This is a genomic window from Thalassobacterium maritimum, from assembly GCF_031127805.1.
Taxonomy (GTDB): Bacteria; Verrucomicrobiota; Verrucomicrobiia; order Opitutales; family Coraliomargaritaceae; genus Thalassobacterium; species Thalassobacterium maritimum.
On sequence record NZ_JARXHW010000018.1, the window covers coordinates 1 to 57,671 of the forward strand.

Annotated in this window: 45 protein-coding genes (1 of these 45 running past the window's edge); 27 read left to right on the top strand and 18 right to left on the bottom strand. The window is 53.6% G+C overall.

Features of this window, described 5'->3' with window-relative positions:
* The first annotated feature begins 370 nt into the window (after nucleotides 1-370).
* Nucleotides 371-1,669, top strand: a complete 1,299-nt coding sequence (locus QEH52_RS09340; protein ID WP_308949952.1) for an integron integrase — start codon at nucleotides 371-373, stop codon at nucleotides 1,667-1,669.
* 105 nt (nucleotides 1,670-1,774) lie between these two features.
* Here the strand turns inward: QEH52_RS09340 and nrdG are convergent, their stop codons facing one another.
* The 4 genes from nrdG to QEH52_RS09360 all read right to left on the bottom strand — a co-directional run bounded on the left by nrdG (nucleotide 1,775) and on the right by QEH52_RS09360 (nucleotide 6,421).
* Entirely contained in the window at nucleotides 1,775-2,245 is a 471-nt protein-coding gene (gene nrdG, locus QEH52_RS09345) for an anaerobic ribonucleoside-triphosphate reductase-activating protein (protein ID WP_308949953.1), read from the bottom strand.
* 7 nt (nucleotides 2,246-2,252) lie between these two features.
* Nucleotides 2,253-4,430 carry an anaerobic ribonucleoside-triphosphate reductase gene (nrdD, locus tag QEH52_RS09350; protein WP_308949955.1) on the bottom strand — a complete coding sequence of 726 codons (2,178 nt, stop codon included), beginning with the start codon at nucleotides 4,428-4,430 and terminating at the stop codon, nucleotides 2,253-2,255.
* Nucleotides 4,431-4,572: 142 nt separating this feature from the next.
* Entirely contained in the window at nucleotides 4,573-5,454 is an 882-nt protein-coding gene (locus QEH52_RS09355) for an SPFH domain-containing protein (protein WP_308949956.1), read from the bottom strand.
* Nucleotide 5,455: 1 nt separating this feature from the next.
* Complete coding sequence (locus QEH52_RS09360; RefSeq protein WP_308949958.1) at nucleotides 5,456-6,421, bottom strand: SPFH domain-containing protein; 966 nt, start codon at nucleotides 6,419-6,421, stop codon at nucleotides 5,456-5,458.
* A gap of 174 nt (nucleotides 6,422-6,595) precedes the next feature.
* On the opposite strand from QEH52_RS09360, the gene QEH52_RS09365 reads away from it, so the two are divergent.
* From QEH52_RS09365 to QEH52_RS09375, 3 genes are all read left to right on the top strand, one after another.
* The gene (locus QEH52_RS09365; protein ID WP_308949960.1) at nucleotides 6,596-7,834 is read left to right on the top strand and encodes a Y-family DNA polymerase; all 1,239 of its coding nucleotides are present in this window, start codon (nucleotides 6,596-6,598) and stop codon (nucleotides 7,832-7,834) included.
* 136 nt (nucleotides 7,835-7,970) lie between these two features.
* Nucleotides 7,971-9,206, top strand: coding sequence for a hypothetical protein (locus QEH52_RS09370; RefSeq protein WP_308949961.1), 1,236 nt, complete (start codon nucleotides 7,971-7,973; stop codon nucleotides 9,204-9,206).
* A gap of 144 nt (nucleotides 9,207-9,350) precedes the next feature.
* The gene (locus QEH52_RS09375; protein WP_308949962.1) at nucleotides 9,351-9,503 is read left to right on the top strand and encodes a hypothetical protein; all 153 of its coding nucleotides are present in this window, start codon (nucleotides 9,351-9,353) and stop codon (nucleotides 9,501-9,503) included.
* 63 nt (nucleotides 9,504-9,566) lie between these two features.
* On the opposite strand, the gene QEH52_RS09380 is transcribed toward QEH52_RS09375, so the two are convergent.
* Nucleotides 9,567-10,751, bottom strand: coding sequence for a hypothetical protein (locus QEH52_RS09380; protein WP_308949964.1), 1,185 nt, complete (start codon nucleotides 10,749-10,751; stop codon nucleotides 9,567-9,569).
* A gap of 255 nt (nucleotides 10,752-11,006) precedes the next feature.
* On the opposite strand from QEH52_RS09380, the gene QEH52_RS09385 reads away from it, so the two are divergent.
* The 10 genes from QEH52_RS09385 to QEH52_RS09430 all read left to right on the top strand — a co-directional run bounded on the left by QEH52_RS09385 (nucleotide 11,007) and on the right by QEH52_RS09430 (nucleotide 20,985).
* A complete protein-coding gene (locus QEH52_RS09385; protein WP_308949965.1) occupies nucleotides 11,007-13,241 on the top strand; it encodes a TonB-dependent receptor plug domain-containing protein in 2,235 nt (744 codons plus the stop codon).
* 3 nt (nucleotides 13,242-13,244) lie between these two features.
* Nucleotides 13,245-13,802, top strand: a complete 558-nt coding sequence (locus tag QEH52_RS09390; RefSeq protein ID WP_308949966.1) for a redoxin domain-containing protein — start codon at nucleotides 13,245-13,247, stop codon at nucleotides 13,800-13,802.
* Between the two features lie 153 nt (nucleotides 13,803-13,955).
* Nucleotides 13,956-14,717 carry a DUF3450 family protein gene (locus QEH52_RS09395; RefSeq protein WP_308949967.1) on the top strand — a complete coding sequence of 254 codons (762 nt, stop codon included), beginning with the start codon at nucleotides 13,956-13,958 and terminating at the stop codon, nucleotides 14,715-14,717.
* Nucleotides 14,718-14,737: 20 nt separating this feature from the next.
* Nucleotides 14,738-16,153, top strand: coding sequence for a MotA/TolQ/ExbB proton channel family protein (locus QEH52_RS09400; protein WP_308949968.1), 1,416 nt, complete (start codon nucleotides 14,738-14,740; stop codon nucleotides 16,151-16,153).
* 7 nt (nucleotides 16,154-16,160) lie between these two features.
* Nucleotides 16,161-16,745 carry a MotA/TolQ/ExbB proton channel family protein gene (locus QEH52_RS09405; protein WP_308949970.1) on the top strand — a complete coding sequence of 195 codons (585 nt, stop codon included), beginning with the start codon at nucleotides 16,161-16,163 and terminating at the stop codon, nucleotides 16,743-16,745.
* A 43-nt stretch (nucleotides 16,746-16,788) separates the two neighbouring features.
* Nucleotides 16,789-17,187, top strand: coding sequence for an ExbD/TolR family protein (locus QEH52_RS09410; RefSeq protein ID WP_308949972.1), 399 nt, complete (start codon nucleotides 16,789-16,791; stop codon nucleotides 17,185-17,187).
* 90 nt (nucleotides 17,188-17,277) lie between these two features.
* Nucleotides 17,278-17,934, top strand: a complete 657-nt coding sequence (locus QEH52_RS09415) for an energy transducer TonB (protein ID WP_308949973.1) — start codon at nucleotides 17,278-17,280, stop codon at nucleotides 17,932-17,934.
* 60 nt (nucleotides 17,935-17,994) lie between these two features.
* The gene (locus QEH52_RS09420; RefSeq protein WP_308949974.1) at nucleotides 17,995-19,344 is read left to right on the top strand and encodes a tetratricopeptide repeat protein; all 1,350 of its coding nucleotides are present in this window, start codon (nucleotides 17,995-17,997) and stop codon (nucleotides 19,342-19,344) included.
* Nucleotides 19,345-19,569: 225 nt separating this feature from the next.
* Nucleotides 19,570-20,253 (top strand): hypothetical protein, encoded by a 684-nt coding sequence (locus QEH52_RS09425; protein WP_308949975.1) that lies wholly within the window; start codon nucleotides 19,570-19,572, stop codon nucleotides 20,251-20,253.
* Between the two features lie 63 nt (nucleotides 20,254-20,316).
* The gene (locus tag QEH52_RS09430) at nucleotides 20,317-20,985 is read left to right on the top strand and encodes a hypothetical protein (protein WP_308949976.1); all 669 of its coding nucleotides are present in this window, start codon (nucleotides 20,317-20,319) and stop codon (nucleotides 20,983-20,985) included.
* A 4-nt stretch (nucleotides 20,986-20,989) separates the two neighbouring features.
* On the opposite strand, the gene QEH52_RS09435 is transcribed toward QEH52_RS09430, so the two are convergent.
* From QEH52_RS09435 to QEH52_RS09455, 5 genes are all read right to left on the bottom strand, one after another.
* Nucleotides 20,990-21,730: a hypothetical protein gene (locus tag QEH52_RS09435; protein WP_308949978.1), complete on the bottom strand. Its 741-nt coding sequence runs from the start codon at nucleotides 21,728-21,730 to the stop codon at nucleotides 20,990-20,992.
* A gap of 95 nt (nucleotides 21,731-21,825) precedes the next feature.
* On the bottom strand, nucleotides 21,826-22,464 hold the full coding sequence (locus tag QEH52_RS09440; protein WP_308949979.1) for a PEP-CTERM sorting domain-containing protein: 639 nt from the start codon (nucleotides 22,462-22,464) through the stop codon (nucleotides 21,826-21,828).
* Between the two features lie 46 nt (nucleotides 22,465-22,510).
* Entirely contained in the window at nucleotides 22,511-23,998 is a 1,488-nt protein-coding gene (locus QEH52_RS09445; protein ID WP_308949980.1) for a hypothetical protein, read from the bottom strand.
* Nucleotides 23,999-24,113: 115 nt separating this feature from the next.
* Nucleotides 24,114-27,443, bottom strand: a complete 3,330-nt coding sequence (locus QEH52_RS09450) for a TonB-dependent receptor domain-containing protein (protein ID WP_308949982.1) — start codon at nucleotides 27,441-27,443, stop codon at nucleotides 24,114-24,116.
* A gap of 296 nt (nucleotides 27,444-27,739) precedes the next feature.
* Nucleotides 27,740-28,927 (bottom strand): porin, encoded by a 1,188-nt coding sequence (locus tag QEH52_RS09455; RefSeq protein WP_308949984.1) that lies wholly within the window; start codon nucleotides 28,925-28,927, stop codon nucleotides 27,740-27,742.
* Nucleotides 28,928-29,369: 442 nt separating this feature from the next.
* Here QEH52_RS09455 and QEH52_RS09460 point away from each other — a divergent pair, with 442 nt between their 5' ends.
* The 6 genes from QEH52_RS09460 (at nucleotide 29,370) to QEH52_RS09485 (ending at nucleotide 36,654) form a co-directional block, all read left to right on the top strand.
* Entirely contained in the window at nucleotides 29,370-30,323 is a 954-nt protein-coding gene (locus QEH52_RS09460; RefSeq protein ID WP_308949986.1) for a PstS family phosphate ABC transporter substrate-binding protein, read from the top strand.
* A 114-nt stretch (nucleotides 30,324-30,437) separates the two neighbouring features.
* Entirely contained in the window at nucleotides 30,438-32,786 is a 2,349-nt protein-coding gene (locus QEH52_RS09465; RefSeq protein ID WP_308949987.1) for an ABC transporter permease subunit, read from the top strand.
* Nucleotides 32,787-32,833: 47 nt separating this feature from the next.
* On the top strand, nucleotides 32,834-34,531 hold the full coding sequence (pstA, locus tag QEH52_RS09470) for a phosphate ABC transporter permease PstA (RefSeq protein ID WP_308949990.1): 1,698 nt from the start codon (nucleotides 32,834-32,836) through the stop codon (nucleotides 34,529-34,531).
* A 48-nt stretch (nucleotides 34,532-34,579) separates the two neighbouring features.
* Nucleotides 34,580-35,377 (top strand): phosphate ABC transporter ATP-binding protein PstB, encoded by a 798-nt coding sequence (gene pstB / locus QEH52_RS09475; RefSeq protein WP_308949992.1) that lies wholly within the window; start codon nucleotides 34,580-34,582, stop codon nucleotides 35,375-35,377.
* Between the two features lie 40 nt (nucleotides 35,378-35,417).
* Nucleotides 35,418-36,056 carry a phosphate signaling complex protein PhoU gene (gene phoU, locus QEH52_RS09480; protein WP_308949993.1) on the top strand — a complete coding sequence of 213 codons (639 nt, stop codon included), beginning with the start codon at nucleotides 35,418-35,420 and terminating at the stop codon, nucleotides 36,054-36,056.
* Between the two features lie 124 nt (nucleotides 36,057-36,180).
* Nucleotides 36,181-36,654 carry a hypothetical protein gene (locus QEH52_RS09485; protein ID WP_308949994.1) on the top strand — a complete coding sequence of 158 codons (474 nt, stop codon included), beginning with the start codon at nucleotides 36,181-36,183 and terminating at the stop codon, nucleotides 36,652-36,654.
* A 119-nt stretch (nucleotides 36,655-36,773) separates the two neighbouring features.
* Here QEH52_RS09485 and QEH52_RS09490 read toward each other — a convergent pair whose 3' ends face one another.
* A complete protein-coding gene (locus QEH52_RS09490) occupies nucleotides 36,774-37,592 on the bottom strand; it encodes a DUF1853 family protein (protein ID WP_308949996.1) in 819 nt (272 codons plus the stop codon).
* Nucleotides 37,593-37,750: 158 nt separating this feature from the next.
* Nucleotides 37,751-38,554: an Fpg/Nei family DNA glycosylase gene (locus QEH52_RS09495; protein WP_308949998.1), complete on the bottom strand. Its 804-nt coding sequence runs from the start codon at nucleotides 38,552-38,554 to the stop codon at nucleotides 37,751-37,753.
* A 138-nt stretch (nucleotides 38,555-38,692) separates the two neighbouring features.
* Here QEH52_RS09495 and QEH52_RS09500 point away from each other — a divergent pair, with 138 nt between their 5' ends.
* From QEH52_RS09500 to QEH52_RS09510, 3 genes are all read left to right on the top strand, one after another.
* Nucleotides 38,693-40,750 (top strand): hypothetical protein, encoded by a 2,058-nt coding sequence (locus QEH52_RS09500; protein ID WP_308949999.1) that lies wholly within the window; start codon nucleotides 38,693-38,695, stop codon nucleotides 40,748-40,750.
* 68 nt (nucleotides 40,751-40,818) lie between these two features.
* Nucleotides 40,819-41,127: a DUF3817 domain-containing protein gene (locus tag QEH52_RS09505; protein ID WP_308950001.1), complete on the top strand. Its 309-nt coding sequence runs from the start codon at nucleotides 40,819-40,821 to the stop codon at nucleotides 41,125-41,127.
* A 118-nt stretch (nucleotides 41,128-41,245) separates the two neighbouring features.
* A complete protein-coding gene (locus QEH52_RS09510) occupies nucleotides 41,246-41,884 on the top strand; it encodes a DUF2959 family protein (protein ID WP_308950002.1) in 639 nt (212 codons plus the stop codon).
* A 5-nt stretch (nucleotides 41,885-41,889) separates the two neighbouring features.
* Here the strand turns inward: QEH52_RS09510 and QEH52_RS09515 are convergent, their stop codons facing one another.
* From QEH52_RS09515 to hisA, 5 genes are all read right to left on the bottom strand, one after another.
* The gene (locus tag QEH52_RS09515; RefSeq protein WP_308950003.1) at nucleotides 41,890-42,390 is read right to left on the bottom strand and encodes a DUF7000 family protein; all 501 of its coding nucleotides are present in this window, start codon (nucleotides 42,388-42,390) and stop codon (nucleotides 41,890-41,892) included.
* 22 nt (nucleotides 42,391-42,412) lie between these two features.
* The gene (locus QEH52_RS09520) at nucleotides 42,413-43,282 is read right to left on the bottom strand and encodes an AraC family transcriptional regulator (RefSeq protein WP_308950005.1); all 870 of its coding nucleotides are present in this window, start codon (nucleotides 43,280-43,282) and stop codon (nucleotides 42,413-42,415) included.
* Between the two features lie 320 nt (nucleotides 43,283-43,602).
* Nucleotides 43,603-47,043 carry a pyruvate carboxylase gene (locus QEH52_RS09525; protein WP_308950007.1) on the bottom strand — a complete coding sequence of 1,147 codons (3,441 nt, stop codon included), beginning with the start codon at nucleotides 47,041-47,043 and terminating at the stop codon, nucleotides 43,603-43,605.
* Nucleotides 47,044-47,129: 86 nt separating this feature from the next.
* A complete protein-coding gene (locus QEH52_RS09530) occupies nucleotides 47,130-48,191 on the bottom strand; it encodes an AI-2E family transporter (protein ID WP_308950008.1) in 1,062 nt (353 codons plus the stop codon).
* Between the two features lie 68 nt (nucleotides 48,192-48,259).
* Complete coding sequence (gene hisA, locus QEH52_RS09535) at nucleotides 48,260-49,027, bottom strand: phosphoribosylformimino-5-aminoimidazole carboxamide ribotide isomerase (RefSeq protein WP_308950010.1); 768 nt, start codon at nucleotides 49,025-49,027, stop codon at nucleotides 48,260-48,262.
* Between the two features lie 169 nt (nucleotides 49,028-49,196).
* On the opposite strand from hisA, the gene QEH52_RS09540 reads away from it, so the two are divergent.
* From QEH52_RS09540 to QEH52_RS09555, 4 genes are all read left to right on the top strand, one after another.
* Nucleotides 49,197-50,162: a FecR family protein gene (locus QEH52_RS09540; protein ID WP_308950011.1), complete on the top strand. Its 966-nt coding sequence runs from the start codon at nucleotides 49,197-49,199 to the stop codon at nucleotides 50,160-50,162.
* A gap of 86 nt (nucleotides 50,163-50,248) precedes the next feature.
* Nucleotides 50,249-51,115: an EamA family transporter gene (locus QEH52_RS09545; RefSeq protein WP_308950013.1), complete on the top strand. Its 867-nt coding sequence runs from the start codon at nucleotides 50,249-50,251 to the stop codon at nucleotides 51,113-51,115.
* A gap of 88 nt (nucleotides 51,116-51,203) precedes the next feature.
* On the top strand, nucleotides 51,204-51,674 hold the full coding sequence (locus tag QEH52_RS09550) for a redoxin domain-containing protein (protein WP_308950014.1): 471 nt from the start codon (nucleotides 51,204-51,206) through the stop codon (nucleotides 51,672-51,674).
* A gap of 175 nt (nucleotides 51,675-51,849) precedes the next feature.
* Entirely contained in the window at nucleotides 51,850-54,690 is a 2,841-nt protein-coding gene (locus tag QEH52_RS09555; RefSeq protein WP_308950016.1) for an aconitate hydratase, read from the top strand.
* A gap of 283 nt (nucleotides 54,691-54,973) precedes the next feature.
* Here the strand turns inward: QEH52_RS09555 and QEH52_RS09560 are convergent, their stop codons facing one another.
* On the bottom strand, nucleotides 54,974-57,671 hold the 3' portion of the coding sequence (locus QEH52_RS09560; RefSeq protein ID WP_308950017.1) for a bifunctional aconitate hydratase 2/2-methylisocitrate dehydratase. It continues 71 nt past the right edge of the window; the window shows 2,698 of its 2,769 coding nt (coding positions 72-2,769); the start codon falls outside the window, past its right edge; the stop codon is at nucleotides 54,974-54,976.

Here is a 57,671-nt window from a genome sequence, read left to right on the forward strand (position 1 = left end):
CTCTGGTAATAGTTCTTTTCATTATTCATATATCAGTTCTTACTATAGTGGACTTTAACCACATTTACACCGTGCCCATGCTGGGCACACTCCAGACGGAGCTATCAACTCCGTTCGCTGCGCTCACTGCGTGATACACTTCTACGATGCATTCTGACACAGTGCTTATTTTGTCGCACTCAATAGGGGTGAACAATTGAGCATTTCTTCCTTGACTGGGTGCTGGAGGTGATCGTATGTTCACTTTACTATGAGCGCTGTCAATTTTCCCAATTGGCGCTCTTGCTTGAGATCAGATGTGGATCTTAGCGAGCAAGAGCGTGCTTCTTTCGAAATTACAATTCGTTGGTTCTTAAGTTATTGCAAATCTATGAAAGCAGGGGCGGATTTTGAGCGAGCCTGGGGGTTTATTGATTTTGCACGTGAGCAGAAGCAGGCTAGTGAGTGGACAATTGAGCGTTGGAAGGAGGCGATTCGCTGGTTCTTTCGTCAGGGAAAGGCTCGAGCAGGAGCTCGGGCGGAGGGGGCGATGCCTGCGAAAACGACGCCTGCGAGTGCTGCTCTGGGGGCGGGGGTAGTTTCGGGGCGAGGTCAGGGCGAGGCCTCCGGGGCAAAAAGTGCCCAACAGGGGCTGGGTGATCTCAATCTTCAGACGCCAAAAATACGGCGTGGCCCGCGTGGTCCTGCCATGCAGGCGGCGCGTTTGAAAGCTTCGGAGCCCGAATGGCGCTTGCAATGTGTGCGGGGGATACGCATACGCGATTTCAGTTACTCGACGGAGAAGGCGTATTTGCATTGGTTGCGGCGTTTTGCGACTTACTGGAAGACGGACGCTTTGGAGTCTCTTGGGGAGAATGAAATCAAATTATACTTGGACCATTTAGCAGTCAAAGAGCGTGTGAGTGGGGGCACGCAACGTTTGGCCCTGAATGCGTTGGTTTTTTATTATCGAGACGTGCTCAAGCTGGAGTTGGGTGATTTTAGTGATTATAAAAAGGCGACGGGGTCGAAGCGGATACCGGTGGTGCTTTCGGTGGAAGAGATTCGGCGCACGCTTGCGTGTATGGCGCCGGAGCAGGCGCTAATGGCTCGCTTACAGTTTGGTGCGGGCTTACGTATTTCGGAGCTGGTGCGTCTGCGGGTCAAGGATGTGGACTTCGAAAATCAGCAGTTGATCGTTCGTGGTGGAAAAGGGGATAAGGATCGTGTGACACTGTTGCCGGAGTCGTTGATTCCGCTGCTAAAGGCGCAGCGGGATCGAGCGCGTGCGCTCTACGAGGCGGATCGTCAGCAGCGTGTAGCAGGCGTCTGGCTGCCGGAGGCACTGGCGCGTAAGTTTCGTCGTGCGGGTGAGCGCTGGGAATGGTTTTGGTTTTGGCCTGCTGCGGGTCTAGCGGCAGACCCGCGTGCTGCGGGCACGGTTCGTCGGCACCACGTGGTTGCAAAATCCTATGGGTATGCCGTTACAGTGGCGGCTCGGGAGGCGGGCATCGCGAAACGGGTGACTTCGCATGTGCTGCGGCACAGTTTTGCGACCTTATTGATGCGCAACGGTACGGACGTGTGTCAGGTGCAAGAACTGCTCGGGCATGCCAATCTCGAGACGACGCGGATCTACTTGCATGTCGAGGGCTCGAAGCGGCCGAATAGCCCGGCGGATGCTTTGTGAGCGTGCGCATCGTTAGATTTGGATTTCGCATAGAAACTGGAGCATGCTTGAAGCTTAATTCAGAGGTCAGAAAACAGAAGATTGAACCCAAACGATGCCAACGCGTCATCTGGGCTGAAGCTCTAGAATCCGTTGATTGGCGGAGCCGCGGAAGCGGAGGCTGGGGTCGGCTTGTAACTGTATGAAGGGGCCGTCGATGAGGACGTCGACGTAGTCGAGCACGGCTTTTTGCGCGGGCGTGAGGTCTTCCAGTAGATAACCGGTCCATAGCCAGATATTTTTTTCGGGGCACTCGGCTTTGACGCGCTGCACCAGCTGCAGTATGTCGGCGCAATTGCCATGAAAGAGCGGGTCGCCCCCGGTCAGGGAGAGGCCATGGCGTGGGATGCGGCTGTCTTTGAGGTCGGCTAGGATGCGCTGGATGAGCGCCTCGGTGACTGGGTGACCGGACTCGGGCGACCAGGTGGACGCGTTGTAGCAGCCGGGGCAACGATGCTCGCAGCCTGAAACAAACAGAGTGCAGCGGTTGCCGGGCCCGTTGATCACATCGAGCTCGATGTAGCGATGATAGTTCATCTTCGAACTAGAGGTGCTTGGTGCGGCGTTTGACTTCCTCTTGCTTGCCGGCGTTGAAGGGGCGGGCGTCGGGATTGCCGAGGTAGCCGCAGACGCGGCGAGTTACGGAGACACGGGCGGGATCGTGATTGCCGCAACTGGGGCAGGTAAAGCCTTTGGCCGTGCACTCGAACTCGCCGGTAAAGCCGCATTCGTAGCATTCGTCGATGGGTGTGTTGGTGCCGTAGTAAGGCACACGGTCGTAGCTGTAGTCCCAAATCGCCTCCAGCGCTTCGAGGTTGTGCTGCATGTTGGGGTATTCGCCGTAGCAAATGAAGCCGCCGTTGGCGATGGGCGGGTAGGCATACTCGAAGTCGAGCTTGTCGTAGGGGTTGACCTGCTTCTCGACGTCGAGGTGGAAGCTGTTGGTATAATACCCCTTGTCGTTGACGCCAGCGATTTGGCCAAACTTCTTGAGATCCAGGCGGCAGAAGCGGTCGCAGAGGTTTTCACTCGGAGTGCTGTAGAGGCTAAAGCCGTAGCCAGTCTCCTCCTTCCAGCGGTCGACGGCGGCACGCAGGGCTTTGACGATGGCGAGCGATTTGCCGCGCAGCGCCTCGCTGTCGAAGACGTGAGTGTCGCTGCCATAGAGCGCGTTGATGCACTCGTGCAGGCCGATATAGCCGAGGCTAATGGAGGCGCGGCCATTTTTAAAGAGCTCCGAAACCGGCTGCTCGGGCTTGAGCCGCACGCCGCACGCGCCCTCCATATAGAGGATCGGCGCCACGCGGGCAGGCACATTCTGCAGGCGGGCGATACGCGTATCGAGCGCTTTGCGGGCGAGCTGCAGGCGTTGCTCTAGGATATCAAAGAAACGTGCCTCATCCCCCTGCGCCTCCAGGGCGATGCGGGGCAAGTTCAAGCTGACCACCCCGAGATTATTGCGGCCTTCGTGGACTTCTTTGCCCTCCGACTCATAGGCCCCCAGAAAACTGCGGCAGCCCATCGGGTATTTGAAGGAGCCAGTCACCTTGACCGTCTGATCGTAATTTAGAATGTCGGGATACATGCGCTTGGACGCGCACTCGAGGGCCAGTTGCTTGATATCGTAATTCGGATCACCCGGCTTGCGGTTGAGCCCCGCTTTGACGCCGAAGACCAGCTTGGGAAAGACAGGAGTCTTACCCTGTTTGCCCAGCCCTCGGATACGATTACGCAGGATAGACTGCTGGATCAGGCGTGCCTCCCAGCTCTCGCCAAGGCCGAAGCCGAGGGTGACGAATGGCGTCTGCCCGTTGGAAGTGTGCAAGGTGTTGACCTCGTACTCGAGTGATTGAAAAGCATCGTAGCACTCCTTCTCGGTGAGCGCTTGAGCGTAGGCCTCGGGGTCGGCGACCTGCCATTGCTTGGCGGTTTCGAGGTGTTTGCCATAGCTGATCGTGACATAGGGCGCCAGCACCTCGTCGATGCGGTTGATGGTGGTGCCGCCATAGATGTGGCTGGCGACTTGGGCGATGATCTGCGCCGTGACCGCGGTGGCAGTCGCGATCGAGCGCGGCGGCTCGATCTCCGCGTTGCCCATTTTGAAACCACGCGTGAGCATCTCTTCCATGTCGACCAGCATGCAGTTAAACATCGGGAAGAAGGGCGCATAATCCAGATCGTGATAGTGGAGATCGCCTGATTCGTGGGCAGCAACGACATCCTTGGGCAGCAGGTATTGCTTGGCGTAGTGCTTGGCCACAATGCCGGCCAACAAATCGCGCTGGGTCGGAATCACCCGCGCATCTTTATTCGCGTTTTCGTTGAGCAGTTCCGCATTGCTCTGCTCGACCAGGCCGTGAATCTCCTGGTTCAGCTTGCTGACACGCTCGCGAGCCACGTCGCGATCGTGGCGATACTCGATGTAGGCACGCGCGATCTCCTTGTGCGGCCCCGCCATCAGCTCGTGCTCCACCAAACTCTGGATTTCCGTCACACAGGTCTCTTTTTGACCCAGGAATTTAGCCGTCACCAAGGCAGTCACTTGGCCCGCATAGGCGAAGTCGTCGATACCCGCCGCATGGCCCGCCTTGTAGATGGCCTGAGCGATGCGTTCGAGTGAAAATGGGATAAAACTGCCATCCCGTTTACGCACAAGGGGATAAGGAAGTGATTGCGGAGTTTCAAATAAAGTTGCCTGAATTGCACTAGATGTCGTAGCCATGCCACCAGGGATGCCCTACATCTAGTGCTCGTTAAAGTTCAATTTGCCTCCACAACATGAGTATAAGCGAACGAAACAGGCTCAAAAAGCAGCGTTGATGCGCCGCCGCCTATTTCATTCTTAGGCAAGCATCCCCTCGCGATTAGCTATTCAAAAGAATGCCTGCGCCCCCTTGCGAATCGCCGGTATTGAGGATGATCTTACCGTCGCTTTTCAGCGTCGCTTGCAGATCCAGCAAATCGAATAAGACAGCAGCAACATCCTCGCTTTCACGAATCTCAGAAAGCGCCTCACCCACAATTTTAGGGCGAACGGCTTCAGCTTGCCCCAGCCGACGGGAGGCTTCTTTCTCGGCATTGGAACTGATAATGGCGACCCGATTCTCCCCGTCCTGCCGCATCGAGGCAGTCACTTGCCGCAGGCGGTTCACCACCTTACGCTCAATTTCTTTGATCATGCCCGCATCGCGGAAAGCAACTTTGCGGATATAGGTCGAGCCCAGGGTGAAGCCCCACTGCTCAGATGTCGGGGAAACTTCCTCGCGCACCTTACGCGAAAGTGCGTCACGATCCTCAAGCAGCACATCTAACTCTAGATTCGATAGTTGCTTGATCACGGCGGTGGACACGTTGGCCGACAAAGAGCCCACCGGATCCGAATTTTCGAACAAGTAAGCCGTAGGATTACTGATGAAACACTCATACCAAATCCCCACGCCCATAGGGGCCCCTTCGGCGGAGTTGACCAATTGATTGCGGAGATAATGCTGATAAATAGTCGTGGAAACCGTATAGACCTTCCCAAAGAAAGGCACCAAGAAGGTGCGTAGCCCGAAACACTTGAAGGGCAAATTGATCCCGGGCTCTTCAAGTGTGCCGATCACTTTGCCAAAGAGCGTGTAGACCAACACTGTCCGCTCCGGAATCACACGCCAAAGTTGAGCCGATCGCCCTATGTTATAAACAATAGGAATCGCGACTAAAGTGATGACACCGCCCAAGATCAGAGAGACTAAATAAGACATGTTAAGCTTTGTCCGAATTGAGGTTGATAATCGTTTGGGAGGCCTTCTTGCGTAGCGGCAAGGAGGCATTGCGCAGGTAGGAGTCTAGAGCCGCTCGTCCGCCATTGGCATACATCTGCGAGAGCGTCTCGAACAGCTCGCGCAGCGGAGCGGCCTCTGCATTGGCCTGATTTTCTGCGATCAAGACCGCCTGCTCCGCCATCTTTAAGCGTTGATCCGCCTCCGCCTTGGCTTGAGAGATTTCGGCGGCCACATTGTTGCTGGTGGTATTAATCGAGGCCAGCGCCTCATCCACTTCATTGGGCGGATCAATGGTCGTGATTAAAGCAGCATCCAATTCGACCCCATAGCGGGCCGCGGTCTTCTTACAAGCCTGCTCCATATATTGATTGATCGTCGAAACATTTTTACGCAGGTCATTGATCGAAATAAATTCAACGAGTTCTTGCTCACTGGAATTCGCGTCAGCGCCGCTGAAAGTGGCGATGCGGTCTCTTAAAACCGAAATGAAATAACCCATAATATGCGCCTGGGGCGACTTCACGCCAAAGACATAGGCATAAAGATTACGCTCACACGGGCGCCAGCGAATCTGCCCGGTGATGGCCACGGTCAGATTGTCCTTAGTCACCGACTCGATCGACTCCTGAGTGATGTCCGGATCCCAAGTGATGTCCGTGGTTTGAATCGTCATGTCCACTTTTATCAATTGCTGCCATGGCCACTTAAAGTAGGGCCCGCCGGGCTTAATGACACGTATCATCGGGTAATCGTAGCGCAGTTTCTCGGCCTCAGAGAGTAAGCCGCCAAGCTCGGGGTCTTCACTGATCAACTGCGCGCCCAGTCTTTGCGCTCGACCGAAGGTTGTTAACACGCCGCGCTCTGTCGGGCCGACCGTATACACTCCGAATAAGAAAACACCCGTGGCTGCGAGCGCCGCGCCTAAGAGAAGCATGAAAATTTCCATAATATATTTTTGAGGAGCCGGTCAAAAGACCGTCACAGACAAGCTAAACTCTCCCTACAATAAAAGTCACGAGCATAACGTTTTATTATGAGCGTTTATGCTCCACACAAAAGACGTGAACATAATTACACTTAAATATTGTCATTGATCCGCCTTCGCTCTCATTCTTAAAGCATGGGACTCCGCTATTTATTCATCGATTTCGACAGTTTTTTTGCTTCGGTGGAGCAGCAATTGCAGCCAGAGCTCCGCGGCAAGCCCGTGGGCGTGGTGCCTTCGCTCAACGTGGCGACGACCTGCTGCATCGCGGCCAGCTACGAGGCCAAGGCCTTCGGCGTAAAAACCGGCACGGGGGTGCGCGAGGCGCGTGCGCTGTGTCCGGACATCGTGTTTGTAGAGGCAGGACACTCCAACTACGTTCAGGTGCACGAACAAATCAAGCAGCTCATCCATCAAATCATCTACGTCGACGCGGTGCTCTCGATCGACGAAATGTATGGCCGCCTACCGCCACATTGGCAGCCGTTGGCAGTGGCGCGGGGCAAAGCCATGGAGATCAAGACCGCGCTCGCCGCAGAAATCGGCCCACACATCCGCGCCTCGATCGGACTGGCCCCGAACCGCTTTCTAGCCAAGCTGGCCAGCAAGCTGGAAAAACCCGACGGGCTGACCACGCTGGACTTCGACGAGCTTCCCGAGAAACTGTATCGCTTCGACTTGAGCGACATCACCGGGATCGGGCGTCGCATCGAGCGGCGGCTCCACACCGCCCGCATCATGGACATGCAGGCCCTGTGCGCGGCCAGTCGGCGTAAGCTGCACCGCATCTGGGGCGGGATCGAAGGCGACCGCATGTGGTATGCGCTGCGCGGTGTGGAAGTGCCCACGGTGGAGACACAGCGCAGCAGCATCGGGCACTCGCACGTCTTGCCACCCAAGCTACGCAGCTTGCACGGGGCCCATGCCACGCTGCACCGCATGCTGCAAAAGGCCTGCCTGCGACTGCGGGCGATGGACTACTTTACCGGGCAGCTAGAGCTCGGCGTGAAGTTCGGCTTCGAATTCAGCTGGGGCGCGGAAACGCACTGCTTCCCCACTCAAGACAACGTGGTGCTGGGCAAATTGCTGAACGAACTCTGGGCGCAACACCCTGGCGACCTACCCGAGCCGACCAAAGTCAGCGTGACGCTCACACGCCTCGAGCCGCTGGCCGCGCACACGCCCTCGCTCTTCGCCGAAGACAACCAACCGCGCCGCATGCAGCTGCAACACGCCATGGACAAAGTAAACAAGCGCTTCGGCGGCCGCACCCTCTACTACGCCGACGCCATGGAAGCGCAAAAGTCCAGCGAAGCCGCCCCGATGCGTATCTCGTTCAACCACATTCCCGATCTGGAGCTAGAGCGCGGCTAGAACCAAGAAAAAGACAAATGAAACCGTTACTGACGACTAAACCTGCCCAACTTCTAGAGCAGTCGCGGCGTCACAGCTAAAGGTCGTTCAGTATTTTGTAGACTCGGGACTCGTAAACATTTGGAGTATTTAGAACATGGCATGGCGCATTGCAGACTACATCGAACGGGGCGAAATTGATAACCGGACAAAGGGCCAGGTGGTCGGGCAACTTTGGCTGAACGGGATCGAGGAGCCGATCATCTTGGAGCTAACAGGCAACCCCTATCGCGACCTCGCGGGGCAGCAGCTGCGTTTCAAAAACCCAAAGCCCAAGCCCATGCCCGAAGACCTCCGCGATTTCGCTCGAGAGCAGACGGGCGTCGTGGGCGACATCACTGCCGCGCGCAAGGTCAAGATTCTCGAAATAGAAGACGACGAGCTTGAGCACTACTACACGAATAAAATCCCCATGCCCTATCATTGGGGCAACTGCCTCTACCTGGAGTGGCACAGTGTCCGTAATGGGCGCGTCGTGATCGAAGCTGCCGACTACGAACTTGTGGTCGAACCGGAGGCCGCCTGGCAAATGTCCGAAGCAGAAGAAGCCGATCAACTCCAAGCCAATGCCCGGGCCATGATCCATTTCATGGATCAGTTGGTTGAAGCCGCCGACCCTGAGGATGACGACGAGGACAGCCCTCAAAGCGAAATCGAAGCCAAGGCCGACGCCGACACTGCCCGCTCGGGTCTGCTCAATGACCGGGTCATCGAACGCCTGAAACAAGACGAGAACGCCAACGCGGAGGACTACTTCCGCATTCTGGAAGAAGAGCGTGAGCGCATGCGCCTCGAGCGCGGCGAGTTCGAGTTCGAGCTCGACCCCTTCAAGCAGAAGAATGCAGCCGAACAAGACGCCGTCATCGATGCCCAGAATGCTGATTTTGAAGAAGCCATGGCCAAAGAAGGCGAGCCGCCCGAAATGGAGCCCGACCCACTTTACGAGCAATGCCGCGAGCTAGGTGAACGCATCCAAGAAGATATCGAACATAACGACTGGCTCCCCGAAGGAGCCCAGGAAGAGCATCCACTCAATGCGCTCCGACACGGTACTTGGTTCGCCTCTGCAAAACTAGCGGGAGCCCTCAATGGACGAGTGGACGAGTGGCCACCTCATCCACTCTTTGCCGGCGACTGCCTCGTTCGCCTAAAAAAAGCGCGCGGCTACTTGAAAGACGCCCTCGCAGCGCTCGACGCGGTCGAGGGCGAGAAGTTGACCGGTCCCGATTGGACGCCCCCGATCCGGGAGGAACTCCAATATGTGCTCCACGAAGTCAAGGGCTTCATCAACGAAGTTCGCGACGTCCTGCGATGGGAAGAAGGCAAGCAATGAGGGCCTAATGATGGTCCTGCTCCCGACCAGGAAGGCATCCGGTGACATTCATAAAAATATAGATCGGCCCATGCGGGGCGATTCCGACCCAAATGATTGCGATGGCGTACGACTCTCCCGCGAGAGCGAAGGGTGCAATACGTCATGGACAAAGTAAACAAGCGCTTCGGCGGCCGCACCCTCTACTACGCCGACGCTATGGAGGCGCAAAAGTCCAGCGAAGCCGCCCCGATACGCATCGCCTTTGGCCACATCCCCGACCTGGAGCTGGAGCGTGGGTGGGATTATATAAGTTAACAAAAAAAAGCGCCTCTCCGCGAGGAGAAGCGCTTTTCGATTATAATATATTAAAAACGAGGCCTACTCGCTGGGCGCAAGCACTTCAGGCAGTGGGCGATCTGTGGCGGGGGCACTGACCTGTTCGACTTGCTCTGCAGTCACCGCCTCCGCATCGACACGCGCTTGCACGACCGGCTTGATAAAAGTCGGCAGGAAGAGTGCCAGCATCACGGCCACCGCAGAGCCGAGGAAGGCTTTACCCGCATCGCGGAAGATCATGTTCGAGACCTTTTTCTTCTTACGCAGCTTCAGGCGTAGCGCGATCCCCACCTCACGACCGGCCAACAGACCGAGAAAGACCCAGGTGGTGCTCATCGGCATCTGCTCCGGCCATGGCACATCCATATCCATAGCCGCAAAGAGCTTAGGAATGTAGTCGACCTTAAAGAAGAGTAACACCATCCCGTAGAGTAGATCGATAAAAGTCGCCGAGCGCACATCGATGGTATTGGTCTTAGTGGTGACCACGCGCTGAATCGCCCCGCCTTTTTCACGGAATAGATAGCCCTGCAAGAGCACCATGCCGCCAAGCGCACAAACCAAGCCTACCAGCGAGAGCTCACGCGGCAAATAAACAAAAATATTGGCCAAATCCTGGATCAGCCACATCGACCAAAGAAAGCCAGTCGAGCCCCATTGAAAGATCATCCAAAACGGGTGTAACTCATTGTGCGGCCCCTCGCCATCTCGCTCCGCGGCTACCTTGCGCTCCATCAAGTAAATGACCAACCAATACAGAGCCAGCCCCAAAGCAAAGGCAATCGCATAGCCCACTAAGGACTTCTGCATCATTGAGTTAAACAGGTCGACCGCATCCTTCGGCGTCTTCCCCTGCTGCGCCGCGACCAGCCCCTTAAAGCCAGTCAGAACCAAGAGCGAAGTGCTCACCGGGATCCCCATCCGCGTCAGAATTACCAAACAAAGCGGCGGAATCACAAAGAGCCAGGTGATCGCTCCACCAAAGGCCTTCGGGTGGGCGATATTCTTGCCCGCAGCCGCAAGCCGCCCAAATGCAGGATCCCCACCATTCACTATCCAGCCCCAACTCACAGTCACCACCATGATTCCGGAAATCCAGATCCACAGCGTCCACCAGGGGCGCTTGCTATTAGAGGACAAAAATGTCCCCAGAGTTTGGATCGAGTCATTTGCAACGATCGCGTACGCAGCGAGGGCAAAGCCCAGAATCATGAATATATCAGACATAAGAAAATAGTAAGACTCAGTCTGCACAGGATTTCGCCGTAAAATCCAGCCGATTATGGCAACAATTCCGTCAAATAAACACGACGCTACAAAATTAAATGGCTTAAGATTCCACACTCTAATTACACCGACGCGCACCGCTTAAGTCAGGTCCGTTGCCGGCACTAACATCCTCAAAATTCTCCTGACCTAACTTAATTTTTGAACCAACTAAGTTATTGACAATAGCCAAACCATTCATTTTGAGTCATCAAAATGAACAAAGATGCCAATCAAACAAATCTGTATTCTCGAGCTTTTTCGAGCCGAGCGATGCAGCTCTCCAGCCTAATGCTCGCCTCTTCGGCAGCATTCACAAGCTACGGGCAAGAAAGCCTCCAAGACGGCGACAACGAAGTCTACGAACTAAAGGACTTCACCGTCGTCTCGACCGGCACCCGCACGGAGCGGCTACTCATCGACGTGCCGATCAAAACGGAAGTGCTCGGCAGCGACATCTTTGAGTCCGCCGCGATCACAGAGCTGGGCCAGGCACTGGAGTTGCTCAATGGCGCCCGCACCGAGGCGAACTGCCAAAACTGCGGCACCGCCGAGATCCAACTGCTCGGCCTGCCGGGCAACTACAACCAGATTCTGGTCGACGGTCTGCCGCTCTTCACCGGCGTGGCCGCGGTCTACGGCATCGATCAGGTGCCCACCATCGCCATCGACCGCATGGAAATCGTCAAAGGCGGCGGCTCCGCGCTCTACGGCCCCGGCGCCGTGGCGGGGGTGGTCAACTTGATTCCGGAGGAGCCCTACGAAAGTCACACTCACATCGACAGCACCTTTCGCAGCACCGACGGCGAAAGCCCGATCTACCAGAGCCAGTTTGCCAGCTACTACGTGAACGAAGACGGCTCTTTCAAGGCCTCGCTCTACGGCCTCTACTCCGACCAAAACGAGTATGACCGCGACGGCGATGGCTTCACCGAAATGGTGGAACGCGAAAATCGCGTCATCGGCACCAACCTATGGTGGACGCCCACCGATCGCACCCGCCTGCGCGGCAACTACCAATACATCGGCGAAGAGCGCCGTGGGGGCGACAGCCTCGGCAAACCGGAGGAATTTGCCCAAGTCGCCGAAGCACTCGACACCGATTACCACTGGGCGACGCTGGCCTGGGATCAGCAACTGGCCGACGACTGGAGCATGACGCTCTCCGCTGCCATGGTCGACTTCCAGCGCGACAGCTACTACGGCGGCACTGGCGGCGAAATCATCGATCCCGCCAGCGACGTCATCGACTACAACAACCAAACCGTCAACGGCGGCGGCAATGCCGAAACGGAAGCCTTCTTCGGCAATCCCACCGACGGCACCGGCGGGGGCGCCTACAATAGCTTTGGCCAGACCGACACACGCTCCTACATCTTCGACGCCAAGTTTCAATACGATGCCGGGCAAGTCGGCGAAACCGGCGAGCACCGCTTCGTATTCGGCTTTCAATATGAGACCGAAGCGATCAAAGACGACCAGCTCAACGCTGAAGGCGACTTCCTCGCCATGCTGCACGACGACAGCTTTAGTAACCTCGGCTTCTTCCTGCAAGACGAGTGGCAGCTCAACGACCGACTCGAAATTGTGCCCGGCATCCGCATCGACAAGGCCAACACACTCGACAACTGGGTATTCTCCCCACGCATCGCAGCTCGCTACACCGCCAGCGACACGGTCACCCTGCGCTCCAATCTCAGCAGCGGCTTCCTCGCCCCTCGCGTCTTTGACGAAGACATCCACATCGAAAACATCGGCGGCACGCCGCGCGACATCGTGAATGCCGACGAGCTCAAAGAAGAGCGCTCCTACACCTTCGCGCTCGGCCTCGACTACAGCCCCGCCTCCTTCCAGGGCCGACTCAAGACCTCGGTGCAAGCTTACTACACCATCCTGAAAGACTCCTTCGACCTCGACGAGAGCACACTGCGCATCGAAGGCGGACGCGAGAAGATCGACCGCGTCAACACCGACGGCTCCACCATCTTCGGCATCGAGCTCGACGCCGCCTACCAGTTTAACAACAATTGGTCAGCCAATGCCGGGCTCGCCTTCAGCCAAGCGCGCTACGATGAGGAAGACGCCGACCGCGGCACCGACCACTACAATAAAACGCCCGACTGGACCGGACTGGTGCAGCTCAACTACGACAACGACGACCTCTTCGACGCCTACCTCGCGCTCAAGTGGACCGGCGAGATGTATGTCGACCGCCTCGACTCTGTTACAGAGCCCGGCGTAGAAAAAAGCCCACAGTTCTTCGTGGTCGATCTCGGCATCAGCAAGAAGTTCGAGTTCGAGAGCTACGACCTCACCCTACGCGCCGGCATCAACAACGTGCTCGACGCCTATCAAGACGACCAAGAGTCCGGCTTTGAGCGCGACCCCGGCTACGTCTACGGCCCGCGCACACCGCGCACTTTCATCCTAGGCGCCCGCATCGACTTCTAGCGCATGCCCATCGCTACAGCCATTCGTGTCATAAGCTCCCTCTGGGGCGGCGCCTTACTCGTCGGAACGAGTTTGAGTGCCGTTCCAGTAGGGACAAGGCTCGACAACCCAGACGACCGACGCCGCATCGTTCAAGCCCAGGGTTACCGCTTGCTCCAGTCCGAACTGCGGCCCGAGGTGGAGGTCGTTATTTTCTTTTATTCCGCCTCTTGGTGCGCGCCCTGTAAACAAGCCGCCAAAGCGCTCAGCCAAGCCTACCCCGACATCATCACAGCCGAGCCGCGAATAGAGGTGCTCACCTACTCCGTCGATTTCAGCGCCGACGCGCGAGCCGACTATCTACGCGCGGCAAACTATCCATGGCCCGCCATCGCACCCGAGCGGATTGGCAAGGCTCCATGGCCCGACAGCATCGCCGGCGGCACGCCACAATTTCAAGCCTTTGCCATTTCCGAGCAAGGCTGGCAAGCGATCACCACTCCCGGTGACGCACCCACTGTCTTCAAGGCAGCATTTACGTTTTTAGCCATAGACAATACGGACACAATCGCAGCTCCCTAAAAGCAATAATCGATCTTCACATGTTACTGAAAATCTCTTTCAATACCAGCAGATAACCCGGCTGTAACAAAACCGCCACAATTCCGACACCCAAGCTTAACGATAGAGCCCTTTCTTTTAAAAATGCTTTCTGCTATCGAATCTCGCTCATCTATGAAAAAACCACTTTTACAAATCCTGGCATTGGGCTGCGCCCTCGCACCATTTAGCCTATCCGCACAAAACAAGGTTACAGAAACGCGCGATACTTTGGATAAATGGGTCGAAACCCGCCAAATCATCTCCAAGGAGAAATCAGACTGGAAAATCGAACAATCCATTCTAGGCGATACCGTGCAACTGCTGAGCAGTGAATTGGCGCGCCTCGAAAAGTCCCTGGAAGACCTTGAAGCCTCAGCCACCGCGGCTGACGAGGATCGCAGTCAACTGGCCGCCGAAAAAGAAGCCCTCAGTGCCGCGGCCGCCATCGTCGAATCCCAGATAGGCACGTTGGAAACTCAACTCAAACGCATTATTAAAGCACTCCCAGAGCCACTGATCAATAAGATCAAGCCGCTGGTGCGCCGCCTGCCCGACGATCCTAGCGACACAAAACTCTCGCTGGGCGAACGTGTGCAAAACATCGTTGGCATACTCAGTCAGGCCGATAAATTCAATACCACGCTCACCGAAACCAGTGAGTCACGCGAAATCGCCGACGGCAAAATCGTCGAAGTGCGCACCCTCTACTGGGGACTCGCCATGGCCTACTACGTAGATGCCTCTGGCGAATATGCCGGCATCGGCTACCCGGGCGCCGACGGCTGGGAATGGCCACAGCTTGAAGGCAAGGGCCCCGAAATCAAACGCCTCCTCGACGTCTACGAAGGCGCCGAAGCCATCCAATTCGTCGAAGTGCCCGCACGCATCAACTAAAGCTCAACTTTTGCCACACCATGCAAACCACCGCTAAATCCATCTTTGCTGCGATCTCATTGCTCGCACTTCCTTTCGGCCTCGCCAGCACTTCTCAGGCGCAGTCCTTTAACTCCGCCAGCGAACAAGCCAGCAGCGATCTCAAAAGCGCGCTCACGCAACTTGCAGAGACTCGCGCCGAAATCGCCACCGACAAGATTCCACTCATCCGCGAAGTCTCTTCGCTAGAAGATAAGGTCAAGCAAAAGACCGACGAGCTCAACCGCCTGCGTCGCCTACGTGACAACAGCGACCTCGGGCTCAACCGCCTACGCGATCAAGTCGAAGCCATGAACGCGCAAAATGAATACGCGGCTGGCCTACTCGACGAATTTGTGCGCTCCTTTGAAACACGCATCGACTACAGCGAGGTACAACTCTACTCCGAAGCCGCCGAAGAAGCCCGCCTCGCCCTCGACGACTCCGACATGTCCCAGGCGGATCGCTTCAGCAAACAAATCGCAGTGATCGGTGTCGCACTCGACCGCTTAGAGCAACTCACTGGCGGTTATACCTTCGAAGGCAAAGCGCTCGCTCCCACCGGGGAGATTGAAGAAGGCACCTTCGCAGCCTTCGGCCCCTCCGTTTATTTCGCCTCCAAACAGTCCGCGCTCGCAGGCACCACCTTCAGCAAGCTCAACGCCGCCGAAGCCGCCATTGCCGTGCCCGGCGAAGCCTACAGTGCTGGCATTCGCACCTTCATTGAATCCGGCCAAGGCAGCATTCCCGCCGATGCCACACTCGGCAAAGCACTCAAGATTGTGGAAGGTAACGACTCCATACTCGAGCACCTGCAAAAAGGTGGCAGCGTCGGCGTCGTCATCATTGGCCTCGGTGTAATCTGCTTATTACTGGGAGCCTTCAAGGTGATCGAAGTCACCGCCTTCAAAACTCCCGCTCCCGAAGATGTGCAAAAGATCATCGGTCAAATCGAAAACGGCGACCTCGCCAACGCACGCACCACCGCCGCTGGCATCCCCGGCAAAGGCGGCGCACTTCTGGTCAAAGGTGTCGAGTTTGCCGACGAAAAACGCGGCACTTTGGAAGAAATCCTCTACGAGAAGATTCTCGCAGTGCGCCCTGGTTTAGAACGCTTCCTGCCCTTTATCGCACTCACTGCGGCCGCCGCGCCACTCCTAGGCCTACTCGGCACTGTGACCGGTATGATCAAAACCTTCAACCTGATCACCATCTTCGGCACCGGCGACGCCAAGAGCCTCTCCTCCGGTATTTCCGAAGCACTGGTCACGACCGAGCTGGGGCTAGTGGTCGCCATCCCTGCCTTGATTATTCACGGCCTGCTCTCACGCATGGCCCGCCAGAAGATCGGCGACATGGAACAGACAGCTGTCGGTTTCATCAATGGCGTCATCGGCGCACGTAACAAAGATAAATAAAGCGACCATGCTCGAAAAAATCATAGACATTTGGTTCAGTGGCGGATGGGTCATGATCCCGCTCGCACTCCTTGCCGTCTTGATTTATTCAAACGGCATCCAGCTGCTGCTCTTTTTAAGTAAGGGTAACATTCAACTCGGCCACGAGAGCGAATGGATGACTTGGATTTATAACCCCTCGCAGGCCAAAGGCCGCGCGGGCGAAATCATCCGCTACACCCAGGAAAACGTGACCGCCGCCAAACATGTGCGCAACCGCTTCGAAGAAGTGCGCCAAACCATGCTGCACAATATCGAGCGCCGTCTCATTTTTCTGAATACACTCGTCGCCGCCGCACCCCTGATGGGGCTGCTCGGCACTGTGATCGGCATGCTCGGCACCTTCGCCGCCATCTCCAGTGGCGGCGGCGCCGAAACAGCCGCCATGGTCGCAGCTGGCATCTCCGAAGCACTCATCACCACCCAGACCGGCCTCTTCGTCGCACTTCCCGGCATCTTCCTCACCCTAATCATTCGCCGCCGCAAACACGCCGTCGAAGCCGCACTCGCACGCATCGAATCACTCAGCCTCACGAAGCTGCAACTCGACTAAGCGAATTCCTCATTCCTAATTTTTAATTCCCAATTTTCAAACCATGCGCCGCAACCTAGCATCCGATGACCGCGACGACGTAGAGATCAATCTCTCGCCGATGATCGATATGGTCTTCATTCTTCTCATCTTCTTCATCGTCACCACCGTGTTCGTGGAAGAGACCGGCGTCGAGGTCAACAAGCCCGAAGCCGCCGCTGCCGTTCAACTAGAAAAGAACAGCATCCTGATCGCCGTCACTTCCGATAACAAAGTGATTTACGGTGGACGCGATATCGGCGTCGGCGGTGTATCGCCCATCGTCAAACGACTCACCTTACAGGAAGACATCCCCGTCATCATCCAAGCCGACGCAGGCGCCAACCACGGCATCTTCGCCCGTGTCTACGGCGAAGCCAAACTCGCAGGCGCCAAATCCATCAACTTCTCCACAAAACGCTAAGCAGCGCTACGACGCTGCGACGCTGCGGTTCTCTAGTTTTCAGTTTCACACACCCGAGCTCCGACACTCTCGCACTCGCAACTTGTTACAATGGCACAGATCTATCATCCACCACAACACCGCAAAAGCATGACAGCCGCAGGCTCTCTGCTGGGCATCGGCATTAGTGGACTCCTCTTTCTCGCCATCCCGCTGACGCAGATCTTCACCACCTACGAGAAATCTCCTGAAGAGATTGAGGCGCTCGACATTGCACCCCCCCCTCCACCGCCACCGCCAGAGGATCCACCGCCCCCCCCCGAACCGGAACAAGAAGAGCCGCCACCAGAACTCAACACACCGCCTCCGCCCATATCGTTGGAACAGCTCGACATGGCCCTCAACCCCGGCACGGGTAACTCCATGGCCGGCGACTTTGCACTGCCCAGCTTCAATGTAAACAGCAGCGATCTAGGTGGTCTGGAAATTTTCGAACTCGGCGATGTCGATTCGCCCCCGCAACCACGCACTAAAATCGAGTTCAGCTATCCCGCAGCCGCAAAACGCAAGGGCATCACCGGCGTGGTCAAAGTGGAATACGTAGTCAACGAAAACGGGCACGTCGAAAAGATCAACATCGTCGAATCGCCCAGCAACATTCTGTCCAAAGCCACCGAAGAAGTGCTCCAACGCGCCCGCTTCGAGCCCGCACAAAAATCCGGCCGCGCCGTAAAAGTCCGAATGCGCGCCGCCATTCCATACCGATAGAAATAGTTAACCAGTTTTCGGTTTATCCGTTTCCAGTTTTAAAATTCAGCACATTTCCAAATGAACAAGATCACCGCACTTCTCTTCGCCGCAGGCATCACAGCCAGCTCGCTCACAGCGCAATCCAATATCAATAACCAACTTTGGAGCGATCCGAGCTTCCAGAAAGAGTTCCTCGGCAGCTATGGCTTCCTCGCCGGAGCCGAACCACAAATCTCCGATGAAGAAAAAGAAGCCCTGCGCAATCTCATCGATCTAATCAAAGCGAGCCCCAAAGCAGCCATTCAAGCCCTGGAACCACAGATCACCCAAAGCAGTAGCGCCGCCTTCGACTTCATCCTTGGCAACCTTTACTTTCAAGATGGCAACCTCTCCAAGGCCGAACAATACTACGGCAACGCAGTGGTCAAGCACCCCGATTTCCGCCGCGCCTACAAAAACCTTGGTCTAGTGCAAGTGCAACAAGGCAACTTCGATAAAGCCATCAAAACCATCTCCAAAGCACTCGAGCTGGGCGAAGTCGACGGACGCTCGTATGGACTCCTCGGGTACGGTTACCTGACACAGGAAAAATACTATCCCGCTGAAGCCGCCTACCGTCAGGCCATCCTAATGCAACCCGAGGTCACCGACTGGAAGGTGGGCCTAGCCCGCTGCCTGCTCGAAACAGAACGCTACGCCGATGCGATCGCACTCTTCGACACCCTACTACTCGACGATCCCAACAACGCCGACTACTGGATGCTGCAAGGCAACGCCTACCTCGGCAAAGGCGAATCACTCACCGCAGCCAAGAATCTGGAAATGGTGCGCCGCATGGGTGCAGCCGAACTCAGCACACTCACATTGCTCGGCGACATTTACATGAATAATGCCTCCCCCGACTTGGCACTGGAAGCCTACTTGGCCGCCACCGAGCAAGCCACAGCCAACGACAGTCAGGCACTCCTACGCGCAGCCGATCTGCTCACCCGCAGTGGCAACTATGAACAGTCGCAAAAGATCATCGCTCAAATCCGAGCAAAGCTCGCGCTGGCAGAGGACGATGAACTCACGCTGCTCACCCTCGAAGCCAAGATCGCTCGCGCACAAGGCGACGACCAGGCCGCAGTCGAACTACTTTCCAAGATCGTCGAACGCGACGCCCTCAATGGCGATGCACTCATCGAACTAGCTAATTTCTATGCCGACCAAGGCGACATGGCCAAGGCCATCAACCGCTACGAGCAAGCCGAGAAAATAGAAGCCTTTGAACGCGAAGCATTGGTTGCACACGCTCAGGCCCGCGTCCGCAACGGCGAATATAAAGAAGCCCTGCCCCTGCTACGCCGCGCGCTACAGCTTAAGTCCGACAGCAATCTGGAAGACTACGCACAACGCGTCGAAAAAGCCGCTCGCAGCCAAGGCTAAATCCTTGCTCACGCGCCAAGCCGTCACTCAATCGACACCCGATATCATCCCTCCCGTCACGGCACCGTCACGGGACACCTAAGCTTCACTAAAGTCACCTCCATGTTCATTGCTCGCCAACGCTAACTGCGCTAGGATGATGCAGTGAAAACAATACTTAAATTCGCCCTTCTGCTGACACTATTAGCTCTAGGAAATATCACAACAGCTACTGAATCGCCGGCGTTGAATAACATTCTACAAAAGCACTTAGAAGCCACAGGAGGGCCGAAAAACTGGGATTCTGTCGAAAGCATTCGACTCAGTGGTAGCATTGAGCGCCAAGGTAAGACAGTAGATCTCGTCATAGTCAAAAAGCGCCCCAATCAAATTCGAGCCACCATCACCATCCCCGGACCGAATAACGAAATGTATCAAATGATTCGTGCGCATGATGGCCACAATGGATGGACCGCGACAAGACTCGCTGGAGCCACTGAAATGGTCCGCAAGCCCCTCGATGACGAGGCCGCGTCAGATTTACTCGCCGACTCTGGAGTCCTGCCACCACTGGTCAAATTGTGGCGTGAAGGTGCAAGAATACAATTAGCAGGCACAGAAAACTTCGAAGGAGAAAATGCATTTGTGTTGGAAATCGAACAAAGCGAGAAGCAGCATACACATCGTTTCTTTGTATCCAGAGATAGCTATCACTTACTGGCGCATCACATTCAAACACCTACAGACATAACAGAAACTTCATTTTATAATTACACAGAACGTCAAGGCGTCTACCTTCCGACTCGCACTACGATGAATGCAAAAAGCACAGGAACATCCATAATGCATGTGAAATCAATTGAGATCGGTGTCGGCATCTATAAAGAATATTTCAATGCTGGTGATCCGCTACAAACTGCGAACTACTAAACTCTCTCATAAACAGCTGCGTGATGAGTCAGCAGAATAGAAAGGCGCAGGCGCACAACATCCATGAAAACCAGATTAATAAATCATGTGAAGCACCTCACACTGCGCACTCACATAGCATGCCTTTCACTCGGCTCCCTATGCGCCAGTCCGATGGACGCCAGCTTAAACATAAACGAAGGCGTGCCGATTGAAATCCGAGGGATCATGGCCTACCAAGGTCAGTACCAATTTTCAGTCTACAACGAACAGACCCGCGCACGCTCATGGGTCGCCATCAATCAAAGCTTCGCAGGGATACAGATACACGCCTATGATCCCCAAAACATGATAATTCATGCCAGTTACGGGGGGCAAGAAGTCACTTTGTCTTTAGCCCGCCACTCACAACGTCCGAATATCATCCAGATCTATCGTGAAGAAGAGCTTGAAGAAAACTCACTTCCGAGCATCTCAAGTAAAGCTGAAATTCCAGCCCTGGTTGCAGCCTATGAGGAAGCCCAGCTGGAAACACTCCCCGAAGCCACACACCCGCTTTATGAGCTGCTGAAGCAGACCACAGCGAATCGTGTCCAAAGCTATAAGGGCGAACTCGAAGCCTCGTTAAACCCCAAGCCAGAGGCCACAGCAAGCGAACTAAGTGCACGCATCAGTAGCCAAAGGGGCCCCAATAATGTCAACTCCCGCCCGTGGGCCTCTGACCACATCGAGCTACACGGAGCACCGGAGTAAGGTTCTATTTATCAGCGACAAATGCCTGAATCGCATCGAGCCCGGCAGCCTTCGAAAGCACCCGGCCTGAAGAGCTGACCTCGACAAGGACTGGCATTTCGTCCGATGCGGAGTAATGCTGAAAACTCTTACAATAGCCGGCAGATAAATAAGCAGGCATCGCTTGGATACTAGGCTTTACAGAGTCCGCGATCGCTTGAATGCCTGCCTTACTCGCAGCTGTATCCAAATAAACTGCTACTGTTACCTTGCGACTAGTCTCATCTAAAGAGCGATAATATCCGTCCAATCGCAGCACGGCCTCTAGTAGCTCAGGCTCAGACGAGTCACCATATAACAAAAACCAATTCTGTGTCTCCACGACATCCTCCTGCCTAAGCGGGTTTTGCCAGACACTCTCTCCCGTCATAATACGATTGGCTAAAAAGTAGGCCATACGAGGCATATTGGGAACATTGTCAGTATTGCGCTCACGCTCGATTTCAGCCTGAACATTGGTCTGCTCCAAAGAAAGCTCGTAATGACCAACGCGCGGAAATTCCGCTAGCAATTTTCCATCGTCCAACGGACGTATCAAGACAAAGCGCGTATCTGCCGGGATGACCCGATCTCCATTCTCAGGCGTGTAGTCCTCGACCAGCTTAGCGTAAAAAGGCAATGAGGCTTCCTTAGCCTCACTAAATATCGAGGCCGACAACACCTGAATACCCAAGAAAAAACAGTACAAAACGATTGAATATTTCATTCGATAAAAAATTGGATGACAATGAAGCATGTTCACAAAAAGGCACCCTCGATTAAAGAGGGTGCCTTTGAAAAGGAACTTAAACCGAGTAAGGTCTACTTACGACGACGAGTTGCAGCAACACCAAGTGCAACAGCACCGAAAATCGCAGCGAAGGCCGAAGGCTCTGGAACCGCTGTTCCAGTAATTGCGAAGTTATCGTAATCGCCTTCAAGGGTCGGAGTGAATGTGTAAACACCATTCGCATTGTTATCAAATGCACTCAGGTCCACAGTTTCCAGTGCCCAGCTACCACCGTCTGGACGATAAGCATAATACAATGTGAGATCGCTATAACCCGCACCTGAAAAATTCAGAGTGAAGGTATCATCTCCAGTTAAAGAGCGGAAACCTTGTTCAGCACCCCCAGTATTCTGATCAAACGCAGTGAAGCCAGATGTTCCAGGAGTGTCGATATTCAGCTCGCTCATGAAATTGCTGAACGCATTATTAGCGGATGTATCATTCGCCGCCATAGTGAAACCAAACTCAGCCTCACCAAAGTCACCTGGATTGTTAAAGTAAGCAACTGAATGACTCCAAAAGGAATTCGCAGTATTTTTTTGAACACCCCAATTGGCGGTTGATGAAGTAGCATTAGCAGCGAGACCGTCAAAGTCCCAACCTGCCACAAATGTTTGTGCAGAGGCAGACGCGGCACTCAGAACAAGAGATGCGATAATTATGTTTTTCATTTTTGTAATATAATAATTAATTTTATAAAGGAAACGTCACCGAAGTTTACTCAGCGAAATATCCAAGCTGTGAAGGAACCGTCCAACCAGCAGTCCAAGTGTCACCCGTAGGGTCGAATGCACCCTTGTAAGATACGGCATCGAAGAAAGTGCCGATGTATGGCTCAAGATCCTCAATAACTTTACCGTAGTTAGCAGGCTTAAGATAGACACCACCAACTGAATAACGCTTCGCAGTTGAAAGCACGGCGTAGTTTGTGAAACCACCAAGGTAAGGATTGTCGAATGTGTTACCTCCAGTGCTCAGTGCCAAATCTGCTGCGCCTGCATCGTGATCAGCAACTGTCTCAGTAGCAAATAACCCAGCATCGCGATACCAGATGTTGTTACGGATATTAAGCAAGCCGTTCTCAAGCTGAGCAACCGAGCTAGTGCTTTCAATTTCACCCGATCCAACGGTGCCATTGATATCAAGCGAAGCGATACCAGACTCAACAATGATAGAGTTGAAGAGGCCACCAGCTCCATTTGCGTCGTAGTCGATTTGACCACCGCCGTTGCCGCTCTTCACATCTTCACCTGTGCCGATAACAGTCATGTTGTAGATAACAGGCACAGCGTAGGGCTTCGCACCAGCTTGGTCGTCACCGTCGAACTCGCCACCTTTGTCACCATCAACACCATTGTTAGCGAGAACAGCAGCCCAGAATTGGCCGAGACCCGAGAAACCTTGGTCGTAGTCGAAAGCGTCGTCGTTGTTGTATGCAGAAAGAAGATACTTCGAGTTAACGGTACCACCGAACCACTCGAAGCCGTCATCCTGACCAGCGATCACCTCGACATATTCGAGAACTGTGCCAGCGCCAACGCCACCCATGGTCAGACCATTGATTTCGTTGTCAGCAGAAAGATTGAAACCACCGTTACGGATAGAAACATACTTAATGATACCGCTGCTGTCATGGGGTGCATCACCACCATAAACACCATACATGTTAGGCTCGACATCCTCAACACTTGGCTCAACCAAGCCTTCGATGAAGTCCGTGCCAGCGACAAGAAGCGCATTGGATGCGGACTGATCGTTATTGATAGGTGCATTACCCAAAACGATCACACCACCCCAAAGACCAGTTACAAGCGTATCGCCAGCAACAGGAGCTGTAGGTGCATTCTTGGGATCAGGATCACCCTCGAAAGTGAAAATGATCGGGTCCGATGGAGTGCCAATCGCTTCGATTTGAGCACCACGTGTAACCACCAAAGTGCCGGGCTCTTGGATCACATTATTGGAACCATCTTTAACACCAATCTTACCATAGATAACTGTACCTTCTGGAATTGTCAGCGTGCCATCTGTGACATAAACAATCTCAGTAAGAAGATATTTGTTAGCAGAATTCAGTGTAACGTCACCAGAGATCGGACTATCGATCTCGAAGTAACCATCAACATTAGCTGAAGTCGCAACGCCAGCATAAGTAGCTGTTGCTGAAAACGCTGCGAGAGCAGTGAGTGAAGTGATTTTTTTCATTTATATTTACTATCTAAGTAGGAATTACTTTGTTTGTTTTGTCCCTGCTTCTTGCAGAGGCACCTAGTATCCCAGAAACAAATAACAAGCAGGTGCCAGTTTTGTGACGTACAGGTTAAAACTCTACAGTGCCACTAATCGAGTAGCTGATCCCAGCACGATAACTCTCGTACTCCTTCTCATACCCCTCTACATCATAATACTTTTGGCGCACTGAGTCCGTTATATTTTTTGCCGAGAAAGAGATTTTATAACGATCGGCGAAACGCTTTGATATCGTTAAATCGACGGTATCGTAGCTGGCCTCATATATATCATAATTGGTAATCAACGAAGTCGCCTTCAAAGTATCACTCACCATATAATAAATAAGTGACACACGCACGCCAGACTCTGGATTATCATAAGTCAGATCGAAGTTCAGCAAACTCTCCGGCTGCTCCGTAAGAGCACGCTCATCTGAAACAGGACGCCCAACCGCATTCTTCGATGCGATCTCGATCGGGAAGCGCTCCACAGTACCATCAATATATGTAAAATTCCCTCCAACAGAAAGGTAGTCCAGGCCGGACCAAATAAAGCCCAAGCTCTTACGCCCCTCCAACTCGACGCCGCGCAAGGTAGCCTCATTGGGATTATTATACCAACTATACAAATCCGCATTCACACTCTCGGAACGTGTCATCACATTATAGTCACTGTAATCAAACGGATCAGGATTTGAGACAGTGGACTTAAATGTATCTGCTCCAATTCCATTCACTTTCTCAATGCGATCCTGCACAGTCTTCTGGAAGACTGTAACGCTAAATGAATCACCCGCATCGTTCATATAACTAAAACCAATATCTAAGCTCTCCACCTCCGACGGCTGCAGACTAGGATTACCGACATCTACGTCACTTCCAGAGAAGGATGCGGTCGCATAAGGCGACACCTCGCGCGCAGAGGGCAAAGCGATCGTTTGCGAATATGCAAAACGAAGGTTAATCTGATCGTTAAGACTATAAATCAAACTCAAACCAGGATACCAATCCTCCACTTCGTACCCACCCGAACTCGGACGCCCTGCCAATGGATTACTAGCCCCAGCCCCCTTCAACTTGGTGTCTCCATTCACTCTTACATCTGAGCTATTGCGCTCAAAACGATAGCCCCCGACAATGCGGAATTTCTCAAACAGCGTCTGATCCAACATAAAATATTGCCCTGTTGACTCTGAATTCAGATCCACATCAGCAGCCACTTCGTATCCGGAAGCTGCTAGCTCATCAAAAAACATAAACATCGGGTCACTAGGATCAGTGACTCCCGGCACTGTGGTGTTAGAAGTATCAGACAAATCCACACCAAGGAATGATACGTATTCATCAAAGACACTTCGCTGCGCCTCCGTGCTCAAATACCCGAGCTTCAATTGTGTCTGAAACTCGCCCTCTAAATCACGCTTAAAAGTGATGTCGTATTTATCGCTCTCTTTTTCTTCAATAATCTCACGCCAACTAGCAAATTGCGCTCTGGAAACGCCTGCGGAATTAGCAGATGGCTGCAAAGTCCAATCACCACTATCCAAAAGAATCGCGCGCGTTTGAATAAAGCCAGGTTCATCTTGCGAAGCTCGATCTCGCCCGAGCCCCCACTCAAACTGAACTTCATCAAGCACTTTGCCGTCGAATTCAAAAGTATGATCTCCCAAAACCTGATCACTCACCAATCGACGCTCGGTGTATCTCAGTGTCTCCTGACGCTCAGTATCTAAAAAATCTCCATCATTGGAGAAAGGATCATTCGTATAGCGCTGCCCCATGAGCGCCTCGACTTCATCTTCACTCACGCGCAAATCGAGACGATGCAGACGAATTTTATGTGCCTCATCTAGCTCAAATCCCACACCAAGCAACCACGACAAAGTCGAACTGTAAGTGCTCTCCTGCCATGTACCTTCTTGATAGCCAACAGCACGATCCGGATCCAAAAAGACCTCAGGACTTAATGTATCTGTGCCAGATAAGGCGGCCGCACTCCGAAAGTAGGTCCCGTCCTCAATCATACGAGCTTTACGACTATAATTCACGCCACCGATCACACCAAAACGATAACGATCGGCCCATTCATAACCGTGGCCGGCACTAAGCTTAAAGCCATAATCCATACCTGGTGTCGTCGTTTTCGCGTGATTATCACGCCCGAGCGCGTCGGTAATCGCATTGGCCTCTGCAATTGCAGCATCTTTTTCAGCTTGAGTAATGAAACCACTTGGCGGTGATGTAGGCAAAGGCCAGACCGCCTTGTTTAAATCTTCAGGGAATGACCTCGCGACGTCAGGAAGCGCACGATCTTCAGCCCCATTTGCCCACTGATCCTGACTGGTCACACGACCTGAGGTTAAGAAATCATCATTGCCTGTTGCATTACTATGATAGCCCAAACTGGTGGAAAAATTAGCAAAAAACCCATCGGGTAGTTCTTTAATTTTCATATTAATACCACCAGTCGAAGTCGCCGGTTGGTCTGGCGTAAAAGACTTGGTCACTTCAAGGCCATCAAACAGACCCGAGGGAAATAGGTCCAACTGCACAGCTTGACGATCCGGATCGGGACTTGCAATAGGAAGGCCATTCAGAGTGGTACTTACATAACGATCCCCCAGCCCACGAATCACAGCATACTTTCCGCCAACAACGGATACACCCGAAACACGCTTAATCGCATCACCAATGTCACTGGCCGCAAACTTCGAAAAATCCTCTGCGCTCATGACACTCAAAACAGATTCCGAATTCATGACCAAATCCAACTGCATCATTAGGTTGTTCGCCTCTTCGGCTGTCACAGTGAAATCCTGCAACTCATAGACATCGTCCGACATCTCCGCAGGTCGTGGAGGCAAGGCGAAGGGGAACACACTCACCTCACCACCAGCGATCGTAAAATCCGTCACATTCGCCTCAATGTATCCACCCTTAATAAGACTGAGCGTATACTGCCCCGCCGCAACAGGTCCGAGCGAGTAGCGGCCATCCTCCGCAGTGACTGTGGCGATATCCTCGCCTTCCACCAAGATAGCCACACCTGAGAGTGGCTCCCCGGATTCCTTGTCTACAATCTGGCCGGAAACTAAGCCCTGATCTGCCGCAAGTGTACCTTCATACTCGCTCGCGGTGGCTGAAGCTTCAACAACGGACTGCACCAGGAACTCATCTGCTGCGACCTTCGGTGCCTCCTCGGACGCTTCGCTCGTAGCAATCGATATGCCCTTGGAATCACTTGGCGCACCCCCTCCTTGCAACTCACGCTCACGCAATTGACGTTCAGCCTTCTTCATCTCCTCGACCTGATCCTTGTATTGATCAGGCACTACGATCTTAATCGCTAAAGCTGACTGCGCGGCCAGCAGTGAAGCAAAGAGCACGCGCACGGCACTAGTGTAAATTTTGTTATTCATTGATTCTTCTGGAAAAAAGGTATTGTTGCCGCAGGCACAACAGTGTCCACGGACTGGAAATCACGATCCCTTTTGCGCGCCCCCTAAGCCCTCTCAACAGTAAATAACGCCCTCCTTACAATTATCACAGTGCTGTAACTTTTGTGACCTTTTAGACGCAAATCCGTAACCCATTAGAAACACACACGGGCACAGGTCCGCCTCAATGATACGCACAAGATATGGCTGCACAAAAAAAAGCCCGGAACACGCAATGCGCGTCCCGGGCTCAAAATAAACGAGTGAATTCAGAGTGATTACCAGAGCAACTGAACACGTGCGCGAAAGCCATCAACCTCGACATCTGTGCCGGCATCATCCTCGGCATCGGCCATTTCGTAGCCCGCCATGAATGTTACAGCTTTACTGTAATAATAGTTAGCGCCGAAGTAGAATGAATCGATCTCATTGCCTGCATTCGCACTGGTAGCAAGCGCATCAGTACCCGATGAGGCACGACGGATCAACTCATCCACATCGATATCAAAATCATCGGCCTCGAGATGAGAGTAGCGAAACACTGGTTCGAACTTACCCATCTTATACGACGCACGTAATGCATAGCCGTCGACATCTCCAAAATCGCCCAAGTCCCCATGGAAGTATTCCCCGAGCAAATTAAGCCCTTCAAACTTATAGTTCACATAGCCCGTATACGCGACCACATCATCGCCACCTACTTTGTCATCGCTGTTCGAATTGGCACCCGCATCCACACCGACGGTGAGGCCATCGCTCTCCCACTGCAATCGACCGAAGTAGGCGAGCGCGTTATCAGACTCGGAATCTCCCCAGAGTTTCGTGCCTTCGCCTTGCGCGCCATTTACCAGCGAGACCGCATAGCTGAAGCCTGCCCCAAGATCACCTTGCGCATGAATACCTGTGTGACGTGCAGAGAAATCAATTTGATCTGCGAAAAATCGATTGGCGGCCGAGCGCTCAATCGTTGGCAATTTTGAGGACGAGGAAGTTTCCTCAAATCCGAAGGGCACCTTCTGAAAGCCAAACTGTGCATTGAGCTTATCATCAAATTTGTAACCGAAAGATGCCTTCTCAAAGGCAAAGTCCTCTCCTGCCACATCGAAGACGGACTCCGCATAAAAGCCGTTGTCCAAATTTGCCTTTACACCAAAGAACAAGCGACGGAAGTAAAAGTGATTCGTAGTCGGCGTATCCGATCCATTAACGCTGCCGGCGAGTGAATCGTATTGCCCTTGCAAGCGTCCATTAAAGCGCAGCTTCACAGTCTCTTTACCTTTAGCCGAAATTGAAAATCCCTGATCCTGCTCTTCCAGTTCAGCAGCCACCGACGTGGCTTCATCTTGGGTCAGAACACCTTTTTGAACCAAAAGTTCCAGCAAGGCATCATTAGAAGCCGCAAAGCTAGTAGAACTAAGCAAGGCCGCCGAAATCGCAGTCAATTGTGTGAATGTATATAGTTTCATTGTTCGTGTTTGTAAAATGTGCCATCGCGGCAACGTTACATAAATACCCCCAATTTGTTACAGTTCTAAGCCATTCAAGTTACAGGAGCGTTAACTTTGTCACATAGGCGTGTTTTATTACATTTAAGTGTCATCCAGAACACGAAGAGGTAACCATGTGACACATCTGTAAAACGCACACGGAAATACACCCGCCGATTTACAGCCAAAGCAGACCGCCCAAAGGCCCAAATGAGACCGCAATTCCGCACTACAATTGAGCTAAAGCGTATTTAGCCCCCGAAAAACATACCGCCGGCAGATCCACAAATAGTCACAATATTAACCTTCCTGTAACATAAGCGCCACATTACCGAAACATAACACGCGTATAAAGGGAATGCAGTTAACGAGCAAATCAGCTCGCACTCATTTTAATCACAATAACCGATCACACATACGAATGAACACTACATCCATCCTTCGCGGTCTTACCGCAGCCCTCTGCATGGGCTTTGCTGGGCAGACCAGCAGCCTTGCAAACGTTGACCCGAACTTGCCCGTTTATGAATCTGTTTCAGGCGTATCTGGCAACCTTAACTCGATCGGATCCGACACACTCAACAATTTAATGACTCTCTGGGCGGAAGGCTTCGAAGCGATTTACCCGAATGTTAACATTCAAATCGAAGGCAAAGGCTCTTCAACCGCCCCCCCTGCACTCATCGAAGGTACGGCACAAATCGGCCCCATGAGCCGCGAGATGAAGGGCTCTGAAATGGATGCCTTTGAAGCTCGCTACGGTTACAAGCCTACAGCCGTCGGCACTTCGATCGATGCTCTCGCAGTTTTCGTCAACAAAGACAACCCACTCGAAAGCATCACTTCCGAGCAAATCGACTCTGTCTTCTCCAGCACTTACCGCAAAGGTGGCACACCGATCACCGAATGGAGCCAACTCGGACTTGAGGGCAGCCTGGGCGGTCGCGCACTCAGCCTCTACGGTCGTAACAGTGCCTCCGGCACTTACGGCTTCTTCAAGAAGGTCGCATTGGCTGGCGGTGATTTCTCCTCCAACGTTAAGGAGCAGCCTGGCTCATCTTCCGTGGTGCAAGGCATCGGCTCTGACCTCGCAGGCATCGGCTACTCCGGCATCGGCTACACCACTTCTGGCGTGAAAGCGATCCAGATCGATGGTATCGAACCCACTGCAGAAAACTGCCTCGATGGCAGCTACCCGCTGGCTCGTCAGCTCTTCGTCTATGTCAATCGCGACCCACGCCAGCCCATGGATAAATTGACTTACGAGTTCCTGCGCTTCGTGCTGTCTAAGCAAGGCCAGGAAGTCGTCGAGAAAGACGGCTACTACCCACTACCTGCACCGATCGCGGAACAGATCCTAAACAGTCTTAAATAAGCGTCACAGAATCTTTACGTGGGTGGAGGCCTCTCCACCCACTTTTTTTTTGCTATATAGAGACAGTACCGCTTTTTAGCTGATTCTAGCCTTCAATGATCGCCTAACACCGTTATGAGTTCGACTTCTAATAAACCTTCCGAGGAGCGTTTCACCGTAGCCCGCACCACCCTACTTCTAGACCGCCTGATGACCTGCGTGATCAAGGGCGGCGGTTGGTTGGTGATGTTGACGGTCTTCGCCATCTTTGCCTTCATCTTTGTGCAGATTCTGCCACTTTTCGGGCATCCAGATGTTAAGTCGGTCGGAAAAGTCAAGGTGCCACTGAATGATGTCGCCGTGATGGGCGTCGATGAGTGGGGCGAACTCCCTTTCTTTCTCAGTCAAAGCGGGCAACTCCACTTCACTGACCTGCCACGCGATGTCGAAACCCGCACCTACGAACGTGTCGGTGGCGACCAAACTAGCCTCGCGCTCGGCCCACGCGGTCTGTTTGAGGTCGACACAAAACTGCCAGAGAAGAACTGGACTGCATTTTATTACGACGCCTACAAAGGTGAAATCGCGCTCGGCTCGGAAGACGGTCGCGTCGCCCTGCTGCACCTCGCTTACAAGGCTCAGTTTTTAGCGGACGCCCCGCGTACGGTCGTGCCTCAGGTCAAATCAGAGTTACTGCCGGCGCTCAGCCAGTCGAACGCCCCCGTGCGCCAGCTGGCCTTCTATGAGTCCACCACCAACCGAGCGATCGGCACCTTACAAGAAACTGCAGACGGCGAAACCATCGTCACTCTTCAGACCTATGTTGTTAAATCCAGCCTGTTTGGCGCGCCTAAGATGGTGGCGGACGCACAGATTGACCTCGGTCATGGCATCACCGACGAAAAGCCGGAGCGCTTACTCATCGGCGGGCAAGGCGACCGCATCCTACTCACCACCGAGGGTGGATGGCTTTACTACCTACGCCTCAACAAGGGGCAACTGGAACGCGTGCAAAAGCTGCAGCCATTTGCCGATCTGGAGGACACATCGATCCACTCGATCAACTGGCTACTCGGCAAACAATCAGTCATTTTAACTTCAAAGTCCGGTGCAAACATTACACTCGCCAGCTATCTAGACGAAGCGGCTGGCCAAATTCTTTACACCAAGATCAAGGACTTCCCAGCACTGGATGCTGGAGGTGCCAACGACTTTAGCCCCGCACAGCGCAACCGCGGATTCCTGATCTCCAACGAGCATCAACTCTCATTGCGCTACAGCACCACAGGCGATGTGCGCTGGGAAACCGATACCGACTTCCCACTACAGAAGATCGCGCTCGGCCCACGCTGGGATTCAATTTTCACCTTCGACGCACAACAAAACCTACACGTCTACGCAGTCGACGACCCGCACCCAAACGCGGGTGCCAAAGCCTTCTTCGGCAAGATCTGGTATGAGGGCAAATCCGAGCCTGAATACGACTGGCAGTCGTCCAGCGGCACCTCCGACTTCGAGCCTAAGCTCTCGATCGTGCCGCTCTTCTTCGGCTCGATCAAAGGCACCTTCTACGCCATGCTCTTTGCCATGCCGATCGCGATCTTGGCAGCCATTTACGTTTCGCAATATCTGAAACCGGAAGCGAAGCGCTACATCAAGCCTGCCATGGAAATCATGGCCTCGCTCCCCTCCGTCGTGCTCGGCTTCCTGGCAGCACTTTGGCTGGCACCTTTAATCGAAGATCGTGTGCCCTCCATCCTGCTCATGCTCATTGCCGTCCCACTCAGTGCCGCCATGCTGGGCTACTTCTGGGGACGCATGCCTCAAACCGTGCGCAACCGCATACGCCCGGGCTCGGAATGGATGGTCATCCTGCCAGTGGTACTGATCGTCGGCTACCTGTCTTGGCAACTCGGCCCCACTCTGGAATCGGTCTTGTTCCGCGTCTATGATCCAGACCTCGGCGTCAAAGCTGGCAACTTTCGCCTTTGGTGGACAGAAACAACTGGCGTTAGCTTTGAGCAACGTAACTCCTTAGTGGTCGGCCTCATGATGGGCTTCGCCGTGATCCCGATCATTTTCACTATTTCCGAGGATGCGCTCACCAATGTGCCGCCTTACCTCACCTCTGCTTCGCTGGCTCTTGGCGCCAGCCGCTGGCAGACCACTTGGCGCGTCATCCTACCGACAGCCTCACCTGGTATCTTCTCCGCCACCATCATCGGCTTCGGCCGCGCGGTCGGTGAAACCATGATTTTGCTGATGGCTACGGGTAACACGCCGATCATGGAGTGGAACATCTTCAACGGCATGCGCACACTCGCGGCCAACATCGCGGTGGAACTGCCCGAAGCACCACAATACAGCACCCTCTACCGCACTCTTTTCCTCGGTGCGATGGCGCTCTTCCTCCTGACATTCATACTGAACACGATCGCCGAAGTCACTCGCCAGCACCTGCGCGAGAAATACAAGACGATCTAGAGTCAGCGCCCGCCACATCACATACAGGCAAACCAGCATTTTTTCTCATGCCAAAATCGCAGCACAGTTTTACATCGATCCGCCCCAAAGGTGAAGCCCTCGTTTGGTTCACCGGCATGGGGCTCAGTGTCGGCATCCTCCTGATTATCGGGCTACTCGGTATCATCCTCAAGAACGGCCTCTCCATGTTTTGGCCCGACACCATCTACGAGGTACAATTGGTCGAGGGCTCAAACGCCGGCCCTCGCAACGGCCAAAACTTCGCCGGCGCCATCGCACTGGAACGTCATAAGCGACTACAAGAAGCGACCAATGCTGGCCTGACCAGCGAATTCCAGTTCTTCGCAGGCAACAAAGATGCCTACGGGCAAATGTATCACTACGTCGATGCCGACCAAATCGTGACGGACGCAACGGGTGAACCCTTATTTACACCGGCTCCTGGCATCCTCCAATTAGAGCGTATCGAGTTCGGGGATGCACTCGGCTTCCCGCTCGAAATCCAACTCGCCGATGGAACTACAATCACTGAGCCAGAAGCACTGAAGGCCGCACTATTCAAGACGATCGAGGAAAGCAACGAACGCTTAGAAACCTATACCAAGATCGAGAAGAAACAGATCGGACGCATCAACAGCAAGATGGAATCCATCCGCCTCGAGCAACGCGCACTGCGCGAAGAGCTGGGCGAGGCTGCCGCTGAAACCTCGCCGCAGATTCAAGAACTAAACGAGCAGCAAGCGGCCTTGCAGGCGCAATACACCGAACTCGCAGCGGAAGCCCGCGAGCTGCGCGAACGTCGTCACCAGGACTCGCTGCTGCTGCGTCTAGCCACCGGCGAAGAGCGTCGCATCAGCTTTGAAAACATCACTCAGGCACACTTCCCCAATGAAATGAGCCTGCCAGGCAAAGTTGGCTTCTTTCTGAAGCAGATCTGGCGCTTCATGTCCGAAGCCCCCCGTGAGGCGAATACTGAAGGCGGCATTTTCCCCGCGATCTTCGGCACCTTTGTCATGACACTGCTGATGAGCCTGGCCGTGATGCCCTTCGGTGTGGTCGCCGCCATTTACCTGCGCGAGTATGCCACCCAGGGCGTCATCGTACGAGCTGTCCGCATCTCGGTTAACAATCTAGCCGGTGTGCCCTCCATCGTTTATGGCGTCTTCGGACTCGGCTTCTTCGTTTATGTGCTCGGTGGCAGTATCGACGAACTGTTTTTCAGTCATAAACTCCCCACCGCCACCTTCGGCACCGGCGGCGTCCTGTGGGCCTCCCTCACCTTGGCACTCATGACTGTGCCCGTCGTGATTGTCGCCACAGAAGAAGCACTCTCGGCGGTGCCACGAGGCATGCGTGAGGCCGCGCTCGCTTGCGGCGCTTCCAAGTGGCAAGCGATTCAACGCATCGTGCTGCCCGCCAGCGCGCCCGGCATCTTGACAGGACTCATCCTCGCCATGGCACGCGGCGCAGGCGAAGTCGCACCACTAATGCTGGTGGGCGTGGTCAAACTCGCACCAAGCCTGCCCCTCGATGGCGAATTTCCTTTCGTTCACCTCGACCGCAAATTCATGCACCTCGGCTTCCACATTTACGACCTCGCCTTCCAGTCGCCCGATTCCGATGCCGCCAAGCCGATGGTCTTTGCCACGACACTCTTGCTGATCGTACTGGTCATCGTACTCAATCTAAGCGCTATCACGATCCGCAACCATCTTCGTAAAAAGTATAAGGGCGACACCTTTTAAGTCATCGCACGCGACGCTAACATAAATAGAATTTAAACATTTTTTGCAATGAGCCAAACACCTGAAACAACAAACGCCCGAGCAGACTTCGAGCCCTTCATCCAGATCAAAGACAATTACAACTTCTGGTATGGCAGCACCCAAGTGCTATTCGATATGAACCTCGACATACCAGAAAAGCAAGTCACCGCCTTCATCGGTCCCTCTGGTTGTGGTAAGTCCACGCTGCTACGCAGCATCAATCGTATGAATGACCTAATCGAGGGCATCCATCACACAGGTGATATCACGATTGCGGATCAAAGCATCTACGATCCCAGCCTCGAAGTCATCTCGCTGCGCAAGCGCATCGGCATGGTCTTCCAAAAGTACAACCCTTTTCCTAAATCGATCTACGAGAACATTGTTTTCAGTCTCCGCATTGCTGGCCGCAACAAGAAGTCCGAACTGGACGAAGTCGTTGAGCGCAGCTTACGCGGCGCCGCTCTTTGGGACGAAGTCAAAGACCGTTTACACGAGAGTGCGCTCAGCATGTCGGGTGGCCAGATGCAACGTCTCTGTATCGCCCGCGCCATCGCTAACAACCCTGAGGTCATCCTAATGGACGAACCTTGCTCCGCACTCGACCCCATCGCTACAGGCAAGGTCGAAGAACTCATCCATGAGTTGAAAAAGGACTATACTATTGTTATCGTTACGCACAACATGCAACAAGCCGCACGCGTCTCTGATCGCACCGCCTTCTTCTATCTTGGCAAACTGATCGAATATGATGTAACGGATAATATCTTCATGAAACCTAGCAACGAACAAACTGAAGCCTATGTTTCTGGTCGCTTCGGTTGATTGAAAACTCTGATCACAACTCCCCCTCCCTATTGTAACCATGAACCGCTACTTCCACAAAGAACTCGAAGAGATTCGCAGTAAACTCATTCTCATAGGCGAAAAAGCCAACGAAGCAGGCCGCTTAGCGGTCGAAGGCTTCATCGAGAGCGACCTCGAAAAGACACAAGCCGCCGTCAAAATGGACGATGAGATCGACGATCTCGAAGTCGAAATTGACCGTGCTTCCGTCCGTTACATAACACTGCGTTCTCCCGTCTCCAGCGACGTGCGCTTAATCTTTGTGGCCATCAAAGCCAGCCATGACCTAGAGCGAGCAGGTGATGAAGCCCACAGCATTGCAAAAAAGACACGCACAATCCTAACAAGAGATGGAAAGGTAAAAAACCCTGTCGAGATCGAGAAAATGAGTGCTCTAGCATTCGCGATGATGCGCGACGCGATCACCTCGCTGCTAGATGAAAACCTTGAGCTCGCTCAAGGCATCATCAAGCGCGACAAAGAAGTCGATCGCATCAATAAAGAAAACTACACCACGCTCTACAACGAGATGAAAGGCGAACACGGAGATTCATCCACGCACGTAGAAACCATTCTCATTTCCAAATCAATTGAACGCATTGCGGATCACGCAAAAAACTTGGCCGAAGAAGTGATTTACCTGCTGACAGGCGAATAGTCACTTTGTACTGTCAATTTGGCTTTGTTTGTGCTAGTCACACCTGTGTCGGTCACTCACGCTGGAGTCCTTCCAGCAATATCGACGCACAACTAACATAAATAAACTCGAATATTCAGTCACTATGGCTAAGAAAAAAACAACTAAGAAAGCGGCCAAAAAAGTTGCAGCCAAAAAGGCTGTCAAAAAAGTAGCCGTCAAGAAAGCTCCTGCAAAGAAGGCAGCCAAGAAAGTAGCCGCTAAGAAAGTAGCTGCAAAAAAGGTAGCCGTCAAAAAAGCAGTTAAGAAAGCAGCACCTAAAAAGGCGATCCCAGCTAAAGCACCTGCCAAGACAGTCGAAAAAACATCCATTATCGCTCGCGTAGACGTCGGATTCGGCAACAGCCTCTACGTTCGCGGAGAAGGCGCAGGCCTCTCATGGGACAAGGGTATTCAACTCGATAACGTTAGCCCATACGAATGGTCCTTCGCCAGCACACAAGCTAAAGGCGATGTTACCTTCAAATTCCTCATCAACGATGAGATTTGGGCCGAAGGTGAAAATGGCACTGTAGCCGCCGGCGATACATCTATCACCTCACCGGTTTTCGCTTGGTAATTAAGCAAAGTTATACGCTTTAGATAACGAAGCACCGCTTCCATAAATTTACAAAATCCCGCCAATAAATTGGCGGGATTTTTTTTGCATTATATAAAATACCCCTCTGAGCGATGCCCTCACTCCCCCCAGGAAGGTGGCACCAAGAAATAAGGCTCCGTCGAATCAGGCAGACAAAACAAAGTACAACGCTCTGTGGCCAGTTTGTGTAAATGCGCTGCGGAAACGACTTCTAGCTGCCCCTTGGCCTGCGGGCTCAACTCGACAGGCCAGAACGCTTTCGGAATGATCCTGACTTCAGTGCACTTGGGAAAATACTGCGGCCACTCACTGAGGTATAGCCATCGGCCCAGTCGTGCAGTGGCCGACATAAAATCCAGTTGTGGAAACTCTGCCCACCCCATCGGTAGAAAAAGACAGCCGTAAATGAGTTGTCGCGTTTCGATGGCTTCAATCCCAAAACGCTGGCGTAAGAGCTGACGCGTTTCCGGCAAGCGACTCAATTGCAACTGATGCCTGCGCAGACGCTCCAGCTTGCGTTGCCAATTGTCGCGCGGGTCCGGCCCGGGAAACTGCCAGCCATCGCGCCCTTTGACTGCGAGATAAAATTTAACTGCCAACTCCAAATGCAGATACTGATCCTGCACAAGATCGTGCAAGAGGAAGTCCAGCTCCCCCAAGGTGCGCCCGCTCTCGGCGAAGACCTGCAAGTGACTCGCCAACAGCTCAAAGTCAGCGGACGATTCCAAGAGTCGACCGAGCGCTTGCTCGTAGAGGTGCCCCAACTTTTGGTCAAAGCGAAGCGGCTCAACAGCGCATGCGCCCGTGGAGCCCAATCGCGAACGATCCAGCACCGCCGCCTCCGGCAGGTCCCCGATCAAGAGCGGCGCCGAACGAAGGCTTTCGAGGATGAGTTGAGTGGGCGTCGCAGCGATCATTACCCCCAATAAGCGACCTATTTAAAGCAAAACTTCAATATTCTTTCCTGCCAAGCCCCCCCGGTTCAGAGAACCGAAGCTACAACTCCCCGGTTCAGAGAACCGAAGCTACAACTCCCCGGTTCAGAGAACCGAAGCTACGCGACTTCCTACTTCAGCTACTTCTGGCAGCGTGGACAATGGTAGGTGCCGCGTTGGCCGAGGACGGTTTTGACCACAGGCGTCTTTTTGCAAAGTTGACATTCTTGCTGGTAGAAAACCACCAGGTTTTGCACGCCGGTGCCCTTGTCGCCTTTAGTATCACGGTAGCCACCTCCAAAAGCGACGCCGCCGCGGGTGATGGTGCCGTTAATTACCGTCGAAACAGCGCGATAGAGTTTATTGATTTCCCGAGTGCTCAGGCTTTGGACCAATCGATGCGGCAAGACTCTAGCATGCGCGCAAATCTCGTTGGCGATATAATTACCAGTGCCCGCAAAGAGCGACTGATCCAGCAGCGAGACTTTCACCGCCCGCTGCGGATAGCGCAGCAGGCAGGCCTTAAAATAGCGCGCGGTAAATTCAGGCGACAAGAGATCGTGCCCCAGCTCGGCCAGCTTCGCGGCGGCCCGTGGCTCGTCGTATAAATACATGTGTCCGAAACGGCGCGGATCAACATAGCCGAGGTAGCCGGAATCGCTGGTAAATTGCACATGCGTATGCTTGGTCGTGATCCACTCGGACGCGATCAACCATCCGCCCGACATGCCGAGATGGCTCAACAAGTGGCGGCCATCGTCGAGCATGAAATCCAACAGCTTCCCCTTGCGCTCGACTCTTAGCAAACTGCATCCTACCAGGTGATCCATGGGCGTGTGCACAATCGAATCCGCGACTCGACTCAACGAGCAGCGCTGAATGCGAAAAGGCATGATCGCGTTCAGCTGGTCTTGAATGGTTTTAACTTCGGGCAGTTCCGGCATAGCTAGAAGTGCAAAAAAGGCTAGCGTGTGTAAACTGCAAGTAGAATTGAGCGACTGCGCTCTCACTCGGGTCGCATACACACATGACAGCCAACTTCCTAACCTTGCCTAACGGGATATAAATCATAAGGTATCAGTATGAAATCTATAGCTAGCCTCTTCTCCGCATTGATTTTGGGAGTTTTACTCGGCCGAATGGCTTTCCACGAATCCAGCAAAACGATACGGGATACCGAACTCAACATCCAAGACGCTGAAGAAAGCTCGGCTATAACCGAATGGCAAGCATCCCCCCCAGTATTAGCCTCGGAGTCCTCGTGGAACAATATCTACTCGACGATGACGCGGATCGATCAATCTGATGCACAAGGCTTAGCGAGTATCGCGGTCGCGCTAACAGAACAAACCGAAGCACCCATAGCTAAGACCGCGCTTGAAATGACCGTGCGACGCTGGGCTGAGTTGGATCGGGACGGGGCGCTAGAATTTGCCAAGTCACACCTGCAGGCCACAGAGGAGAGCCCTGCCCTATCAGCCATCTTAAGAATATGGACGAGCGAAGACAGTCAGGCAGCTTGGATGTATGCCACAGAATCAGGAACAGATTCGCGGCTAAAGAAGAAGATGCAGCAGACAATCATTAGTCAGCTCGCCATTACAGATCCGCTGCACGCACTCCACTTAATGTCACATAGCGAGCTATCAAGCGTGCGAAACGATTCCGCCCTGATCGTATCGATTTTCCATCAACTCGCCACAGAGGATGCCGAAAGCGCGATCATCGAAGCGGATCAGTTAACTACAGCTTCCAAGCGTGATGCTTATGGTGCCATCCTCGCCTATTTAGGAGCCAACGCCCCAAGCCGCGGGCTCGAACTACTAGAGACATTGCCAAATACGGCATCCATAGCTTGGAGCTATCAGCAGAGTTTTGTGAGCAGTTGGGTGAAGAAGGACCTCCAAGCGGCAGGGCGCCAGCTCATAGCGATGGAGTCTTCCGAGCTGCAGAATCAACTGATTGGCGCGTTTATGAGTCGCGCAGCCTATCGTGACATCGATGCGACGCTTGAATGGGCAGAAAAAAATAATCAGAATCCTGCGCTCGATCATGGCTGGCGCTCCTTGATGTGGGCATTGGCTCGCTCCGATTTGGATAAAGGAATCGCACTGATTTCTAACGACGGCCTAGTCACCCCACAAGCGCGTGATGGTTTCCTTAAATCGTGGTTAACCATAAACCCACAAGAGGTCGCCAACTGGAGCCAATTGCATTTAGACTCAAATGAAATTACGGATATTTTTCGCCATGATATCAGGCAAATCACACAATCAGCTCCCAGCGCAGCGATGCAACTCATCGATTTGATGTCTCCGGGCGATGCCCGTGACAGCGTCATACAGCAAAACATCTATGGGCTCGCAGCCGCAGATACGATGGGCACCCTCAATTGGGTACTCACACAACCAGACGATGCGATCCGCCAAGCTGCCCTTCAAAACGTCATCGGCTCTTGGGCCAAGATAGAGCCCGAACAAGCCGCAGCATACACCTTTGAGAATTTTAGCGAAAACAGCATATTGCTTGTAGATCTAGCTAAGTCGGTTGCAAGCAACTGGGCAAAACATGACCCTTCCGAAGCACTCATCTGGGCAAGAGCAATCAAAGCAGAAGAGATCCGTCAAGAAGCCGTGGGCTACGCTTTGAGCGCTTGGGCAAGAAACGACAATACTGCGGCGGGCAATTATATCCTGGCCATGCCAGCCGATGAGGCTCGCTCAAGTTACATCAGACGACACGTTTTATTTACAACAAAAGACAATCCTCAGAAAGCATTGGAATGGATCGAAGCTCTGCCCGAACAGGAAAAAACAGACTCCTTGACACAGAGTTTCGTCGCGGGCTGGGTGGGCGAAGATTCACTGGCCGCCTCCGAATGGGTCAACAGTCTCGCAGAGGGCCACCAACGAGATGTCGCAGCCACCGAGCTGGTCGGTCAAATTTATCAAAAATCTCCCAAAGACGCACTCCCCTGGGCCTATTCGATCGAGAATGAAAAGTTACGCAATCAAGCACTCGGCAACATCGTCAGTGGAGCCAGTCGCTTGGATCAGGCGGTCGTCCAAGAAGCAATTAATGCGATGACGCTACCAGAAAAGCAAATGAAGTGGTATCGAGAACGATATCTCAAAGAATGACAAAGAAATCTGGCTACGCATGCCAGGTCATTTGACTTTACTCGATTTATCGTATCCAACAGTGCGCTATGTTTCGTTTCGACAGCACACTTCACCGCCTGCGCTCCGTAGGCACCTGGGAAGCCATCTCCTCGATCTTGCTCTTCGGCATTGCGATGCCGCTTAAATATATTTGGGGCAACGATGTGCTGATCCGGCCAATCGGGATGGCACACGGCATTTTGTGGATGGCCTACGTAGGCTTTGCCTTACTGGGTCAGCTGGATTACAAGTGGTCGTGGAAACTCACCGGCTGGCTACTGGTCGCCAGTATCGTGCCGGCCGGACCACTGTTCGCCGACGCAAAGTTGCTAAAAGCTTACGAAGCCAAGGTGTAGTCACGAGCTTCCAGCTTGTGCACGGGTGCTGCAACCATCTCCGACAAGCTGGAAGCTTGTCACTACGAACGCGCTCTATGAAGTTGCAGTTTCGCTGAATCGCGCCACAGTTCGAACTATGAAAGTATTTTATGCGATCGTTTGTGCTGCGATGATTTTCTCTGCCACTGGCTGCCAGTCGGTTTATTATGCCTCCATGGAGAAGCTCGGCATCGAAAAACGTGAGTTGATGGTCGATCGGGTGGAAGACGCCCGCGATGAACAAGAAGAGGCTAAGGAAACTTTTGCCGACGCACTCGAGGCCTTCACCGCCGTGACGGAGTATCAGGGCGGCGATTTAGAGGCGGTTTATAGCAAAATCAACGCGGCCTACGAAGACAGTTTGAAAGCCGCCGAGCGCGTCTCCAAACGTATCGACAAAGTCGAGTCGGTGGCCGAAGCACTCTTCGCGGAATGGGAACAAGAACTGGAGTCCTACCAAAGCGCTAGCCTGCGTAGCTCCAGCCAACGCTCACTGCGCGAGACCCGCGCCAGCTACAATGGCATGGTAACTAAGATGCGCAAAGCCGAAGCCAGCATGGCCCCCGTGGTCGAACTGTTTCAAGATCAAGTGCTCTACCTGAAGCACAACCTGAACGCTCGCGCGATCGCCGCGCTGGATGTGGAAGTGGTCAAAATCCAAGAAGAAGTCGCCAGCCTGGTCAAAGAAATGGAAGCTTCTATCGACGAAGCCAATGCGTTTATGAGTCGGCTGTAGACAGCTCAACTCGCGTCCACTGCATTCAAAGACGCGACAATCTCACGCTCAAAAACAAGGAGCCCCTGCGTGAGCTGCTCCGTCAAACGGGCTTCATCGGCCAGCGAAAAATCATCGGACAGTATCGCTTTCACGATAGCTACATTCCCCACAGCGGGCTCAAGCAGTGGATGCTGATTGTATCCAGCTTGCCGTAACAATCCCCAATAACATTTGCCCACATCGCGATTGCGTGCGGTGAGCCAAACTTCAAAGTTAAACGTTTCGTAATTAAAAAGAACCGTCAGCTTGAGATCACGCTCCTTTAGCGGCTCTGGAAAAAATGCGAAATGAGTGATATCCAAATAGCCTTGGTAAATTCCTGACACCTGCCGTGGACCATGTTGTTCAGCCAAAGCAGATCGCAATCGCGCCATGTAGGATACGATTCCCTTATAGGCATTTCGAATGGAGCCCTCTTTTAAACGGGCACGTAACTCTTGAATGTCTTGATCAATATCACTCATTTCGCAGCTCTCATTAGATTAGTTATACTTTTTCTTTGAGTGGGATACAGATGTCGACCAACCACTTCCCCTCGGGGTGCTCCATTCCATTATTCTGATAGAGCTCAAAGCAAGGGCCATCTCCGGCCTCGAATCCGCTATCGCACAGCCAGACAAAGGCATCTTGCCAGGCCTGCTGAAATGCATCCTCCGTCACTTCGGCATGATGCACCACATAGGAGCCTCCACGGATTGTCTGAATACAGACCTTCCCCTCTGCGGCGGTGCCAGCGGGCACCATGATGCAGGCATCAAAACGGCATTTCTCCGCCGGCGTGACCTCGGGGTTGTCCCAATAGATTGCCAGCATCTTACCGGGAGCGATTAAATTGCGAGGTCCCGCATACTCCATTAATTCGATAAATGCCGGCTGGCAGGTTTCTTTGCTATAGGCCCCCATCCGGCGGACATAGGCAACTTCAGATTCAGGTAGAACTTTAACTTCTGTATTCATTTTCATTTTCTTCGTTAGTTTGGATAGATTCTTTGTGACTGAATCTACATCATACCTAATTTGGAAAAGAGATGCGTTTTCGTTCTTGCTGAGCCTGTGTCCAATCTTGCTATGACGATACTCGGTGGGGCTAAGGCTAAAGTGCTTACGAAAGGCTTTCGCAAAATTCTGCGAACTAGAGAAGCCGCACTCTATCGCGATGGTGGTGATATCACCGCCCGGCGTAGCAATCAAACGACTGGCCGCGGATTCCAGTCGTAGACGACGCGTAAAGCTAGCAACCGTTTCACCAACGGAGGCCTTAAATATACGGTGAAAATGAAAGGCAGAAAAGGAAGCAGACGCCGCGATCTCCTCCAGTGAAAGCTCACGCTCAAGATTCTGGCTGATAAAATTCATCGCGCAGCATATGCGCTTCTGGTAATCGACAGTCTTGGGCTCCATGAATGTTTCGTTGTTTTAAGGCTTACAGCAATTGAAGTCACGAGAGTATAATGAGATGCGAAGCGCCATTGCAAGCGCACGGCGCAGAGCCTTTTACCTAAGAGGCTGGACTGATTCTGTGCCTAAAAGGTTGGAGTTCCGTCTCTTGACACGGCGTAGCTCGGAGAGCGTAGACGGTTTAGACGGTCGCGTCGTGCCAGCCCGCTCACACAAAACAGCCCCTGACCGCGATGCGCGATACAGGGGCTGCTGAAAAACTACGACGGATCCGACGACTAGCGTAACTTGACCAAGAGGTCCTTACTTTCGACCTGGTCGCCGGCCTGAACTTCGACTTGATCGATGATGCCGTCGGCGAGTGCGTAGACGGTCGTCTGCATCTTCATGGCTTCCAGAATAGCGAGCTTGTCGCCCTTCTTCACCTTGTGGCCCACGGTAGCTGTCACTGCACTCACCATCGCAGGGATGGGTGCACCGACTTGCATCTTGTCCGCAGAGTCGGCTTTGACGCGGCGCTTAGTCTCGGACTGAATCGAGTGGTCCTTGATGACACACTCACGGGCACGGCCGTTGAGCTCGAAGGTGAGTGTGCGCAGGCCTTCTTTATCAGGCTCGCTGACGTAGATGAGTTTAATAATAAGCACTTTGCCCTCTTCGATCTCGACCGATATTTCCTCGCCGGGCTTGAGACCGTAGAAGAACGCGGGAGTCGGCAACACGCGGGCGTGCCCATACTCGTTGATATATTTGACCAGATCCTTGAAGACCTGTGGATACATCAGGTATGCGTAGAGATCATCGTCGTTGCATTCGCTGCGCTTAGTGATCGCCTTGACCTCTTCGCGAGTCGCCGCGAGATCGACTTTTTCGGCACGGGCGCCGGGGCGGCCTTTGTAAGGTTTGCGATCACCAAGCACGACCTTTTGCACATCCTTGGGCCAGCCGCCCTTGGGTTGGCCGAGGCCACCGGAGAGCATGTCGACCACCGACTCAGGAAATGCAGTGCCGGGCTCGAGGTTGACCATATCCTTGGGCTCAACGCCCTTGGTCAGCAGGAACATGGATAAGTCGCCCACAACTTTGGAAGACGGTGTGACTTTGACAATGTCGCCGAGCACTTCGTTGACCTCGTGGTAGTAACGCACCACTTCCGGCCAGCGTGCGCCGAGGCCGAGGGCGCGGGCTTGCTCGCGCAGGTTGGTGTATTGACCGCCTGGCATTTCGTGGCGATAAACTTCGGCACTGCCAAACTTGGGGCTGGTGTCGAAAGGCTCGTAGTATTGGCGAATCGCCTCCCAGTAGATGGAGAGGTCGTCGAAGAACTTTTGATCCAGACCGGTATCGCGTTTATCGCCGCGCATGGCGTTGATAATCGAGTTCAGGTTGGGCTGTGCGGTGAGTCCGGAGAGCGACGCGATCGAAAGGTCGACCGCGTCAACGCCTGCTTCGGCTGCCTTGATAATAGACGCACCGGCGATACCGCTGGAGTCGTGCGTGTGGAAGTGCACTGGCAGCGCCACTGCAGCGCGCAGGGCCTTGATCAGTTTATAGGCTGCGTGCGGATGGCAGAGGCCGGACATGTCCTTGAGCGCGATGATATGAGCACCCATTTTCTCCAGCTCTTGGGCCATTTGGACGTAATACTCGAGGGTGTATTTGTCGCGGTCGTCGTTGAGGATATCGCCGGTGTAGCAAATAGTAGCCTCACACACGGAATTGGTATCCTTGCGAATCGAGTCCATCGCGACCTTGAGGTTCGGCAAGTAGTTGAGCGAATCGAAGACGCGGAAGATATCCATGCCGCACTCAGCGGAGTGCTTGATGAAGCCACGGATGACGTTGTCCGGATAATTGGAATAACCGACCCCGTTGGCGCCGCGCAGCAACATCTGAAAACAGATATTGGGGATGCGTTCCCGCAAACGACGCAAGCGCTTGAATGGATTCTCATGCAGGAAGCGCATGGACGTGTCGAAGGTGGCACCGCCCCAGCATTCGAGACTGTAGAGTTTGTCACCGTGTTGTGCGATCGCGTCGGCAACTTCCAGCTGATCTGAGCTACGCATGCGTGCGGCCAGCAGTGATTGATGCGCATCGCGCATGGTGGTGTCGGTGATCAATAGGCGCTTTTGCTTACGCGTCCACTCGGCAAATTTCTCGGGGCCGTGCTTGGTCAGGTAGTCCTTAGTGCCCGCGGGTTTAGGCTGCTTGGGATCGTAGTCAGGAACGATCACAGGCAAATCCATCAGCGGCACGGGACGGCCTTTCACTTGATCGTTGCCATTAACGATGGTCTCCCCGAGCAGCTTAAGTAGCTTGGTGGCACGGTCACGGCGGCGGCTGAAGTTAAAGAGCGCCGGCGTGGTATCGATCAACGTCGTGATGGCCTCCCCAGTGAGGAAAGTATCGTGGTGAATGACGTTCTCAATGAAGGGGATATTAGTCTTCACGCCACGGATACGGAACTCACGCAGCGCACGGTCCATACGCTGGATCGCGAGCTCAAAGGTGCGCGCGGAAGCAGTGAGCTTGACCAGCAAGGAATCGTAGAAGGGAGTAATCACAGCCCCGGTATCGCCCATGGCGCCGTCGAGGCGAATGCCCAGGCCGGCGGCACTGCGGTAGTTGACAATCTTACCGTAATCAGGTGCGAAATTTTTCTCAGGGTCTTCCGTGGTGATGCGAGCCTGGATGGCGTAACCGTTACGTGGCACATCCTCTTGCGCAGGGATGCCGATCTCGTCGCTAAAGAGACTATACCCCTGAGCAATGAGGCACTGTGTGCGCACGATATCGATGCCAGTAATCACCTCCGTCACCGTGTGCTCCACCTGAATGCGTGGGTTCATTTCGATGAAGAACCACTCGTGAGTATCCAGATCCAACAAGAACTCAACAGTGCCGGCATTGTAGTAGCCAATGGACTTGGCGATCTTGACGGCCGCATCGCAGAGGTCTTTACGCACATCATCAGGAAGGCCCACCGAGGGTGCGATCTCGATGACCTTTTGGTGACGACGCTGCACCGAGCAGTCGCGCTCGTGCAGGTGCACAACGTTGCCCTGCTTATCGCCCAAGATTTGAACTTCGATGTGTTTCGCGCGCCCAATATAGCGCTCAAGAAAGACCGCATCATTTCCAAAAGCGCGGCCTGCCTCGCCCTGTGCTTCGTCCAGCAGCGGAATTAAATCCTTAGGATCTTTCACCACGCGCATACCGCGCCCGCCACCACCAAAGGCCGCTTTAATGATCAACGGAAAGCCCACTTTTTTCGCGATTTTGACTGCTTCGTCGCGATCACTAATGGGGTCCTGCGTGCCTGGCAAGGTCGGCACCTTTGCCTTTTCCGCAATCTTACGCGCTTCAATCTTGTCACCCATGCGTCCCAAAAGCTCCGCGCTGGGGCCGACAAAGGTCAGACCATTTTCCTCACAGGCACGCGCAAAATCAGCGTTTTCCGAAAGGAAGCCATAACCGGGATGAATCAGGTCGACGCCCTTCTTCTTCGCCAAATCGATAATGCTCGGGATATCCAGATAAGCCGCCACGGGGCCCTGCCCTTTACCCACCAGATACGCTTCATCCGCCTTGAAGCGGTGCACGCCAAAGCGATCTTCATTCGCATAGACGGCAACAGTGCGATAGCCCAGTTCGGTTGCACTGCGAAAGATACGTACAGCGATCTCGCTGCGATTAGCGGCTAGTAATTTCTTCATAGGGTAGGATCAATGATAGTAGTAATATGTGGTAGGAAAGGGAGAGAAAAGCAGCGCATCCGCGCTGTCAATAGGAGTCGGAACTCCTAAGACTCCAGCACTTCTTTTTTTACACCACTAACAACCTCTCCATTACCCGACAATAAGATCGCCACCGGACGAGTCGCAGGAAAATACGAGCAAACGATCATAATAATCACCGTAATCGGCACACAGAGAAACATCCCTGGAATCCCCCAAATTGAGCCCCATAAGCCCAGTGAAAGCAAAATGACAATCGGGCTGAGATTAAGACGATTCCCCATCAGCTTCGGCTCCAGCAAACTACCAATACAAAATTGTACTGCCGTCAAAACCGAAACCGTAACGATGAAGGGCCCCAGCGTCTCAAACTGTACCAGTGTTAACATTGATGGAAATGCGGTGGCAATAATCGAGCCGATGGTAGGAATGAAATTGAGCAAAAAGATCAGCACCGCCCAGAAACTCGCAAAATCCACCTCTACGATCTTAAGCACAAAATAACTAATCAATCCAGTCGACGCGCTGGTGAGCACTTTGATCCCCACATAACTGCGTATATCCGAACGCATCTTATCAATCAACTCAAAGGCATCCTTCTGCCGTTCGGGATGACGAATGATCGCCTTCATCTTATCGCCGAACGTGCGTTGCTCCAAGAGTAGGAAAATCAAGTAAACCGTAATAATGCCCATGCTACTGACCAGAGCACGCACCGTCGCCCCAAAGCTCTGCAAATAGGCACCAAAATCTAATTGGTTCAGAAATTCGCGAATATTAGGCACCTCTTCCGCACCAAAGAGCCGATAGCCCTTATAAATCAACGCTTCGAGGTTCTTCTGATACACTGGAGCCACCTCAATCACACTCTTAATGTTCACCGTGATCAACTGCACCAAATAAGACAAAGAAAGTAAAATGATCCCAATCGCCAATATCATGGCAATCGGCTTAGGGACAGAAAAGCCATGCAGGCTCGGTGAAGCGATGGCGTGCGCCAAAATACTAATCAAATAAGCGACCGCTCCCGCAATAACGAGCGGTAACAACAAAGTCTGCCCTAAATAGAGCAAATAGAAGGTCAAAAAGACGATAATCATCGCCATCGCGACACGCTGTATTTTCATAAGTAAGCTCGATAGTAGACATCACCGTTGCTTTGTCCAACGCGTTTGTCTACGAGTTCATGCGAAACTCAAGTGCCTCGATTCCAATTGACACAATCCGTATAGCGAATCTGTGAACCGCCAAACAAGTCAAGCGCACTGCCAATAGTTAGGTCGACTCGACCTGCGCTCAGGCGGTTGACTGTCTCGAGGTCCTCAAATGCATTGGCCCCGCCCGCATAGGTAACTGGGATCGGACTATGCTGCCCCAAAAACTCAACTAAGCGCGCATCCACGCCCTCGCACTTCCCCTCCACATCGGCGGCATGCACCAAGAACTCATCACAGTAATTAGCCAGCTCTTGAATGCTCGCGCTATCGACATTCAAATCTGTGGGCGTTTGCCAACGATTCATCGCGACCACCCAGCCCCGATCCTGCTCGCGGCAACTCAAGTCCAAGACTAAGCGCTCTCGGCCAAGCTCTGCCACCAACTGCCCTAAACGCTCTGGCAAGAAATGCCCCTGCGCATCAAACAACCAAGATGTCACTATCACGTGACTCGCGCCAGCCTGCAACCACTCCGCCGCATTCTCAAGATGTATACCGCCGCCGACCTGCAAGCCGCCCGGATAAGCTGCGAGCGCCTCGCGTGCAGCCTCGTCATTGCCGGGGCCCAACTTAATCACATGTCCGCCGCGCAATTGATCTTTTTGGTAGAGCTCCGCATAATAGGCGGCGGGTTGATCACTCTCAAAATTAGTCAGCAAGCCGTGACCGTCGGCGCTCAGGCTTCCGCCGACAATTTGTTTTACACTGCCATTGTGCAGGTCGATGCAGGGCCGAAATTTCGTCATAAATCACAGACAAACCCAATGCTCCAGAACTGAAAAGCTCAAATAATCGCTACAATTGAGTAAAATAGGTAGAATACCTCTCCAAGGATCAGGGAAAAAGCTTGAAAGAAGCAAAATATCGCGCAAGGTAATGGCGTTCATTTCTCTCTACACACAACGTAACTCTGCTATGAAGACTCTACGAATTCCACTAACTATACTATGCCTACTCGCATTAAGCGCGATCTCAGCACAAGCAGCTCGCTTGGCAAGCGCTAAGGTGCTAGAGCTCACAGGCACAGTCACCAAATACTCCCCCAACGGCCAAAATACGCCCTTGAAAGTTGGCGACATCCTGACTGAAGGAGATTCTCTTAGCTCAACTGCAAAAAGCTCTGCTAAACTAGTATTTTCGAACGGATCCGAAGTCACAGTTAAACAAAACTCTAGCCTTAACATATCAAAGATGGAGCAAGAGTCTTTTGGTGGCAACCAAAGCTATGAACAGCTCCAAGCAGACCCCAGCAAGTCCCAAACACTACTGGAACTCAACTACGGCGACATTGATGGACACGTAAAGAAGCTCAGCTACGGCTCCAACTTCAGAATTAAGACTCCACTGGGCACCGCAGCGATTCGCGGCACATACTTCTCTATCTCGCTGCGCTATGACTCACGTAGTGGAGACTTCACTTTGTCTGTCACAAACATCGACGGCACAGTGGACATCATTTCGACATTTAGCGGAGATATCCTATTTGGCGACAGCGATGAAGCAGTGAAGGAATTTGAAGGCGAAGGCACTGAAGAAGGTGATGGCACGAACGAAAAAACTGATACGGTCCCACAAACCAAAACGATCAAAATCCGCTTATCTAAGAACAACCCGAACCGCGAAGCTATCATAGCTGTCGTCAAAGCAATTGTTCCATCCGAAATCAGAGTCATAATCGATGACGACACAGGAGCAGACGACGCACCTGCAGTAGAAGATGGCGAAGGCTCTGAAGGTGAAGAAGGCGGCGAAGGAGAAGAAGGTTCTGAAGGTGAAGAAGGCAGCGAAGAAGGCGGCAATCCAACTCCCACCATCCCAGCACCTGCTATTACCCCCGAGGACCCTAGCATCATCGTAGTTAGCCCAGAAACAGGCAACTAAGTTAGCTAGATAGATGGAAGGCCACACAGCCTTAATAAATTAAATCAAAGCCCCGGTTCGCCGGGGCTTTTTTATTAGTCCCATCCATGATCTACCTTACAATCGTCTCACTCATTTGGGCCTTTTCCTTCGGCCTAATCGGCAATGCCCTGCTAGGAGTCGACTCCATCTTCGTCGCCACCATACGCCTTAGCATCGCCGGTTTAGCGTTCCTCCCCTTCCTACGCTGGTCCAAGGTGCCCTCAGGCAGCCACTTAAAGTTGATTGGCTGCGGCGCGGTGCAGTTTGGCGTCATGTACGTGAGCTACATCAAAGCCTTCCAATATATTCCTTCACACTTAGTGGCACTATTCTCCATACTCACCCCGCTGTATGTGGTGACCATAAACGACCTCAGGCAACGTCAGTTCCACCGCAAATACCTCTATGCTGCTCTGCTATCCATCGCGGGCGCGGCAGTGATCAAAGCGAAGTCTGGCTCTATCGGCTCGATCTGGATCGGCTTCGGATTGATGCAAATCGCAGGATTGGCTTTCGGCTTCGGCCAGGTCTATTACCGCGACTGGAAACGCGCCCATCCCACGACCAAAGACTCACAGGTGTTTGGCCTGCTTTACGTAGGCGGCATCGCCGTCGCCGTATTATCTTGCGCACTGTGGAGCGACTGGGAGCAGACACAGCTTAGCTCCAAACAATTACAAGTCCTGCTCTACCTAGGACTTGTCGCCTCCGGCCTGGGCTTCTTTCTCTGGAATAAGGGCGCCGCGCTCTGCCGTGCCGGCACACTGGCGGCCTTCAATAACGCAGTCGTGCCCTTGGCGATGGCCAGCTCCTTATTCATCTTCGGGGAAATATCCCAAATAGAAAGCGGCGCACTCGCACGCCTCCTCGTTGGCAGCGCATGCATCGTGACCGCCGTGCTGATCGCAGAGAAAACCCCGCAGCAATCCTAGGCAGCCCTTTACAAACATCGCAATGCAGCTATCATAATTTTGTAATACTTACACAACACTCATCACACAATAATACATAGAGACTACCATGGCACTTGCAACTGGCACGACCGCACCCGATTTCACGCTTAAGACTAAAAACGACGAAGGCCTCGCCGATGTCACATTGAGCGACAATTTCGATAAAAAGAAGACCGTCCTACTCTTCTTCCCATTGGCATTCACCAGCGTCTGCATGAAAGAAATGTGCGACGTGAGTGACAGCATCACCGCTTATAACGACTTAAATGCAGCCGTTTATGGCATCTCCGTCGACAGTCCTTTTGCCCAAGAGCAAATGGCCAAGGTCGATGGCCTGAAATTCCCTCTACTCAGCGATTTCAACAAGGAGGTTTCAACGGCTTACGATGTATGCTACGCCGACCTGCTGGGCTTCAAGGGCGTCTCTAAACGCTCGGCCTTCGTCATCGACGAAAAGGGGGTCATCATCTACAGCGAATCTTCGGAAGATCCGCACGACTTGCCTAATTTTGATGCGATCAAAGCAGCACTCGCATAAGCTTTGCTAGCGAGGGTAATTCACAACTTACCCACACTATCTGATCTGCAGCACGCCCAGTCGTGCTGCAGATCTTGCCCCCACACTGCCCCAGTTACTCCCATTCCCATAGGACTTCGGCAAACTCTACGGCTCGCCGAAGTTATCCGCCCAGAATCGTAGTTCTTAATTCATTATGAACGATCCATTTAAAGTCCTCAAGGAGCTGAATGGCTCCCATTACTACAGCCTTCCCGCCCTCGAAAGCGAAGCGGGCCTAAGCGGTATCTCCCGCTTACCGGTGAGCATTCGCATCGTGCTGGAATCGGTTCTGCGCAACTGCGATGGCCAAAAGGTCAAGCCAGAGGATGTCACCGCCCTTGCCAACTGGAGCGCGAGCGAGCGTAGCAGCAAAGAGATTCCCTTCGTGGTCTCGCGTGTGGTGCTACAGGACTTCACCGGCGTGCCCCTGCTAGTCGACCTCGCCGCCATGCGCGATGCCGTCGCCGCGCTCGGCAAGGATCCCGCACTGATCGAACCGCTAGTGCCCGTTGACTTGGTAGTCGACCACTCGGTACAAGTCGACCGCTCAGGCACAGCCAACGCATTTCTACAAAACTTAAAGATTGAGTTCAGCCGCAATAAGGAGCGCTACCAATTCCTAAAATGGGGCAAACAGGCCTTTGACACTTTCAGTGTTGTGCCTCCCGCAATCGGGATCGTACACCAAGTCAACTTAGAGCACTTGGCTAAGGTGGTCTTCGAAAAAGACGATATCCTCTACCCCGACACACTCGTCGGCACCGACTCCCACACCACCATGATCAACGGCCTCGGCATTGTCGGCTGGGGCGTGGGCGGCATCGAAGCGGAATCCGGCATGCTGGGCCAACCAGTCTACTTCCAAACGCCCGAAGTGGTCGGTGTCCATCTGACGGGCGAGCTACTAGAAGGCACCACTGCCACCGACCTCACGCTGCGCATCACTCAAATGCTGCGCGAAGCCAAAGTGGTGGGCAAATTTGTCGAGTTCTACGGCGAGGGCGCCGCCCAACTCAGCCTGGCCGACCGCGCCACGATCGCCAATATGGCCCCGGAATACGGCGCCACCATGGGCTTCTTCCCCGTCGATGAAAAATCACTCGACTACCTGCGCCTCACAGGCCGCGAGGAGGCGCAAATCGCGAAGATCAAAGCCTACTACCAAGCCCAAAACCTATTCGGTATTCCAAAGCAAGGCGAGATCGACTACTCCGTCGATCTGGAACTCGACATCAGCACTGTCGTGCCTTGTGTCTCGGGCCCCAAGCGCCCGCAAGATCGCATCGAAGTACCCGCGCTTAAAAAAACCTTTACTCAGCTACTGCAAACACCCACCGCGCAAGGTGGCTTCGGCATCGCGCCCGAAGAACTGGACAAAACCACTCGCGTGACCGCACCGGTAGCCGCTGGCGGACGCGATGAGCCCACCGGCGGCGTGACCGACCTCGCTGAAGACGAAGGGGCCGCCATGAACGAGACCGAGATGGTAGCCAACCGCCCCGCGACTCCAGGCGTGGGCGAAACGCACGATCCTGCCAGCCTGCCGGCCATCGCCCACGGCCAAGTGCTGATCGCGGCCATCACCAGCTGCACCAACACTTCCAACCCCTCAGTCATGATCGCCGCCGGCCTCGTCGCCCGCAAGGCACGTGAAAAAGGCCTGAACGTGAACCCGCTGGTCAAAACGTCACTCGGACCAGGCTCACGCGTAGTGACCGACTACCTGAAAGCGACCGACTTACAAGATGATCTGGACGCCCTCGGCTTCCAACTGGTCGGCTACGGCTGCACCACCTGCATCGGTAACTCGGGCCCCCTGGACCCCACCATCGAAGCGGCCCTCAAGGAGGGCAACATGATCGGTGCCTCCGTGCTCTCTGGCAATCGCAACTTCGAAGCACGCGTGCATGGCGCGCTCAAAGCCTCTTTCCTGATGTCGCCCCCTCTGGTAGTGGCTTACGCCCTCGCCGGCAACGTCAACATCGACCTCACTCACGATCTCATCGGCATGGGCAACAATGGCCAGCCTGTCTACTTGAAGGACATCTGGCCCAGCAACCAGGAGATCGAAGCCCTGGTCCACTCCGGCCTCAAACCCGAGATGTTTCGCAGCAAATACGGTGAACTCGACGATGCCAACCCCGAGTGGAATGCGGTGCAATCTTCGACCGGCGATAGCTACGACTGGGATGCCGACTCCACCTACATTCAAAACCCGCCCTTCTTCGAAGGCTTCGGCATGCAGCCCGGCACAATCACCGACCTCAACCAGCTGCGTCCACTCGCGATTGTCGGCGACTCGATCACCACCGACCATATCTCGCCCGCAGGCGCGATCAAAGAAGACGGCCCCGCCGGTCGCTATCTAAAGGAACACGGCGTGGAAAAGCGCGACTTCAACAGCTTCGGCTCCCGCCGTGGCAATGATCGTATCATGACCCGCGGCACCTTCGCCAACGTACGCTTCAAGAACCAGATGGCCGACGGCAAAGAAGGCGGCTACACCAAGCTAATGCCCGAAGGAAAGCCGATGGACATCTACGATGCCTGCCAGCAATACAAGCAACGTGGCACCGGACTGATCCTCCTCGCTGGCGAAGACTACGGCATGGGCAGCTCCCGCGACTGGGCCGCCAAGGGCACCGCCCTTCTCGGCGTGCGCGCCGTGGTGGCCAAGAGCTTCGAACGCATCCACCGCAGCAATTTGATCGGCATGGGCGTACTGCCCTGCCAATTCCCCGCTGGAGTCGACGCTCAAAGCCTCGACCTGAATGGCGAAGAAACCTTTTCAATCACCGGTCTCAACGAAGATTTGAAGCCTGGCCAAAGCCTGCCGATGGAAATCAAAAAAGCCGACGGCAGCACACAAACGGTCGAGCTCACCGTGCGCATCGACACCGACATCGAAGTCGAATACTACCGCCACGGCGGCATTCTCCAATACGTGCTACGCGACATCGTCGCGGACCACGCTACGCGCGAGAGTGGGGAGTAGAGAGGGGGAGAACGTCGAACGTTCAACATCCAACGTCCAATTTTGAATAAGGGTACAATCATTCGATGTTGGACGTTCGATGTTCCCAGCTCACTCGATTTAGGAGTCGCAGTATGGTCGCACTGGCTAACCCCACACAGACGCGACTGGCGTCGCATCGCTACACAATGAACCCCTACGTACAAAAAACGTAGCGAACTCGCGCCAGCGAGGTCTACGCGATCATTCCCCGCATACAGCGGAGCACGCCACAGGCGCGGCGCACTCCAACTTGCGAAATCCTCTAACTGATCAGCGCCTCAGCGGGAGGTGCGAACTTGGTCAAATTGATGCCCGCGACCGCAGACTTGTATTCCTCAATATTTGGCGTGCGGCCAAGGATTGCGGAAAGCACGACGACGGGAGTAGAGGCCAATAAAGACTCACCTTTTTTACGATCGGAATCTTCCACCACGCGTCCTTGGAACAGACGAGTGGATGTAGCCATCACGGTATCGCCACGAGCCGCTTTTTCCTGATTGCCCATGCAGAGGTTACAGCCAGGACGCTCGAGATACATCATGTTTTCGTATTCAGTGCGTGCCGCGCCCTTCGGTGCGTCGTCGTCGAACTCGAAACCGGAGTATTTCTGCAACATTTCCCAATCACCTTCAGCCTTCAGCTCGTCGATGATGTTGTAAGTCGGCGCAGCCACCACGAGGGGCGCCTGGAACTTCACTTCACCTTGTTGCGCTTCGAGATTCTTGAGCATTTGAGAAACAATCTTCAAGTCGCCCTTGTGTACCATGCAGGAGCCGACGAATCCGAGATCAACGGACTTCTCTCCCTGATAGTAAGAGAGCTCGCGAATAATATCGTGGGTGTAGCGCTTCGAAATGTCCTCGTTGTTGACGTCGGGGTCCGCAATCATCGGCTCCACGATGGCGTCGAGGTCGACTACGAATTCGGCCGAATACTTGGCATTGGCATCGGGCATCAGTGCGGGCTTGGCACCGGATCGAATGTCGGCAATGCGCTGATTGGCAATATCGATCAGGCCTTGCAGCACCTTCGAATCATTGTCCATGCCCTTCTCGATCATGATCTGGATGCGGCTCTTCGCGATTTCCAGTGATTCGATCAGTGTCTCGTCCTGGGAAATGCAAATGGAGGCCTTCGCCTTCATCTCTGCAGTCCAGTCCGTAAATGTGAAGGCTTGGTCGGCGGGCAGCGTGCCAATGTGCACTTCGATCACGCGACCTTGGAAGACGTTCTCCCCAAACTTCTTAAGCATTTGAATTTGCGTGGCGTGCACCACGTCGCGGAAGTCCATGTGCTCCTTGAGCTCGCCCTTGAAAGTCACTTTAACGGACTCAGGGATCGGCATGGTGGCTTCCCCCGTGGCCAAAGCCAGCGCCACGGTGCCCGAGTCGGCTCCGAAAGCGACGCCCTTGGACATGCGTGTGTGCGAGTCGCCGCCGATGATGATCGCCCATTCATCCACAGTCAGGTCGTTCAAGACCTTGTGGATCACGTCGGTCATGGCATGGTATTCGCCCTTTGGATCACGTGCAGTGATCAACCCGAACTTATTCATGAACTCCATCAAGCGCGGGATATTGGCCTGTGCCTTCTTATCCCACACCGATGCCGTGTGACAGCCGGATTGGTAACCGGCATCCACGGTCGGAGAGATGACTGTGGCCGCCATTGATTCCAACTCCTGCGAAGTCATCAGCCCGGTCGTATCTTGCGAGCCGACGATATTGGCGCGCACCCGAACGTCCGAGCCCGCGTGCAAGACAGCACCTTCAGACACACCGACGGCATTCTTATTAAAAATCTTCTCCACTGCAGTCAGGCCCTGGCCTGCATGCGAAATTTCCTTGGAAGGCGCGAAGGCCGACTCCAACTCAACGCCCAGAGTTTGAGCCGCGAAGCTCTGTAGCTTTTTACCGAAAACGACCGCGTAAGAACCGCCCGCCTTCATAAACTCCAGCTTCTGTGGTGTGAACGAGGCGGTCAGGTCGACCAACTCTTGCTCACCATTGTAGAGCTTCTTTTCCTTGGTGTTGATTGTCAGCACTGTGCCAGTTGCGACAGAGTAAACTTCCTCCAGCACGGGATCACCGCTCTCGTTCAAGACTGGCTTGCCCTCGGCATCCAATTTCTTGCGCCAGTTCTTCAGGTCGACTCCGATGCCTCCGGTCACATCCACGGTGGTCAGGAAAATCGGCGAAATCCCATTCGTGCCCGCAACAATCGGAGCAATATTCACAAAGGGAATGTAAGGGCTAGCGGGTTTACCGGTCCACAAAGCTACATTATTGACCCCCGACATGCGCGAGGAGCCCACGCCCATTGTGCCCTTTTCAGCAATCAACATCACACGCTTATCAGGATGCTGCGCCTGTAGACCTTGGATTTCAATCTGCGCCTCTTCGGAAATCATGCACTTACCATGCAGCTCACGATCCGAGCGCGAGTGCGCCTGATTGCCCGGGGACAACAAGTCAGTTGAAATATCGCCTTCGCCAGCGATGTAAGTGACCACTTTAATTTCTTCGTCCACTGGGGGCAACTTAGTAAAGAACTCCGCCTTGGCATAGCTCTCCAATAGCTCCTTAGCGATGGCATTGCCTGCCTGATAAGCAGCCACCAAGCGATCCGTGTCCGCCTCGTAGAGAAAGACCTGAGTCTTCAAGACCGCAGCAGCCTGTGCGGCGACCGCGGCATCCTCACCCAGCGCGAGATCTAAGAGCACCTTGATCGAAGGGCCCCCCTTCATGTGGGATAAGAGCTCCAAGGCATACTCGGGAGTAATTTCCTCCACCACAGACTCCCCCAGAATGATCTCTTTCAAGAATTGCGCCTTCACCGTGGCCGCACTGGTGGTGCCCGGTAATACGTTATAAATGAAAAAGTGCAAGGAGTCCTTGCGATACTCGTTATCGAGATCCTTAATCTGCTCAATGATCACAGCGAGCAATTCGCCATTATCA

What these genes read in the sequence shown, in the direction of transcription:
- QEH52_RS09340 (WP_308949952.1), top strand. Translation starts at nt 371, where the DNA reads ATGAAAGCAGGGGCGGATTTTGAGCGAGCCTGGGGGTTTATTGATTTT.
- nrdG (WP_308949953.1), bottom strand. Translation starts at nt 2,245, where the DNA reads ATGAACTATCATCGCTACATCGAGCTCGATGTGATCAACGGGCCCGGC.
- nrdD (WP_308949955.1), bottom strand. Translation starts at nt 4,430, where the DNA reads ATGGCTACGACATCTAGTGCAATTCAGGCAACTTTATTTGAAACTCCG.
- QEH52_RS09355 (WP_308949956.1), bottom strand. Translation starts at nt 5,454, where the DNA reads ATGTCTTATTTAGTCTCTCTGATCTTGGGCGGTGTCATCACTTTAGTC.
- QEH52_RS09360 (WP_308949958.1), bottom strand. Translation starts at nt 6,421, where the DNA reads ATGGAAATTTTCATGCTTCTCTTAGGCGCGGCGCTCGCAGCCACGGGT.
- QEH52_RS09365 (WP_308949960.1), top strand. Translation starts at nt 6,596, where the DNA reads ATGGGACTCCGCTATTTATTCATCGATTTCGACAGTTTTTTTGCTTCG.
- QEH52_RS09370 (WP_308949961.1), top strand. Translation starts at nt 7,971, where the DNA reads ATGGCATGGCGCATTGCAGACTACATCGAACGGGGCGAAATTGATAAC.
- QEH52_RS09375 (WP_308949962.1), top strand. Translation starts at nt 9,351, where the DNA reads ATGGACAAAGTAAACAAGCGCTTCGGCGGCCGCACCCTCTACTACGCC.
- QEH52_RS09380 (WP_308949964.1), bottom strand. Translation starts at nt 10,751, where the DNA reads ATGTCTGATATATTCATGATTCTGGGCTTTGCCCTCGCTGCGTACGCG.
- QEH52_RS09385 (WP_308949965.1), top strand. Translation starts at nt 11,007, where the DNA reads ATGAACAAAGATGCCAATCAAACAAATCTGTATTCTCGAGCTTTTTCG.
- QEH52_RS09390 (WP_308949966.1), top strand. Translation starts at nt 13,245, where the DNA reads ATGCCCATCGCTACAGCCATTCGTGTCATAAGCTCCCTCTGGGGCGGC.
- QEH52_RS09395 (WP_308949967.1), top strand. Translation starts at nt 13,956, where the DNA reads ATGAAAAAACCACTTTTACAAATCCTGGCATTGGGCTGCGCCCTCGCA.
- QEH52_RS09400 (WP_308949968.1), top strand. Translation starts at nt 14,738, where the DNA reads ATGCAAACCACCGCTAAATCCATCTTTGCTGCGATCTCATTGCTCGCA.
- QEH52_RS09405 (WP_308949970.1), top strand. Translation starts at nt 16,161, where the DNA reads ATGCTCGAAAAAATCATAGACATTTGGTTCAGTGGCGGATGGGTCATG.
- QEH52_RS09410 (WP_308949972.1), top strand. Translation starts at nt 16,789, where the DNA reads ATGCGCCGCAACCTAGCATCCGATGACCGCGACGACGTAGAGATCAAT.
- QEH52_RS09415 (WP_308949973.1), top strand. Translation starts at nt 17,278, where the DNA reads ATGGCACAGATCTATCATCCACCACAACACCGCAAAAGCATGACAGCC.
- QEH52_RS09420 (WP_308949974.1), top strand. Translation starts at nt 17,995, where the DNA reads ATGAACAAGATCACCGCACTTCTCTTCGCCGCAGGCATCACAGCCAGC.
- QEH52_RS09430 (WP_308949976.1), top strand. Translation starts at nt 20,317, where the DNA reads ATGAAAACCAGATTAATAAATCATGTGAAGCACCTCACACTGCGCACT.
- QEH52_RS09435 (WP_308949978.1), bottom strand. Translation starts at nt 21,730, where the DNA reads ATGAAATATTCAATCGTTTTGTACTGTTTTTTCTTGGGTATTCAGGTG.
- QEH52_RS09440 (WP_308949979.1), bottom strand. Translation starts at nt 22,464, where the DNA reads ATGAAAAACATAATTATCGCATCTCTTGTTCTGAGTGCCGCGTCTGCC.
- QEH52_RS09445 (WP_308949980.1), bottom strand. Translation starts at nt 23,998, where the DNA reads ATGAAAAAAATCACTTCACTCACTGCTCTCGCAGCGTTTTCAGCAACA.
- QEH52_RS09450 (WP_308949982.1), bottom strand. Translation starts at nt 27,443, where the DNA reads ATGAATAACAAAATTTACACTAGTGCCGTGCGCGTGCTCTTTGCTTCA.
- QEH52_RS09455 (WP_308949984.1), bottom strand. Translation starts at nt 28,927, where the DNA reads ATGAAACTATATACATTCACACAATTGACTGCGATTTCGGCGGCCTTG.
- QEH52_RS09460 (WP_308949986.1), top strand. Translation starts at nt 29,370, where the DNA reads ATGAACACTACATCCATCCTTCGCGGTCTTACCGCAGCCCTCTGCATG.
- QEH52_RS09465 (WP_308949987.1), top strand. Translation starts at nt 30,438, where the DNA reads ATGAGTTCGACTTCTAATAAACCTTCCGAGGAGCGTTTCACCGTAGCC.
- pstA (WP_308949990.1), top strand. Translation starts at nt 32,834, where the DNA reads ATGCCAAAATCGCAGCACAGTTTTACATCGATCCGCCCCAAAGGTGAA.
- pstB (WP_308949992.1), top strand. Translation starts at nt 34,580, where the DNA reads ATGAGCCAAACACCTGAAACAACAAACGCCCGAGCAGACTTCGAGCCC.
- phoU (WP_308949993.1), top strand. Translation starts at nt 35,418, where the DNA reads ATGAACCGCTACTTCCACAAAGAACTCGAAGAGATTCGCAGTAAACTC.
- QEH52_RS09485 (WP_308949994.1), top strand. Translation starts at nt 36,181, where the DNA reads ATGGCTAAGAAAAAAACAACTAAGAAAGCGGCCAAAAAAGTTGCAGCC.
- QEH52_RS09490 (WP_308949996.1), bottom strand. Translation starts at nt 37,592, where the DNA reads ATGATCGCTGCGACGCCCACTCAACTCATCCTCGAAAGCCTTCGTTCG.
- QEH52_RS09495 (WP_308949998.1), bottom strand. Translation starts at nt 38,554, where the DNA reads ATGCCGGAACTGCCCGAAGTTAAAACCATTCAAGACCAGCTGAACGCG.
- QEH52_RS09500 (WP_308949999.1), top strand. Translation starts at nt 38,693, where the DNA reads ATGAAATCTATAGCTAGCCTCTTCTCCGCATTGATTTTGGGAGTTTTA.
- QEH52_RS09505 (WP_308950001.1), top strand. Translation starts at nt 40,819, where the DNA reads ATGTTTCGTTTCGACAGCACACTTCACCGCCTGCGCTCCGTAGGCACC.
- QEH52_RS09510 (WP_308950002.1), top strand. Translation starts at nt 41,246, where the DNA reads ATGAAAGTATTTTATGCGATCGTTTGTGCTGCGATGATTTTCTCTGCC.
- QEH52_RS09515 (WP_308950003.1), bottom strand. Translation starts at nt 42,390, where the DNA reads ATGAGTGATATTGATCAAGACATTCAAGAGTTACGTGCCCGTTTAAAA.
- QEH52_RS09520 (WP_308950005.1), bottom strand. Translation starts at nt 43,282, where the DNA reads ATGAATTTTATCAGCCAGAATCTTGAGCGTGAGCTTTCACTGGAGGAG.
- QEH52_RS09525 (WP_308950007.1), bottom strand. Translation starts at nt 47,043, where the DNA reads ATGAAGAAATTACTAGCCGCTAATCGCAGCGAGATCGCTGTACGTATC.
- QEH52_RS09530 (WP_308950008.1), bottom strand. Translation starts at nt 48,191, where the DNA reads ATGAAAATACAGCGTGTCGCGATGGCGATGATTATCGTCTTTTTGACC.
- hisA (WP_308950010.1), bottom strand. Translation starts at nt 49,027, where the DNA reads ATGACGAAATTTCGGCCCTGCATCGACCTGCACAATGGCAGTGTAAAA.
- QEH52_RS09540 (WP_308950011.1), top strand. Translation starts at nt 49,197, where the DNA reads ATGAAGACTCTACGAATTCCACTAACTATACTATGCCTACTCGCATTA.
- QEH52_RS09545 (WP_308950013.1), top strand. Translation starts at nt 50,249, where the DNA reads ATGATCTACCTTACAATCGTCTCACTCATTTGGGCCTTTTCCTTCGGC.
- QEH52_RS09550 (WP_308950014.1), top strand. Translation starts at nt 51,204, where the DNA reads ATGGCACTTGCAACTGGCACGACCGCACCCGATTTCACGCTTAAGACT.
- QEH52_RS09555 (WP_308950016.1), top strand. Translation starts at nt 51,850, where the DNA reads ATGAACGATCCATTTAAAGTCCTCAAGGAGCTGAATGGCTCCCATTAC.